At 71.7% G+C, this 54,597-nt stretch carries 61 protein-coding genes (2 of these 61 cut by a window edge); 32 read left to right on the forward strand and 29 right to left on the reverse strand.

Annotated features, from left to right (window positions below; genetic code table 11):
• Window positions 1-247, reverse strand: partial view of a carbohydrate ABC transporter permease gene (locus ACYVIH_RS13070; protein ID WP_460869888.1) — the beginning only. Its footprint begins 698 nt before the window's first position; 247 of the gene's 945 nt are visible here — the first part of the coding sequence; it begins with the start codon at window positions 245-247; its stop codon lies beyond the left edge, outside the window.
• A gap of 12 nt (window positions 248-259) precedes the next feature.
• The gene (locus tag ACYVIH_RS13075; RefSeq protein WP_460869889.1) at window positions 260-1,585 is read right to left on the reverse strand and encodes an extracellular solute-binding protein; all 1,326 of its coding nucleotides are present in this window, start codon (window positions 1,583-1,585) and stop codon (window positions 260-262) included.
• A gap of 130 nt (window positions 1,586-1,715) precedes the next feature.
• On the opposite strand from ACYVIH_RS13075, the gene ACYVIH_RS13080 reads away from it, so the two are divergent.
• A complete protein-coding gene (locus tag ACYVIH_RS13080; RefSeq protein WP_460869890.1) occupies window positions 1,716-3,164 on the forward strand; it encodes a WS/DGAT/MGAT family O-acyltransferase in 1,449 nt (482 codons plus the stop codon).
• A gap of 18 nt (window positions 3,165-3,182) precedes the next feature.
• Here the strand turns inward: ACYVIH_RS13080 and ACYVIH_RS13085 are convergent, their stop codons facing one another.
• Entirely contained in the window at window positions 3,183-4,097 is a 915-nt protein-coding gene (locus ACYVIH_RS13085) for an alpha/beta fold hydrolase (protein WP_460869891.1), read from the reverse strand.
• 177 nt (window positions 4,098-4,274) lie between these two features.
• On the opposite strand from ACYVIH_RS13085, the gene ACYVIH_RS13090 reads away from it, so the two are divergent.
• The gene (locus ACYVIH_RS13090; RefSeq protein WP_460869892.1) at window positions 4,275-5,135 is read left to right on the forward strand and encodes an esterase/lipase family protein; all 861 of its coding nucleotides are present in this window, start codon (window positions 4,275-4,277) and stop codon (window positions 5,133-5,135) included.
• Here ACYVIH_RS13090 and ACYVIH_RS13095 read toward each other — a convergent pair.
• Genes ACYVIH_RS13095 through ACYVIH_RS13120 form a run of 6 tightly spaced genes read right to left on the reverse strand, consistent with a single transcriptional unit; the run spans window position 5,098 to window position 10,161 of the window.
• Entirely contained in the window at window positions 5,098-6,027 is a 930-nt protein-coding gene (locus ACYVIH_RS13095; RefSeq protein WP_460869893.1) for a carbohydrate kinase family protein, read from the reverse strand. The genes ACYVIH_RS13090 and ACYVIH_RS13095 overlap by 38 nt on opposite strands.
• A 6-nt stretch (window positions 6,028-6,033) precedes the next feature.
• Window positions 6,034-7,065, reverse strand: coding sequence for a class II fructose-bisphosphatase (gene glpX, locus ACYVIH_RS13100; protein WP_460869894.1), 1,032 nt, complete (start codon window positions 7,063-7,065; stop codon window positions 6,034-6,036).
• A gap of 21 nt (window positions 7,066-7,086) precedes the next feature.
• Window positions 7,087-8,157 carry an ABC transporter ATP-binding protein gene (locus ACYVIH_RS13105; RefSeq protein ID WP_460869895.1) on the reverse strand — a complete coding sequence of 357 codons (1,071 nt, stop codon included), beginning with the start codon at window positions 8,155-8,157 and terminating at the stop codon, window positions 7,087-7,089.
• A complete protein-coding gene (locus tag ACYVIH_RS13110; protein WP_460869896.1) occupies window positions 8,154-8,957 on the reverse strand; it encodes an ABC transporter permease in 804 nt (267 codons plus the stop codon). Before ACYVIH_RS13110 ends, ACYVIH_RS13105 begins: the two co-directional genes overlap by 4 nt.
• Window positions 8,954-9,757, reverse strand: a complete 804-nt coding sequence (gene modA, locus ACYVIH_RS13115; protein WP_460869897.1) for a molybdate ABC transporter substrate-binding protein — start codon at window positions 9,755-9,757, stop codon at window positions 8,954-8,956. The genes ACYVIH_RS13110 and modA overlap by 4 nt, the downstream gene beginning before the upstream one ends.
• Window positions 9,754-10,161, reverse strand: a complete 408-nt coding sequence (locus tag ACYVIH_RS13120; RefSeq protein ID WP_460869898.1) for a TOBE domain-containing protein — start codon at window positions 10,159-10,161, stop codon at window positions 9,754-9,756. Before ACYVIH_RS13120 ends, modA begins: the two co-directional genes overlap by 4 nt.
• A 122-nt stretch (window positions 10,162-10,283) precedes the next feature.
• Here ACYVIH_RS13120 and ACYVIH_RS13125 point away from each other — a divergent pair, with 122 nt between their 5' ends.
• A complete protein-coding gene (locus ACYVIH_RS13125; protein WP_460869899.1) occupies window positions 10,284-11,246 on the forward strand; it encodes an LLM class F420-dependent oxidoreductase in 963 nt (320 codons plus the stop codon).
• A gap of 55 nt (window positions 11,247-11,301) precedes the next feature.
• Here the strand turns inward: ACYVIH_RS13125 and ACYVIH_RS13130 are convergent, their stop codons facing one another.
• Entirely contained in the window at window positions 11,302-13,698 is a 2,397-nt protein-coding gene (locus tag ACYVIH_RS13130) for a phosphoketolase family protein (protein WP_460869900.1), read from the reverse strand.
• A gap of 88 nt (window positions 13,699-13,786) precedes the next feature.
• Between ACYVIH_RS13130 and ACYVIH_RS13135 the strand changes: the two genes are divergently transcribed.
• Complete coding sequence (locus ACYVIH_RS13135; RefSeq protein WP_460869901.1) at window positions 13,787-14,311, forward strand: DUF4245 domain-containing protein; 525 nt, start codon at window positions 13,787-13,789, stop codon at window positions 14,309-14,311.
• Between the two features lie 10 nt (window positions 14,312-14,321).
• Here the strand turns inward: ACYVIH_RS13135 and ACYVIH_RS13140 are convergent, their stop codons facing one another.
• Window positions 14,322-14,555 (reverse strand): exodeoxyribonuclease VII small subunit, encoded by a 234-nt coding sequence (locus ACYVIH_RS13140; RefSeq protein ID WP_460869902.1) that lies wholly within the window; start codon window positions 14,553-14,555, stop codon window positions 14,322-14,324.
• The gene (gene xseA / locus ACYVIH_RS13145; protein ID WP_460869903.1) at window positions 14,552-15,832 is read right to left on the reverse strand and encodes an exodeoxyribonuclease VII large subunit; all 1,281 of its coding nucleotides are present in this window, start codon (window positions 15,830-15,832) and stop codon (window positions 14,552-14,554) included. The genes ACYVIH_RS13140 and xseA overlap by 4 nt, the downstream gene beginning before the upstream one ends.
• Window positions 15,833-15,870: 38 nt before the next feature.
• Between xseA and ACYVIH_RS13150 the strand changes: the two genes are divergently transcribed.
• Window positions 15,871-16,881 (forward strand): 4-hydroxy-3-methylbut-2-enyl diphosphate reductase, encoded by a 1,011-nt coding sequence (locus ACYVIH_RS13150; RefSeq protein WP_460869904.1) that lies wholly within the window; start codon window positions 15,871-15,873, stop codon window positions 16,879-16,881.
• A gap of 127 nt (window positions 16,882-17,008) precedes the next feature.
• Window positions 17,009-17,269 carry a hypothetical protein gene (locus ACYVIH_RS13155; RefSeq protein WP_460869905.1) on the forward strand — a complete coding sequence of 87 codons (261 nt, stop codon included), beginning with the start codon at window positions 17,009-17,011 and terminating at the stop codon, window positions 17,267-17,269.
• 22 nt (window positions 17,270-17,291) lie between these two features.
• Here ACYVIH_RS13155 and ACYVIH_RS13160 read toward each other — a convergent pair whose 3' ends face one another.
• From ACYVIH_RS13160 to ACYVIH_RS13170, 3 genes are read right to left on the reverse strand one after another with little or no spacing between them, the layout of a single operon-like run.
• Window positions 17,292-17,780 carry a DUF6542 domain-containing protein gene (locus ACYVIH_RS13160; RefSeq protein ID WP_460869906.1) on the reverse strand — a complete coding sequence of 163 codons (489 nt, stop codon included), beginning with the start codon at window positions 17,778-17,780 and terminating at the stop codon, window positions 17,292-17,294.
• 20 nt (window positions 17,781-17,800) lie between these two features.
• On the reverse strand, window positions 17,801-18,967 hold the full coding sequence (locus tag ACYVIH_RS13165; RefSeq protein ID WP_460869907.1) for a DNA recombination protein RmuC: 1,167 nt from the start codon (window positions 18,965-18,967) through the stop codon (window positions 17,801-17,803).
• Between the two features lie 46 nt (window positions 18,968-19,013).
• The gene (locus ACYVIH_RS13170) at window positions 19,014-19,802 is read right to left on the reverse strand and encodes an exodeoxyribonuclease III (protein WP_460869908.1); all 789 of its coding nucleotides are present in this window, start codon (window positions 19,800-19,802) and stop codon (window positions 19,014-19,016) included.
• 69 nt (window positions 19,803-19,871) lie between these two features.
• Here ACYVIH_RS13170 and ychF point away from each other — a divergent pair, with 69 nt between their 5' ends.
• From ychF to ehuA, 12 genes are all read left to right on the forward strand, one after another.
• Window positions 19,872-20,948, forward strand: coding sequence for a redox-regulated ATPase YchF (gene ychF / locus ACYVIH_RS13175; RefSeq protein WP_460869909.1), 1,077 nt, complete (start codon window positions 19,872-19,874; stop codon window positions 20,946-20,948).
• A 63-nt stretch (window positions 20,949-21,011) separates the two neighbouring features.
• Window positions 21,012-21,584: a hypothetical protein gene (locus ACYVIH_RS13180; protein ID WP_460869910.1), complete on the forward strand. Its 573-nt coding sequence runs from the start codon at window positions 21,012-21,014 to the stop codon at window positions 21,582-21,584.
• Between the two features lie 502 nt (window positions 21,585-22,086).
• The gene (locus tag ACYVIH_RS13185) at window positions 22,087-22,899 is read left to right on the forward strand and encodes a transporter substrate-binding domain-containing protein (RefSeq protein ID WP_460869911.1); all 813 of its coding nucleotides are present in this window, start codon (window positions 22,087-22,089) and stop codon (window positions 22,897-22,899) included.
• A gap of 3 nt (window positions 22,900-22,902) precedes the next feature.
• Window positions 22,903-23,556, forward strand: a complete 654-nt coding sequence (locus ACYVIH_RS13190; protein ID WP_460869912.1) for an amino acid ABC transporter permease — start codon at window positions 22,903-22,905, stop codon at window positions 23,554-23,556.
• A gap of 64 nt (window positions 23,557-23,620) precedes the next feature.
• The gene (locus ACYVIH_RS13195; protein ID WP_460869962.1) at window positions 23,621-24,340 is read left to right on the forward strand and encodes an amino acid ABC transporter ATP-binding protein; all 720 of its coding nucleotides are present in this window, start codon (window positions 23,621-23,623) and stop codon (window positions 24,338-24,340) included.
• Window positions 24,341-24,343: 3 nt separating this feature from the next.
• Window positions 24,344-25,027, forward strand: a complete 684-nt coding sequence (locus ACYVIH_RS13200; protein WP_460869913.1) for a VOC family protein — start codon at window positions 24,344-24,346, stop codon at window positions 25,025-25,027.
• A gap of 98 nt (window positions 25,028-25,125) precedes the next feature.
• Entirely contained in the window at window positions 25,126-25,278 is a 153-nt protein-coding gene (locus tag ACYVIH_RS13205) for a hypothetical protein (protein ID WP_460869914.1), read from the forward strand.
• A 62-nt stretch (window positions 25,279-25,340) separates the two neighbouring features.
• A complete protein-coding gene (locus ACYVIH_RS13210) occupies window positions 25,341-25,757 on the forward strand; it encodes a hypothetical protein (protein ID WP_460869915.1) in 417 nt (138 codons plus the stop codon).
• Window positions 25,758-25,974: 217 nt separating this feature from the next.
• Window positions 25,975-26,871: an ectoine/hydroxyectoine ABC transporter substrate-binding protein EhuB gene (gene ehuB, locus ACYVIH_RS13215; protein ID WP_460869916.1), complete on the forward strand. Its 897-nt coding sequence runs from the start codon at window positions 25,975-25,977 to the stop codon at window positions 26,869-26,871.
• A 7-nt stretch (window positions 26,872-26,878) separates the two neighbouring features.
• The gene (gene ehuC / locus ACYVIH_RS13220) at window positions 26,879-27,577 is read left to right on the forward strand and encodes an ectoine/hydroxyectoine ABC transporter permease subunit EhuC (protein ID WP_460869917.1); all 699 of its coding nucleotides are present in this window, start codon (window positions 26,879-26,881) and stop codon (window positions 27,575-27,577) included.
• Window positions 27,574-28,239, forward strand: a complete 666-nt coding sequence (ehuD, locus tag ACYVIH_RS13225) for an ectoine/hydroxyectoine ABC transporter permease subunit EhuD (protein WP_460869918.1) — start codon at window positions 27,574-27,576, stop codon at window positions 28,237-28,239. Before ehuC ends, ehuD begins: the two co-directional genes overlap by 4 nt.
• 28 nt (window positions 28,240-28,267) lie before the next feature.
• The gene (gene ehuA / locus ACYVIH_RS13230; RefSeq protein WP_460869963.1) at window positions 28,268-29,032 is read left to right on the forward strand and encodes an ectoine/hydroxyectoine ABC transporter ATP-binding protein EhuA; all 765 of its coding nucleotides are present in this window, start codon (window positions 28,268-28,270) and stop codon (window positions 29,030-29,032) included.
• 17 nt (window positions 29,033-29,049) lie between these two features.
• Here ehuA and ACYVIH_RS13235 read toward each other — a convergent pair whose 3' ends face one another.
• The 4 genes from ACYVIH_RS13235 to ACYVIH_RS13250 are packed head-to-tail and all read right to left on the reverse strand — an operon-like array spanning window position 29,050 to window position 32,416.
• Window positions 29,050-29,697 (reverse strand): response regulator transcription factor, encoded by a 648-nt coding sequence (locus tag ACYVIH_RS13235; protein ID WP_460869919.1) that lies wholly within the window; start codon window positions 29,695-29,697, stop codon window positions 29,050-29,052.
• Window positions 29,690-30,352 carry a sensor histidine kinase gene (locus tag ACYVIH_RS13240; RefSeq protein WP_460869920.1) on the reverse strand — a complete coding sequence of 221 codons (663 nt, stop codon included), beginning with the start codon at window positions 30,350-30,352 and terminating at the stop codon, window positions 29,690-29,692. Before ACYVIH_RS13240 ends, ACYVIH_RS13235 begins: the two co-directional genes overlap by 8 nt.
• A complete protein-coding gene (locus tag ACYVIH_RS13245) occupies window positions 30,277-31,659 on the reverse strand; it encodes a hypothetical protein (protein ID WP_460869921.1) in 1,383 nt (460 codons plus the stop codon). Before ACYVIH_RS13245 ends, ACYVIH_RS13240 begins: the two co-directional genes overlap by 76 nt.
• A gap of 58 nt (window positions 31,660-31,717) precedes the next feature.
• Window positions 31,718-32,416 (reverse strand): hypothetical protein, encoded by a 699-nt coding sequence (locus tag ACYVIH_RS13250; protein ID WP_460869922.1) that lies wholly within the window; start codon window positions 32,414-32,416, stop codon window positions 31,718-31,720.
• Window positions 32,417-32,563: 147 nt separating this feature from the next.
• Here ACYVIH_RS13250 and ACYVIH_RS13255 point away from each other — a divergent pair, with 147 nt between their 5' ends.
• Both ACYVIH_RS13255 and ACYVIH_RS13260 read left to right on the forward strand, forming a co-directional pair.
• Entirely contained in the window at window positions 32,564-33,535 is a 972-nt protein-coding gene (locus ACYVIH_RS13255) for a quinone oxidoreductase family protein (RefSeq protein ID WP_460869923.1), read from the forward strand.
• A gap of 76 nt (window positions 33,536-33,611) precedes the next feature.
• Window positions 33,612-34,385 (forward strand): VOC family protein, encoded by a 774-nt coding sequence (locus tag ACYVIH_RS13260; protein ID WP_460869924.1) that lies wholly within the window; start codon window positions 33,612-33,614, stop codon window positions 34,383-34,385.
• Window positions 34,386-34,397: 12 nt separating this feature from the next.
• Here ACYVIH_RS13260 and ACYVIH_RS13265 read toward each other — a convergent pair whose 3' ends face one another.
• The 4 genes from ACYVIH_RS13265 to ACYVIH_RS13280 are packed head-to-tail and all read right to left on the reverse strand — an operon-like array spanning window position 34,398 to window position 38,054.
• A complete protein-coding gene (locus ACYVIH_RS13265; protein ID WP_460869925.1) occupies window positions 34,398-35,171 on the reverse strand; it encodes an SDR family NAD(P)-dependent oxidoreductase in 774 nt (257 codons plus the stop codon).
• Window positions 35,168-36,367: a cysteine desulfurase-like protein gene (locus ACYVIH_RS13270; protein WP_460869926.1), complete on the reverse strand. Its 1,200-nt coding sequence runs from the start codon at window positions 36,365-36,367 to the stop codon at window positions 35,168-35,170. The genes ACYVIH_RS13265 and ACYVIH_RS13270 overlap by 4 nt, the downstream gene beginning before the upstream one ends.
• A gap of 22 nt (window positions 36,368-36,389) precedes the next feature.
• On the reverse strand, window positions 36,390-37,427 hold the full coding sequence (locus ACYVIH_RS13275) for a tellurite resistance/C4-dicarboxylate transporter family protein (RefSeq protein WP_460869927.1): 1,038 nt from the start codon (window positions 37,425-37,427) through the stop codon (window positions 36,390-36,392).
• 18 nt (window positions 37,428-37,445) lie between these two features.
• Window positions 37,446-38,054 (reverse strand): flavodoxin family protein, encoded by a 609-nt coding sequence (locus tag ACYVIH_RS13280; protein ID WP_460869928.1) that lies wholly within the window; start codon window positions 38,052-38,054, stop codon window positions 37,446-37,448.
• Window positions 38,055-38,130: 76 nt separating this feature from the next.
• On the opposite strand from ACYVIH_RS13280, the gene ACYVIH_RS13285 reads away from it, so the two are divergent.
• The gene (locus ACYVIH_RS13285) at window positions 38,131-40,665 is read left to right on the forward strand and encodes a DEAD/DEAH box helicase (RefSeq protein ID WP_460869929.1); all 2,535 of its coding nucleotides are present in this window, start codon (window positions 38,131-38,133) and stop codon (window positions 40,663-40,665) included.
• Window positions 40,666-40,937: 272 nt separating this feature from the next.
• On the opposite strand, the gene ACYVIH_RS13290 is transcribed toward ACYVIH_RS13285, so the two are convergent.
• A complete protein-coding gene (locus ACYVIH_RS13290; protein ID WP_460869930.1) occupies window positions 40,938-41,573 on the reverse strand; it encodes a response regulator transcription factor in 636 nt (211 codons plus the stop codon).
• A 240-nt stretch (window positions 41,574-41,813) separates the two neighbouring features.
• On the opposite strand from ACYVIH_RS13290, the gene ACYVIH_RS13295 reads away from it, so the two are divergent.
• Together ACYVIH_RS13295 and ACYVIH_RS13300 are read left to right on the forward strand one after the other, a co-directional pair.
• Entirely contained in the window at window positions 41,814-42,221 is a 408-nt protein-coding gene (locus ACYVIH_RS13295; protein WP_460869931.1) for a hypothetical protein, read from the forward strand.
• A 76-nt stretch (window positions 42,222-42,297) separates the two neighbouring features.
• A complete protein-coding gene (locus ACYVIH_RS13300; protein ID WP_460869932.1) occupies window positions 42,298-43,164 on the forward strand; it encodes a thioesterase family protein in 867 nt (288 codons plus the stop codon).
• An 8-nt stretch (window positions 43,165-43,172) separates the two neighbouring features.
• Here ACYVIH_RS13300 and ACYVIH_RS13305 read toward each other — a convergent pair whose 3' ends face one another.
• On the reverse strand, window positions 43,173-44,246 hold the full coding sequence (locus ACYVIH_RS13305) for a hypothetical protein (protein WP_460869933.1): 1,074 nt from the start codon (window positions 44,244-44,246) through the stop codon (window positions 43,173-43,175).
• Between the two features lie 61 nt (window positions 44,247-44,307).
• On the opposite strand from ACYVIH_RS13305, the gene ACYVIH_RS13310 reads away from it, so the two are divergent.
• The 6 genes from ACYVIH_RS13310 to ACYVIH_RS13335 all read left to right on the forward strand — a co-directional run bounded on the left by ACYVIH_RS13310 (window position 44,308) and on the right by ACYVIH_RS13335 (window position 48,691).
• Entirely contained in the window at window positions 44,308-44,772 is a 465-nt protein-coding gene (locus ACYVIH_RS13310) for a (deoxy)nucleoside triphosphate pyrophosphohydrolase (RefSeq protein ID WP_460869934.1), read from the forward strand.
• Between the two features lie 2 nt (window positions 44,773-44,774).
• The gene (locus ACYVIH_RS13315) at window positions 44,775-45,086 is read left to right on the forward strand and encodes a hypothetical protein (RefSeq protein ID WP_460869935.1); all 312 of its coding nucleotides are present in this window, start codon (window positions 44,775-44,777) and stop codon (window positions 45,084-45,086) included.
• Window positions 45,087-45,096: 10 nt separating this feature from the next.
• Window positions 45,097-46,002, forward strand: coding sequence for an N-acetyl-1-D-myo-inositol-2-amino-2-deoxy-alpha-D-glucopyranoside deacetylase (gene mshB / locus ACYVIH_RS13320; protein ID WP_460869936.1), 906 nt, complete (start codon window positions 45,097-45,099; stop codon window positions 46,000-46,002).
• Complete coding sequence (locus tag ACYVIH_RS13325; RefSeq protein WP_460869937.1) at window positions 45,999-46,352, forward strand: hypothetical protein; 354 nt, start codon at window positions 45,999-46,001, stop codon at window positions 46,350-46,352. Before mshB ends, ACYVIH_RS13325 begins: the two co-directional genes overlap by 4 nt.
• Window positions 46,353-46,363: 11 nt before the next feature.
• Window positions 46,364-48,106 (forward strand): VanW family protein, encoded by a 1,743-nt coding sequence (locus ACYVIH_RS13330; protein ID WP_460869938.1) that lies wholly within the window; start codon window positions 46,364-46,366, stop codon window positions 48,104-48,106.
• 111 nt (window positions 48,107-48,217) lie between these two features.
• Window positions 48,218-48,691, forward strand: coding sequence for a hypothetical protein (locus ACYVIH_RS13335; RefSeq protein ID WP_460869939.1), 474 nt, complete (start codon window positions 48,218-48,220; stop codon window positions 48,689-48,691).
• Window positions 48,692-48,780: 89 nt separating this feature from the next.
• On the opposite strand, the gene ACYVIH_RS13340 is transcribed toward ACYVIH_RS13335, so the two are convergent.
• The gene (locus ACYVIH_RS13340; RefSeq protein WP_460869940.1) at window positions 48,781-49,800 is read right to left on the reverse strand and encodes a GNAT family N-acetyltransferase; all 1,020 of its coding nucleotides are present in this window, start codon (window positions 49,798-49,800) and stop codon (window positions 48,781-48,783) included.
• Window positions 49,801-49,959: 159 nt separating this feature from the next.
• Here ACYVIH_RS13340 and fdxA point away from each other — a divergent pair, with 159 nt between their 5' ends.
• Together fdxA and dapC are read left to right on the forward strand one after the other, a co-directional pair.
• A complete protein-coding gene (fdxA, locus tag ACYVIH_RS13345; RefSeq protein ID WP_460869941.1) occupies window positions 49,960-50,283 on the forward strand; it encodes a ferredoxin in 324 nt (107 codons plus the stop codon).
• Entirely contained in the window at window positions 50,280-51,425 is a 1,146-nt protein-coding gene (gene dapC / locus ACYVIH_RS13350) for a succinyldiaminopimelate transaminase (RefSeq protein WP_460869942.1), read from the forward strand. Before fdxA ends, dapC begins: the two co-directional genes overlap by 4 nt.
• A 36-nt stretch (window positions 51,426-51,461) precedes the next feature.
• Here dapC and ACYVIH_RS13355 read toward each other — a convergent pair whose 3' ends face one another.
• From ACYVIH_RS13355 to dapD, 3 genes are all read right to left on the reverse strand, one after another.
• Window positions 51,462-51,740, reverse strand: coding sequence for a hypothetical protein (locus ACYVIH_RS13355; protein ID WP_460869943.1), 279 nt, complete (start codon window positions 51,738-51,740; stop codon window positions 51,462-51,464).
• Window positions 51,741-51,910: 170 nt separating this feature from the next.
• Window positions 51,911-52,945 (reverse strand): hypothetical protein, encoded by a 1,035-nt coding sequence (locus tag ACYVIH_RS13360; RefSeq protein ID WP_460869944.1) that lies wholly within the window; start codon window positions 52,943-52,945, stop codon window positions 51,911-51,913.
• Window positions 52,932-53,909, reverse strand: a complete 978-nt coding sequence (gene dapD, locus ACYVIH_RS13365) for a 2,3,4,5-tetrahydropyridine-2,6-dicarboxylate N-succinyltransferase (RefSeq protein WP_460869945.1) — start codon at window positions 53,907-53,909, stop codon at window positions 52,932-52,934. The genes ACYVIH_RS13360 and dapD overlap by 14 nt, the downstream gene beginning before the upstream one ends.
• Before the next feature lie 76 nt (window positions 53,910-53,985).
• On the opposite strand from dapD, the gene ACYVIH_RS13370 reads away from it, so the two are divergent.
• A protein-coding gene (locus ACYVIH_RS13370) for a VOC family protein (RefSeq protein ID WP_460869946.1) crosses the window boundary here: on the forward strand, window positions 53,986-54,597 show its 5' portion. Its footprint extends 102 nt past the window's final position; only the first 612 of its 714 coding nucleotides appear in the window; it begins with the start codon at window positions 53,986-53,988; the stop codon falls past the right edge of the window.

Here is a 54,597-nt window from a genome sequence, read left to right on the forward strand (position 1 = left end):
CGGTGAGCACCGTCCAGTAGTTGTTGAACCAGACGAACTCCCGGTCGTCGGGTGCCGAGAGCCGGTACTTGAACAGCGACAGGTAGAGCGCCTGAAGCATGGGGTAGGCCGTGACCAGCAGCATCATGACCACTGCCGGGGCCACGAGCTTGAGCCCGAGTCGGTTCTCCGCGCGAGATCTGTCGGAGGCGGATTTCTTGGCCTTGGCGGCCACCGCGGGGGTCGCGGTCGTTGCACCTGTGCTCATGTCGTCACCTCCTTAGACGAGCTCGTCGCCATCGAGAACCTTCTCCAGGAAGGGGCCGGACTCGGCGGGGGTCTCCGGGGTCACCGAGTCCTGCGGGTGCCACTCCTTGAGCATCGCGTTGACGATCGTCGACCAGTACTGCGTCGCGGGGCGGGGGCCGCCCTCGTCGACGCTCTGGCGGAACAGGTCGAGCACCTCGGGCGGGTACAGGTCCTGCAGGTCGGCGTCGTCGTAGGCCTCCTCGGCGGTGGGCATGCCACCGGTCTCCGTGGCGTAGATGACCTGGTTCTCGGTGCTGGTGATGCACTTCGCGGCCTCGACCGCCTGGTCCTTGTGGTCGGTGAAGGCGCCGACGCCGATGTTGATCCCGCCGGTCGGGGGCTTGGACTCCTCGCCCTCCACGGTCCGCGGGTAGCGGGCCCAGCCCAGGTCTCCCTCGAGCGCCTCGGCGTAGTTGAGGTAGATGTAGGTCCAGTTGACCATGAACCCGCCGTCGTCCCCGCTGAAGCTGGACTCGGCGGTGCCCTCGTTGGAGACCGGCAGGTCCGCGTCCGCGGCCTCGGACCCGGCGAGGCGCTGCACGATCTCGGCGGCCTTCACACCGGCCTCGGAGTCCAGGCCGACCGCCATGTCCTCGCCCTTCTCGAGGTCGGTGACGATCGCGCCGCCGGCGCCCTGGATCAGGGCGTTGAGCCAGACGACATAGCCTTCGTACTTGTTGCCCTGGACGCTGACCTTCGTGCCGGTCTCCTCGGCGGCGTCGATGACCTGGTCCCAGGTGACCGGCTCGCTCATGTCGAGCCCGGCCTCCTCGGCGACGGACCGGCGGAACCACAGCAGCTGGGTGTTGGCCCACTGCGGCGCGACCACCAGCTCGCCCTTCCAGCTCGCTCCCTCGACGGCGCCCGCCAGCTTGCCCTGGGACAGCTCCTGCTGGTCTGCCTTGCTGAACTCGGCCAGGTAGCCGGCCTCGGAGAACTCCGCGGTGAACACCGGGTCGAGGCTCATCAGGTCGATCGAGTCGTCGTTGGCGGCCAGGCGGCGCATCAGCTGGATGCGTTGCTCGGTGGCCGCTGTGGGCAGCTGCTCGAGCTCGATGGTGTACTCGTCGGTGCTGCACCGCTCGGCGATGCCCGCGAGCCCGAAGGCGCCCTCGAAGTCCTCCGGCGGGGTCGGGTCGGGGTTGATGTACCAGGTCAGGACCGGCTTGTCGGAGCTCTCCCCGCAACCGGCGAGCACGGACGCCAGCGCCAGCACGGCGGCCCCGGCCACGAGCCCCCGGCGACGCCCCCTTCGTCGTCCCTCGGACCTCTCCGCAGGGCCGCTGCGTGATGCCATGGATGCGCCTCCCGCCTGTGGTGTGCCTCACATCCTGCCCTGGATGAGAGGAAGCGCAACCTCCCTTACCCGGCCGTGACCTGGGCAAACGGCCCTGGTCCGCGCCGGGGCCAGCCGCAAGACTGGGGGCATGCGCCAGCTCACCTCGCTCGACGTCCAGTTCCTCAACGTGGAGTCGCCGACCACGGTCGCGCACGTCGGGAGCCTGATCCTGGTCGACCCCTCGACGGCCCCCGGCGGCCGGTGGGGCCTGGAGCAGGTGCGCGCGGTGCTCGAACCGCGGCTGCACCTGGTGCCGGCCCTGCGCCAGCGCCTGGTGGAGGTGCCGCTCGGCCTGGGCCGGCCCTACTGGGCCGACGACCCTCACTTCGACATCGAGTTCCACCTCCGGGAGATCGCGCTGCCCGCACCGGGCTCGCGCGAGCAGCTCGGGGAGCAGGTCGCCCGGATCCACGCCCGGCCGCTGGACCGGACCCGGCCGATGTGGGAGGCCTACGTGATCCACGGCCTCGAGGACGGCCGGGCGGCGTACTACACGAAGGTCCACCACGCGGCGATCGACGGCGTCTCCGGCGAGGAGATCCTCGAGACGATCATGGACGTCGAGCCGGACCCGGAGTACGACGGTCCGCCCGACGTCGCCGAGCCGGGCCGGCTGCCGTCCACCCTGGACCTGATGCGCCGCGGGGTCGCCGCGGCCGCGACCAACCCGGTCGAGCTGCTGCGCACGGTGCCGAGGTCACTGGGCTTCGTCGACGAGCTCCCGGGTGCGTCGAACTTCCCCGGGGTCGGCCTGCTCAGCTCCGCGGCCGGCGCGGTGAGCCGGATGCTCGGGGCGGGCGAGCGGGCCGGGCACCGGTCGTTGCGCGCGCCGCGCACCCCGTTCAACGGGCACATCACCCCCCACCGCCGGTTCGCGTTCGGGTCGGTGTCCCTCGAGGACGTCAAGCGGGTCAAGAACCACTTCGACATGACCGTCAACGACGTGGTCATGACGCTCACCGCCTCGGCGCTGCGCCGGTGGCTGCTCGACCACGACGCGCTGCCCGCGACACCGCTGGTGGCCGCCGTACCCGTCTCGGTGCGGAGCCCCGAGGCGGCCGGTGTGCAGGGCAACGAGGTCTCGGTGATGACCGCGGAGCTGGCGACCCACCTGCGTGACCCGCGGGACCGGCTGGAGTTCATGCGTGAGTCGATGCGCGAGGCGAAGCGGCACTTCCAGGCGGTGCCGACCACCTTCCTCGAGGACCTCTCCCACGTCCTGCCCAACGCGCTGTCCGGCGCGCCCGCCCGGGCGCTGTTCCACCTGGCGACCGTGCCGGGGGTGCTGTTCAACCTGTTCGTGAGCAACGTGCCCGGCCCCCAGCTGCCGCTCTACATCGCCGGGGCCAGGGTGGAGGGGATCTACCCCGCCTCAGCGGTCACCGACTTCACCGGCGGGCTGAACATCACGCTGTTCTCCTACGACGGCAGCCTCGACTTCGGCCTGATCGCGTGCCGGGAGATGATCCCCGACCTGTGGCACCTGATCGGCTACCTGGACGACGCGATGGCCGAGCTGGTGGCGCTGACCGACTAGCGGCGGGCTGTTGGCGGGCTAGCGGCGGCTGCCGGCCCGGTCCGCCACCCGGCGGATCGCGTCGACGAAGGTCTCGTGCAGGTCGCGCGGCACGTCGTGGCCCATCCCGGGGACGAGCAGCAGCTCCGAGCCCGGGATCGCCTGGGACGTGGCACGACCGCCGGAGACGTGCACCATCTTGTCGTGCGTGCCGTGGATGACCAGCGTGGGCACGCGCAGGCTGCGCAGCGCGCGGGACCGGTCCGGCTGGGTGAGGATCGCGCCCATCTGGCGCATCACCCCCGACCGGCTCACCCCGCGGTCCCAGGTCTCCGCGGCACGCTCGCGGATCGACAGCGTGGTGTCGGGGTAGTCCGGGGAGCCGATCAGCTTCCACAGCTTCTCGGAGGTCTCGATGTAGGCCTCGCGGCTGTGCCGGCTCGCGACCATCAGCGGGAGCAGGCTCGGGTCCTGCCAGCCGACGGTACGGCGACCGGTGGTCGACATGATCGAGGTCATCGACAGCACCCGGTCGGGATGGCTGAGCGCCATCGTCTGCACGATCATCCCGCCCATGGAGACGCCGACGACGTGGGCGGCGTCGATGCCGAGGTGGTCGAGCAGCGCGAACCCGTCGTCGGCGAGGTCCTGCATCGAGTAGGGAGTCTTCGCCTTCAGGCCGAGGAAGGAGGCGACGATCTTGCGCTGGTTGATCTTCCCCGAGACCCGGGAGGAGCGGCCGGTGTCCCGGTTGTCGTAGCGGATCACGAAGAAGCCGCGGTCGGCCAGCAGCTGGCAGAACTCGGGGTCCCACCACGTCATCGGCCCGCCCAGGCCCATCACCAGCAGCAACGGCTCGGCCTCGCGGTCACCGAAGGTCTGGAAGCAGAGGTCCACGCCGGTCGGGAGCTCGGCCATCTGCTCCGGGGACGGGGAGTGCGCTGTGGTCGCCATGTCAGCCTCCTGCGCCTGTCGGGCAACGCTGGTCTCGGGGAGGTTACCGACGAGTTTACGTGGCCTCCACAACCGATGGCGCGTCGAAGAACGGGGTAACGGTTCGGATTCACTAGGTTTGGGGATGCGCAGAAGTGGCTAACGTCACATCCTGCGTACTACGACTGGGAGGTCGCCGTGGTGTCACCGCTCGGAGCATTCCTCTGCCCCCCTGGCTACCAGGGCCCGAGCGGGCTGCGCGCCATCGCCCGGGAGGGCAGCGCGGTCCTGGAAGGTGCGCGGCTGGCGCGCCGCAGCGCCGGGGACCGGCTGAAGGGCCGCCGGACGCCGTACGCCTCGCTGACGCCGGTCCGCTCGGTCGACCCGGTGGTGCTGGTCCCCGGGTTCATGGCCGGGGACTCCTCGCTGCTGCTGATGTCGCGGCACCTGCGCAAGCTCGGCTACCGCACCTACCGGTCGACGATGCACGCCAACGTCGGCTGCACCCAGGAGGCGTCCTACGCCCTCGAGCGACGGATCGAGGCGATCTCGATCAAGCGCGAGCGCAAGGTCACCATCGTCGGCCACAGCCTCGGCGGCCTGCTCGCCCGCGGCATCGCGGCACGCCGGCCGGACCTGGTCGACGGGATCATCACCATGGGCAGCCCGCTGCTCGCCCCCGGCGCGATCCACTCGGTCCTCGCGTTCGACCTCGCCGTGGTGACCGCGCTGCGCCGGGCCGGACTCGGCGGGCTGATGGGTGAGGACTGCACCTCGGGCGACTGCGCGCGGCTGAGCTGGGAGCAGTCCCGCGAGGAGCTGGACCCCTCGGTGGCGTTCACCTCGATCTTCTCCCGTCGCGACGGGATCATCGACTGGCGCGGCTGCCTCGACCCGGGTGCCGAGACTGTCGAGGTGAGCACCAGCCACCTCGGCATGGCCATCGACCCGGTGGTCTTCGACATCGTGACCCGCACCCTGCAGGAGAGCCGCGAGCGCCGCGAGGCGGCAGCCGTCCCGGCTACAACGGCCAGGTTGTCGGCAGCTCCGGTCGCCTAGGCGGGTCTGCTCCCCGGCGCGAGCAGGTCACGGCCGCGACCGCGAGCGCGCCGCGCAGCAGCAGCCGCAGGTGGTCCTCGTCGAGGGCGTCCAGGGCTCCCGGCCCGTCCTCGGGCACGTCCCAGCCGTCGAGTACGGCGAGCAGCCCGGCCATGAACGAGTCGCCCGCGCCGACCGTGTCCACGACGTCGACCGACAGCGCCGGCTCGTGCACCGCGAGTCCGGGGGTGTAGGCGCTCGCACCGGCCGCGCCACGGGTCACGACCACGAGCTCGGTGGACTCACGGAGTAGCCCGTGCGCGAGCTCCTCCAGCGGGACGTCGGGCCGCAGCGCTGCGAGGTCCTCGTCGCTGACCTTGACCAGCCGGCAGTGGCCGGCGAGCCCGGTGAGGTCGCGCCAGGCGACCTCCGGATCGCTCATCAGGGCCGGGCGGACGTTGGGGTCGTAGCTGACCAGCAGCCCGCGCTCCTCGGCCTGGCGGACCAGGTCGAACACGGCGTCACGGCCGGGCGGAAGACTGGCGCCGAGGGAGCCGACGTGGAGGGCGGCGGCGTCGGGCAGGGTGTGGTGGGCCAGGTCCCACACCAGGTCGAACTCGTAGCTGGCCGCGCCGGTCTCGCCGAGCCGTGCGGTGGCCGTGCTCGTCCGCGTCCCGGGCACGACCGAGCTGCCGGTGACCTCGGCGCCGGCGCCGCGGACGTGGTCGACCACCCGGCTGCCGCGCTCGTCGTCGCCGACGCGGGTGATCAGCAGGGTCGGCACCTCCAGGCGCGCCAGCCCGACGGCGACGTTCAGCGGGGAGCCGCCGACCGCCTCGGTGGTCTCGCCGGCCACGGGCACCACGATGTCGACCAGGGCCTCACCCACCACCACGAACGGCAGCCGCGACATGGTGACCTAGTGCTCGAAGTCGATCGCGGAGTAGGACCGCAGCTTCTCCAGCCGGTGCTCGCTGGTGATCGAGCGGATCGTCCCCGACCGTGAGCGCATCACGAGGGAGTGGGTGGTGGCGCCGCCGGCGCGGTAGCGCACCCCGCGCATCAGCTCGCCGTCGGTGATCCCGGTGGCGACGAAGAAGCAGTCGTCGCCGGTCACCAGGTCGTCGGTGGCCAGGATCGACTCGGGGTCGAGGTCGTGGCCCGCGTCGATCGCCTTCTGACGCTCCTCGTCGTCGGTGGGCCACAGCCGGGCCTGGATGACGCCACCCATGCACTTCATCGCGGTGGCCGCGATGATGCCCTCCGGGGTGCCGCCGATCCCCATCAGCATGTCGATGCCGGTGTCGGCGCGGGCAGCCATGATGGCGCCGGCGACGTCGCCGTCGGTGATGAACTTGATCCGGGCGCCGGTCTCGCGGATCTCGCGGACCAGGTCGTCGTGCCGCGGCCGGTCGAGGACCACGACGGTGACGTCCTCCGCGGCGCTGCCCTTGGCCTTCGCCACGCGTGCGATGTTCTCCGCGACGGGGTAGCGGATGTCGACGACGTCGGCGGCCTCCGGGCCGACGGCCAGCTTCTCCATGTAGAACACCGCCGACGGGTCGAACATCGAGCCGCGCGGGCTGACCGCGAGCACCGAGACCGCGTTGGCCATGCCCTTGGCGGTCAGCGTCGTGCCGTCGATCGGGTCGACCGCCACGTCGCACTCGGGGCCGGTGCCGTCGCCGACCTCCTCGCCGTTGAACAGCATCGGCGCGTTGTCCTTCTCGCCCTCGCCGATCACGACCGTGCCGCGCATCCCGACGGTGGAGATCAGCACCCGCATCGCGTTCACCGCGACGCCGTCGGCGCCGTTCTTGTCCCCTCGGCCCACCCAGCGGCCGGCAGCCATCGCGGCGGCCTCGGTGACGCGGACCAGCTCCAGCGCCAGGTTCCGGTCGGGGGCGTCGTGCGCGGCGGAGAGATCAGGCGGGAGGAGGGTCTCAGACATAGCGAGATGGTAACGGAGAGGTCACGGGCGCTCGCCGCTGGTCGCGCCGTAGACCCGCACCTCGGTCGCCTTGACCGCCGCCCACACCTCGCGGCCCGGCGTCAGGCCCAGCGCCGTCACCGAACCCGGGGTGACGTCGGCGATCAGCTCCTGCGCGCCCTTCAGGTGCACCCGCACCGCGGACCCGTGCGGGACGACCGAGGCGACCGTCCCGCGCCAGTGGTTGCGGGCGCTGCCGGCCGGCTCGTCGAGCATCAGCGAGACCGCCTCGGGGCCGAAGCAGGCGTTGACCTCGCCCTCGGCCTCCGTGGCGGTCACCAGGGCGGTCCCGTCGGCCAGGCGTACGACGGTCCCGCGGCTGCGGCCGCGGAGCACGTTGAGCCCCATCAGCCGCGCGACGTGGTCGGTCTGCGGCTGCTGGGCCACCTCCGCCGGTGTCCCGACCTGTGCCACCCTGCCGTCGTCGAGCACCACGACCCGGTTGGCGATCGTCAGGGTGTCGATCGCGTCGTGGGTGACCAGCACACTGACCCCGCCGAACTCCGACAGGTGGCGGGCCAGCTCGACGCGCAGCTCCATCGCGACCCTGACGTCGAGCGCGGCCAGCGGCTCGTCGAGGAGCAGCAGCCGGGGCTCGGTGGCCAGGGCGCGGGCGATCGCGACGCGCTGGGCCTGGCCGCCGGACAGCTGAGTCGGCCTCCGCTCGGCGAGTGCGCCGACCCCGAGACGGTCCAGCCAGGCCTGGGCGCTCGCGCGAGCCGGTGCCCGTCGTACGCCTCGGGAGCGGAGGCCGAACGCGACGTTGTCGCGGGCGGTGAGGTGGGGGAACAGCAGCTGGTTCTGGAACACCATGCCGGTGCGCCGCTCCTGCACCGGCACCGGCCGGTCGCCGGCCACCTCCCAGGTCTGCCCGGCGCAGGTGACGTGGCCGCCGTCGAGCGGGAGCAGCCCGGCCAGGGCACGGACCAGGGTGGACTTGCCGGCGCCGTTGGGCCCGATCACGGCGAGCACGTCGCCGGGTTCGGCGGTCAGCGTCGCGTCGAGCTCGAACCCGGGCCGGCGTACGTCGACGTGGGCGTCGAGGTAGGTCATGGCGCCACCTGGCCGAGCCACCGCTCGCGGAGCAGGGCGAGCACGGCGACCGAGCCGGCCAGCATGATCACGCTGAGCACCAGCGCGGCCTCCGGGTCGCTCTGCAGGGCCTGGTAGACCGCCAGCGGCATGGTCTGGGTGACGCCGGGGAAGTTGCCGGCGAAGGTGATCGTGGCGCCGAACTCGCCCAGCGACCGGGCCCAGCCCAGCACGAGTCCCGCGGCGATGCCCGGCAGCGCAATCGGCACGGTGACCGTGCGGAACGTCCGGCCGCGCGATGCACCCAGCACGGCGGCCACCTCGTCGTACTCGCCGCCGGCGGCGCGCAGCGCGCCCTCCACGCTGACCACGAGGAACGGCAGCACCACGAAGGTGTGCGCGATGACCACCGCGGTGGAGGTGAACGGGATCGAGACGCCGAGCTCGCGCAGGGGTGCGCCGACCACACCGGTGCGGCCGAACGCGGAGAGCAGGGCCACGCCGGCGACCACCGGCGGGAGCACGAGCGGGACGGTGACCAGGACCCGGACCAGGGAGCGGCCGGGGAAGTCGACCCGCGCCAGCGCCCAGGCCATCGGCAGGCCGACGACGAGGGCGATCGCGGTCGACGCGGTCGCCGTCCAGACCGACAGCCACAGGGCGTCGAGGACGACCGGGTCCGTGATCCGCTCGGGCATGCCGCGCAGCGGGGTGCGCGCGAGCAGTGCGCCGAGGGGGAGGAGCAGGAAGACCAGGCCGAGCCCGGCGAGGACCACCAGGTGTGCCGGGGCCGGTCCGAGCCGGTGCCGGCTCCGGGTCACCGGCCCTCCTCGGCCGCTCCGAACCCCGCCTCCGCCAACGCCTGCTGCCCGTCGGGGGAGAGCAGCAGCTCGAGCCACGCGTCGGCGAGCTCGCGGTGCTCGCTGCGCGCGACGACCGCGACCGGGTAGCTGGTGGCGGGTCCGGTGCCGCCGGGCAGCGGGACCTGCTCGACGTCGCCGCCCGCGGCGACCACGTCGCTGGCGTAGACCAGGCCGGCGTCGGCCTCGTCGAGCATCACCTTGGTGAGGACGGCCTTGTCGTCGACCTCGAGGCTCGCCGGCGGCCGCGTGATGCCGGCCTCCTTCAGCACCTGCTGCGCCAGGGAGCCGCACGGGGCGGAGGGGACACAGGCCACGTAGTCGGCCTGCTCCAGGTCGCCGAGCTCCTGGATGCCGGCCGGGTTGTCGGCGGGTACGACGAGCGCCAGCTGGTTGCTGGCGAACACCGTCGCGTCCCCGACGACGAGGTCGTCGTCCTCGAGGATCGCCATCGTCACGGCATCGGCGGTGGCCACCACGTCGGCCGGCGCTCCGGCGGCGACCTGTGCAGCGATCGTCGCGCTCGAGCCGAAGCTGACCGCGACCCGGACGTCGGGGTGGTCGTCCTCGAAGCGGTCGGCCAGGGTCTCGAACGGCTCGGTGAGCGACGAGGCGGCGAGCACCGTGAGCTTCGTCCGGCCGTTCTCGCCGGCGCCGGGGTCGTCGCTGCACGCCGCGGTCGCTGCCAGTGAGGCCAGGGCAAGCGTGGCCGCGGCGGTGCGCGCGCCCCTGGACCGCCCGGATCGGCGTCGTGTGCTCACGGCAGCTCCACCACCACGTTGGTCGACTTCACCGAGGCGATCGCGAGCACCCCGGGCTCGAGCCCGAGCTCGTCGGCCGCCTCGGAGCTCATCAGGGACACCACGCGGTAGGGCCCGCAGACCAGCTCCACCTGCGCCATCACCTGGTCCTTCTTCACCGCGGTGACGATCCCGCGCATCCGGTTGCGGGCGCTCACCGCCTGGGCTCGGCTGGCGTGGGTCAGGCCCTCGGGTCCGGCGTCGGCGAGCTCCTTGGCGAACCTCGCCAGATCCGCGCCGGGCAGGGCGGTGCGGCCCTCGGGGGTGGTCAGTGCGCTGAGCCGGCCGGCGTCGATCCATCGGCGCAAGGTGTCGTCGCTGACCCCGAGGATGTCGGCGGCCTCGGCGACGCGGTAGGTGGTCACCGGGTCAGTCTGCCGCATCTGCGGCCAGAACGGCCACCTTTCTGCCGCACCTGCGGATCCCGCATCCCGGGTGGTCCAGGCGGGTAGAGGAACGTCGTACGCCCCCCACCGGAGGAGAGCAGATGACGCGCTACGGCTACACCCTGATGACCGAGCAGTCCGGGCCCCGCGAGCTGGTGAAGTACGCCGCTGCCGCCGAGCGGGCCGGCTTCGACTTCGAGGTGATGAGCGACCACTACTTCCCGTGGCTCGACGGGCAGGGCCACGCCGGGTACGCCTGGAGCATGCTGGGCGCGGTCAGCCAGGTCACCGACCGGGTCGAGCTGATGACCTACGTGACCTGTCCGATCATGCGCTACCACCCTGCGGTGGTCGCGCAGAAGGCCGCGACCGTCGGCATCCTCAGCGACAACCGGTTCACGCTCGGTCTCGGCGCCGGGGAGAACCTCAACGAGCACGTCGTCGGTCAGGGCTGGCCGCCGGTGAACGTCCGCCACGAGATGCTCGAGGAGGCGGTGCGGATCATCACCCAGCTGCTCGACGGGGGGTACGTCGACTTCAAGGGCGAGCACTTCCGGGTGGACTCCGCGAAGCTGTGGGACCTGCCGGAGGAGCGCGTCGAGGTCGGGGTGGCGGTCTCCGGCGAGCAGTCGGTCACCACGTTCGCGCCGCTCGCCGACCACCTGATCACCACCGAGCCGGAGCCCGACCTGCTCCAGATGTGGGACGGCGCCAGGCAGGGCGACTCCCGCAAGATCGGGCAGATCCCGATCTGCTGGGACCCCGACCGGGACCGCGCGGTCGGGCGCGCCCATCGCGAGTTCCGCTGGTTCGGCGGCGGCTGGAAGGTCAACGCCGAGCTGCCGGGTCCCGCCGGGTTCGCCGGGGCGACGCAGTTCGTGCGGCCCGAGGACGTCGCCGGGTCGATCCCGTGCGGACCCGACGTCGGCGCGGTCGTCGACGCGGTCCGGGAGTTCGAGCAGGCCGGCTTCACCGACGTCGCGGTCGTCCAGATCGGTGACGAGGGCCAGGAGGACTTCCTCCGGTTCGCCGAGTCCGAGCTGCTCCCCGCCCTGCGCGGCTGAGACGACGGCACCCCGGCCGCCGTCGCGACCGGGGTGCCCCTGACGTCCGTGGGGATCAGGTCTCCGCGGACTCCTGGTTGTCGCTGGGGATCCACAGCCAGTCGGTGACCTCCGGCATGTCCGCGCCGTGCTCGTTGACGTAGGCGCGGTGCTTGGCCCGCAGGTCCTGCATCTCCTGGCGCAGCACCGCGGCCCGCTGGGCGAGGCCGGGCACCCGGTCGATCACGTCCATGACGAGGTGGAAGCGGTCCATGTCGTTGCGCACCACCATGTCGAACGGGGTGGTCGTCGTACCTTCCTCCTTGTAGCCACGCACGTGCAGGTGCTCGTGGCTGGTGTGCCGGTAGGTCAGCCGGTGGATCAGCCACGGGTAGCCGTGGTAGGCGAAGATGATCGGCACGTCGGTGCCGAAGATCGCGTCGAACTCGCGCTCCGGCAGCCCGTGCGGGTGCTCCGAGGCCGGCTGCAGCCGCATCAGGTCCATCACGTTGACCACGCGCACCCGCAGGTCGGGCAGCTTCTCCCGCAGGATGTGTACGGCGGCCATCGTCTCCAGCGTCGGCACGTCGCCGGCGCACGCCATCACCACGTCCGGGTCGCCCTCGTCGTTGCCGGCCCAGTCCCAGATGCCGATCCCGCGGCGGGCGTGCATCGCGGCCTGCTCCATGGTCAGCCAGGTCGGCTGGGGCTGCTTGCCGGCCACGATCACGTTGACCAGGTTGGTGCTCTGCAGGCAGTGGTCCATGGTCCACAGCAGGGTGTTGGCGTCCGGCGGCAGGTAGACCCGGATCACCTCGGCCTTCTTGTTCACCACGTGGTCGATGAAGCCGGGGTCCTGGTGGCTGAACCCGTTGTGGTCCTGGCGCCACACGTGGGAGCTGAGCAGGTAGTTCAGCGACGGGATCGGGCTGCGCCAGTCGAGCTCGCGGATCGTCTTCAGCCACTTCGCGTGCTGGTTGAACATCGAGTCGACCAGGTGGATGAACGCCTCGTAGGAGGTGAACAGCCCGTGCCGGCCGGTGAGCGTGTAGCCCTCCAGCCAGCCCTGGCAGGTGTGCTCCGACAGGATCTCCATGACGCGGCCCTCGGGACCGAGGTGGGCGTCGGTGGGGTACTGCTCGAGCTGCCAGTTCTTGTCGGTCACCTCCAGCGCGGCCGTGAGCCGGTTGGACTCGACCTCGTCGGGCCCGAACAGCCGCATGTTGTCGGGGTTGGCCCGCAGCACGTCGCGCAGGTAGGCGCCGGTCGGGCGGGTGCCCTCGGCCTGGGTGCCGCCGGGCTCGTCGACGGCGATGGCGTAGTCGCGCGGGTCGGGCAGGTGCAGCGGCCGGCTCACCTTGCCGCCGTTGGTGTGGGGGTTCGACCCCATCCGCCGGTCGCCCTTCGGAGCCCAGGACCGGATCGACTCGACCGGGGTGCCGTGGTCGTCGAAGAGCTCCTCGGGCCGGTAGGAACGCAGCCACTCCTCGAGCTGGGCCCGGTGCTCGGCGTTCTCGCGGACCGTGGCCAGCGGCACCTGGTGCGAGCGCCAGGTGTTCTCCACCGGCACCCCGTCGACCTCCTCCGGGCCGGTCCAGCCCTTCGGGGTGCGCATCACGATCATCGGCCAGCGCACCGGCGCGTCGGAGGAGCCCGAGCCCGACCGGGCCGCAGCCTGGATCTCCTTGATCCGGGCCACGCACTCGTCGAGGGCACCGGCCAGCTGCTGGTGCACCTCGGCGGGGTCGTCGCCGGCCACCAGCACCGGGTCCCAGCCGTAGCCGCGCAGCATCATGTCGAGGTCGTCCTCGGGGATCCGCGCCAGCACGGTCGGGTTGGCGATCTTGTAGCCGTTGAGGTGCAGGACCGGCAGCACCGCGCCGTCCCGCCGCGGGTCGAGGAACCTGCTGCCGTTCCACGACGTGGCCAGCGGACCGGTCTCCGCCTCGCCGTCGCCGACCACCGCGGTGACGATCAGGTCCGGGTTGTCGAACGCCGCGCCGAACGCATGCGTCAGCGAGTAGCCGAGCTCACCGCCCTCGTGGATCGACCCCGGCACCTCCGGCGCCACGTGGCTGGGGATGCCCCCGGGGAAGCTGAACTGCTTGAACAGCCGCTGCATGCCGCGCTCGTCGAGCGTGGTGCCCGGGTAGGTGTCGGTCCACGACCCCTCGAGCCAGGTCTGCGCCACGATCGCCGGCCCGCCGTGGCCGGGGCCGATCACGTACATCATGTCCAGGTCCTGCTCGCGGATCACGCGGTCGCAGTGCGTGTAGATCATGTTCAGCCCCGGAGTCGTGCCCCAGTGGCCGAGCAGCCGCGGCTTGATGTGCTCGGGCTTGAGCGGCTCACGCAGCAGCGGGTTGTCGAGCAGGTAGATCTGGCCGACCGAGAGGTAGTTGGCCGCGCGCCAGTGTGCGTCGGCGAGCTCGAGGTCGGCATCGGACAGGGGACGGGCGTCAACGGTGCGCATACCTGATGCCTACCGGACCGAAAGTCCGTTTACCAGGGTCCGGCGACCCCTGTTTCGTGGGGCTTTGTCCGGTTGCGAGGATGACTCCGTGACTGAGCAGCCAGGCAGGTACGAACGGTCCGCGACCGGGATGGTCGGCGCGATGATCGTGCTGCTCCTCGTGGTGGGCGCGTTCGTGCTGTTCCGCGACCTCAACCGCACCGACGTCGACAACCCGGCCAAGACCGTCGACTACCAGCAGACCCTGCGCTTCGCGCAGGACCAGGTCGACTTCCCGCTGCTCGCCCCGCCGGAGCTGCCGGAGGGGTGGCGGGCGACCAGCGTGCGGTTCGTCCCCGAACCGAGCCGCTGGCACCTGGGCGTGCTCACCGACGAGGGCAGGTACGTCGGCCTCGAGCAGTCGCACAGCAGTCCGGACAACATGGTCGAGACGTACGTCGACCGCGAGGCCGTCGAGGGCGAGCCGACGCAGGTGGCCGGGGAGACCTGGCGGACCTGGACCGACGAGGGCGGCGACACCGCGCTGGTGCGCGAGGTCGACGGCGTGACCACGCTCGTCGTCGGCACGGCCGGCGTCGACGTGCTCGTCGACTACGTCGAGAGCCTGCGCTGAGCCCGCGGGCTCAGGAGCCGTCCGCCTCGTCGTCGTCCTCGGCGGCGATCGCCGCGTCGAGCCGCTTGCGGGCTCCGTCGAGCCAGGACTGGCAGACCTGGGCGAGCTTCTCGCCGCGCTCCCACAGCGCCAGCGACTCCTCCAGGTCGGTGCCGCCGCCCTCGAGCCGGCGCACCACCTCGACGAGCTCCTCACGGGCCTGCTCGTAGCTGAGCTGCTCGGGGTTGGACTGCGGCTCGGTCATCGGGGCTGCTCCTGGGGTGGTTCGGGGTCGGTGTCCGCCGCGCCGGTGTCCAGCGGCGTCTCGGTCTGCACGTCGGTGACGCTCACGTGCACCCGGCCGTCACGGACCCGGATCTGCAGCTCCTGGCCCGGCTTGGCCTGCTGAGTGCTGGTCAGCACGTGACCATCGGTGTCGTGCACCACGGCGTAGCCCCGCTCGAGCGTGGCCAGCGGGGAGAGGCTGCGCACCCGCGCCAGCTGGTGGGCGAGGTCGTTGTGGGCGCGGTCGAGCTTGTGGTGCAGCGTGCGGCGGGTGCGGGCGCACAGCTCCTGCACCTCGAGGGCGCGCTGGTCGAGGCCGCTGCGCGGGTCGGCCAGGCTCGGCCGCGCCCGGACGGCGTCGAGCTGGTGCTGCTGCCGGTCCAGCCAGCCGGTCAGCACGGCGCGGCCCCGGTCGCGCAGGTGCACGATCCGGTCGATCTCCTCGCGGACGTCGGGGACGACCATCTTGGCCGCGTCGGTGGGCGTGGACGCGCGGACGTCGGCGACCAGGTCGAGCAGCGGGGTGTCCGGCTCGTGGCCGATCGCCGAGACGACCGTCGTACGCGCCGCGTGGACCGCCCGGATCAGGCCCTCGTCGGAGAACGGCAGGAGGTCCTCCACCGAGCCGCCGCCCCGGGCGATGATGATCACCTCGACGTCGGGGTCGCGGTCGAGCGCGCCGAGTGCGTCGATCACCTCGCGCGCGGCGTTGGGGCCCTGCATCGAGGCGTGCCGGACCTTGAACTGGACCGCCGGCCACCGGCGGCGGGCGTTCTCCAGCACGTCGCGCTCCGCAGCGGACTGGGCGCCGGTGACCAGCCCGATCACCTGCGGCAGGAACGGCAGACCGCGCTTGAGCTCCCGGGCGAACAGGCCCTCGGCGGCGAGCAGCTGGCGGCGTCGCTCGAGCCGGGCGAGCAGCTCGCCGAGCCCGACCATCCTGATGTCGGTGGCGTAGAGGCTCAGGGTGCCTCGGTTGGGGTAGTAGGACGGCTTGGCGAAGACCACCACGCTGGCGCCCTCGACGACCGGCGGGTTGAGCGAGTCGAAGACCTGCCGGGAGCAGGTGACCGGGATCGAGATGTCGGCCACCGTGTCGCGCAGGGTGAGGAACACGGTGTTCATCCCCTGGCGACGGTTCAGCTGCGCGATCTGGCCCTCGACCCACACCGCGCCGAGCCGGTCGATCCAGCCCGAGATCGCGCTCGCGATCTGCCGGACCGGAGCCGGGTGCTCGAGGGAGGTCTGCATGGCCACGCCTGGAACCATAGGGCAGAGCACCTACCATGGAGCCCATGAGCACTTCGGACCTGGGGATTCCGCCTGTCCTCGATGCGGCACAGGCCGAGCGCGCCGTGCTGCTCGCGGCGCCGCGAGGCTACTGCGCCGGCGTCGACCGGGCGGTGATCACGGTCGAGAAGGCGCTGGACCTGTACGGCGCACCGGTCTACGTGCGCAAGCAGATCGTCCACAACAAGCACGTCGTGGCGAACCTCGAGTCCCGCGGCGCGGTGTTCGTCGAGGAGCTCGACGAGGTCCCGGTCGGCGCGACCGTGGTGTTCTCCGCGCACGGCGTCTCTCCCGAGGTGCACCGGCAGGCGGAGGAGCGGGCGCTGAAGACGATCGACGCGACCTGCCCGCTGGTGACCAAGGTGCACCACGAGGCCCGTCGCTTCGCCACCGACGACTACGACATCCTGCTGATCGGCCATGCCGGGCACGAGGAGGTCGAGGGCACCGCCGGTGAGGCCCCCGAGCACATCCAGCTCGTGCAGACCCCCGACGACGTGGCGAACATCGAGGTGCGCGACCCGGCGAAGGTGGCCTGGCTCTCCCAGACCACGCTGTCGGTCGACGAGACGATGGAGATCGTCGACGCGATCCGCGCGCGGTTCCCGCTGCTGCTCGACCCGCCGTCGGACGACATCTGCTACGCCACGCAGAACCGTCAGATGGCGATCAAGGAGATCTCGCACAGCGCCGACCTGGTGATCGTGGTGGGCTCGGGCAACTCGTCGAACTCGGTGCGCCTGGTCGAGGTCGCGCTCGAGGCCGGCGCCAAGGCGGCCTACCGGGTCGACGACGCGAGCGAGATCGACGAGGCCTGGCTCGACGGTGTGGAGACGGTCAGCGTGACCTCCGGGGCGTCGGTGCCCGACGACCTGGTCGACGGGGTGCTGGCCTTTCTGGCCGAGCGCGGCTACCCCGACGCCAAGGCGGTGCACACCGCCGAGGAGTCGCTGATCTTCGCGCTGCCGCCGGAGCTGCGTCGCGACATGCGTGCCGCGGAGCACGCCGCTCGCTGACGGCGGCCGCCGCGCCGACGGCGGAGCGAACTTTTCGAGACCGTGCATACCCGGCGCGTGGGTGGGTATCTATCGCCGCGGTCCAGACGCGTGGCCGCTCGCACCACTGAAGACAGGCCCTCCCACGATGTCGGTTCAGGCTTTCCCGGTCCGGTTCGCAGAGACCGTCAACAAGTTCGGTGCACCTCGAGCCGAGCGGCTCGGTGCAACCTCCACCTCCCAGTCGGGAGCCCCGGCCCTGGTGACGATCGGCAACCGGAGCTTCGTCGCCCGTGCCCACGGTGAGCGAGTCACCCGCCGCGGCCGGCAGACGCTGGTCTCGGTGCACGGCCGGCTCCGGTGGGTCGACAGCCGGCGCGTCCAGGCGCTGGAGGGCGACGTCGCCTGAGGCCCTCCCGCGACGGCGCGGCTCAGCGCCTGCGGACCCGGTGCGAGCCCACCCTGCGCGGCCCGACCTGGTGTGCTCCGGCGTGACGCGGGCCGACCTGGCGCAGCGCCAGGACGATCAGCGCCGAGGCGTAGCCGGCGACGAGCCCCCCGGCGTGGTGGGCCAGACCCGAGACCACCGCCTGGGTCAGGCTGTCCACCGCCTCGGCGACCGCGCCGCGGGCCAGGACCGCCAGCGAGACCACGGTCGCCAGCATGAGCAGCGGAGGCAGGACGCCCGCGACGAAGAAGTCGCGCGGACGGACGGCGAACGCGGTGACCAGGCACACGACCACGAAGGTCAGGTCGAAGAACAGGGACAGCCGCCCGGTCAGCGCAAGGTTCAGCGCGGCCGTCGACAGAACGGCGACCAGCGCCACCGCGGCGACCTGGCCACCGGGCAGGCGGCCCTCCTCCCAGAGCGTGCGCTCGGGCGCAGGCTGCGGGCGAGGTCGAGCGCTGAGGTGGCTCACGCCCCCACGCTAGGACGTGGTCAGGCCGATTGCTCGCGACGCGCCGCCGCGGGGCCGCCCGCTGAGCCCTGAGCGGGGGACTCCGTCGCGGTGATCTCGGGACGTTCGACCGCAACGGCGTCGAGCAGCTCCACGGCGGTCAGCGGCCGAGCCGCCTCGGTGACCGGCGCGGGTGGGTCGAGGGCGGGGGCCGAGGTGTCGAGCTCGGAGAACTTCCGTGCGGAGACCAACACGCGGGTCTCGAGCGAACCGACTGCCTTGTTGTAGCTGGTCACGGCTGCGGTCAGCGACCGGCCGAGCTTGTCGAGGTGGCCACCCATCACGCCGATCCGGTCGTGCAGCTCGCGCCCGAGGGAGTGGATGTCGCGGGCCTTGTCGGCGAGCGCCTCCTGGGTCCAGGCGTAGGCGACGGTGCGGAGCAGGGCGATCAGCGTCGTGGGGGTGGAGAGCACGACGTGGCGCGAGGCGGCGTACTCCAGGAGCTCCGGCTCGGCCTCGAGCGCCGCGGACAGGAACGACTCTCCGGGCACGAAGAGCACCACGAACTCCGGGGTCGCCGGCAGCGCGCGCCAGTAGGCCTTGGCGCCCAGTGTGTCGACGTGCTGCCGGAGCTGGCGGGCGTGCCGGGACAGGTGGGCGTCGCGCTCCTCGTCGGAGTCGGCGCCGGTCGCGTCGAGGAAGGCGTCGAGCGGGACCTTCGCGTCGACCACGACGCTCTTGCCGCCGGCCAGCCGGACCACCAGGTCGGGGCGCAGCACGCCGTTGTCATCGCGCACCGACACCTGCTCGGCGAAGTCGCAGCGGGACACCAGCCCGGCCAGCTCCACCGCGCGGCGCAGGTGCAGCTCGCCCCAGCGGCCACGGACCTGTGGCTTGCGCAGCGCCGTGGACAGCGCCGCGGTCTCGCGGCGCAGCGTGTCGGTGGAGTGACGGACGTCCTCTACCTGCTGGCGCAGCTGGCTCTGCCAGGAGACCCGGTGCTGCTCGAGGTCGCGCATCTGGTCGTGCAGCCGCGCCAGCCCCTCCTTCACCAGTGCCTGGTCGGCGGCGCGGGCCTCGATCGCGAGCCGGGCACCCTCGTCGGCCGCACCGTTGCTCGCGCGTGCCCACAGCACCCCGAGCACCGCCCCCAGGGCGATGCCGACGGCCAGGACCAGCAGCAGCGAGACGATCGTGGTGATCTCCATGCCACTCATCGTGGCGGAGGGCACCGACAGATTCGGTGCGACAGGCTCAGCCGATGTCCACGATCACCGGCGCGTGGTCGCTGGCCCCCGCTCCGGCGCGTTCCTCGCGGTCGATCATCGCCCCCGTGACTCGCTCGGCGAGTGCGGGTGAGCCGAGGACGAAGTCGATGCGCATGCCGCGGTTGCGCTCGAAACGCTGCCGGTAGTAGTCCCAGTACGTGTAGACGTCCGGCCCTGGAGCGAACGGGCGGACCAGGTCGGCGTACCCGCACTCCAGGAAGGCGCGGAACGCAGCGCGCTCCGGGGGTGAGACGTGGGTGCTCTTGGCGAACCGGCTGATGTCGAACACGTCCTCGTCGAACGGCGCGATGTTCCAGTCGCCGGTCAGCGCGATCTGCGCCGTCGGGTCGTCGGCGAGCCAACCGGCGGCCGTCGTACGCAGGGCGTCGAGCCAGGCCAGCTTGTAGTCCAGGTGCGGGTCGCCGAGCTTGCGACCGTTGGGGACGTACAGCGACCAGACCTGCACGCCGCCGCACGTGGCGCCGAGCGCGCGGGCCTCGGAGGTCATCGGCTCGCCCCACTGCGGCATGCCCTCGAAGCCGTGGCGTACGTCGCTCAGGCCGACCCGGCTGGCGATCGCGACGCCGTTCCACTGGTCGTAGCCGAGCGTCGCCACCTCGTAGCCCATCGCCTCCAGCCCCATGATCGGCCACTGGTCGTCGCGGGCCTTGGTCTCCTGGATGGCGAGCACGTCGATCTGGTGCCGCTCGAGCAGCGCCTCGACCCGGTCGATCCGGGAGCGGATGGAGTTGACGTTGAAGGTGGCGATCCGCACGCGGCCACCTTAGGTGAGCCGCAGGCTCGATTCGTACGACGCCCCCGCCCGGCCGTAGAGTGGCCCCCTGTGGCTCTCACCATCGGAATCGTCGGTCTCCCCAACGCGGGCAAGTCGACCCTCTTCAACGCCCTGACCAAGAACGACGTGCTCGCCGCGAACTACCCGTTCGCCACGATCGAGCCGAACGTCGGTGTGGTGGGGGTCCCCGACGCGCGGCTCGCCAAGCTCGCCGAGATCTTCGGCTCGGCGAAGATCCTGCCCGCGACCGTCGAGTTCGTCGACATCGCCGGCATCGTGCGCGGCGCCTCGGAGGGCGAGGGCCTGGGCAACAAGTTCCTCTCGCACATCCGTGAGTCGTCGGCGATCTGCCAGGTGACGCGCGTCTTCCGCGACGAGGACGTGACCCACGTCGAGGGTGAGGTGAACCCCGCCAACGACATCTCCACGATCCAGACCGAGATGATGCTCGCCGACCTGCAGACGGTCGACAAGGCGCTGCCCCGGCTGGAGAAGGAGGCGCGGCTGAAGAAGGAGACCGCGGCGGTGCTCGAGGCGGTCCGCGAGGCCAAGGCTGCGCTGGAGGCCGGTACGCCGGTCATCGCCACGTCGATCGACAAGAGCCTGCTGCGCGAGCTGAGCCTGCTCACCGCCAAGCCCTACATCTATGTCTTCAACTGCGACAGCGACGAGCTCGGCGACGAGGAGCTCAAGCAGAAGATGCGCGACCTGGTCGCACCCTCCGAGGCGATCTTCCTCGACGCGAAGTTCGAGGCCGAGCTGGTCGAGCTCGGCGACGAGGACGAGGCCCGCGAGATGCTCCACGAGATGGGCATCGACGAGCCGGGGCTCGACGTGCTCGCCCGCGTCGGCTTCGACACCCTCGGCCTGCAGACCTACCTCACCGCAGGGCCCAAGGAGACGCGGGCCTGGACGATCCCCAAGGGGGCAACGGCTCCCGAGGCCGCCGGCGTGATCCACACCGACTTCCAGCGTGGCTTCATCAAGGCCGAGATCGTCTCCTTCGACGACCTCGTGGAGGCCGGGTCCATGAACGCCGCCAAGGCCGCCGGCAAGGTGCGCATGGAGGGCAAGGACTACGTCATGCAGGACGGCGACGTCGTGGAGTTCCGCTTCAACGTCTGACCTGCCCCGAGGGACTGGGGATCGAGCGGTGCCGGGAACGCTCGGTTCCGCTACCTTGAGCCGGTGAGCGAACCAGCCCCGGCGCGGCGGTCCGGCCGGTCACGTCCGGCGCGGGTCGGCCAGGCCGTGGCCGCACTCGTGGTCGTGACACTGACAGGCTTCGGCCTCTGGCGGTGGACCCACCCGACCGTCTTCGGGGACCTCGGTGACTCCATCGTCGCGGCTCCGCGACCGGTGGCGAAGGCGGCGTTGTCGAGCACGGTGGTCTTCCCGCAGATCGGCGGTGAGCCCGAGACCGTCACGATCGACGATGCGAGGCCGGTGTTCGGGCGCAACACGGCGGAGGCGACTGCGGCCTTCTTCATCTGCCACCCCAAGGAGAGCGAGAAGCCGGGGATCGGCGCCGTCCACGAGCCGGCCAACTTCTGCAAGGAGCTGGAGCCGGTGGAACCGGGAACGGCGTTCCGCTACGGGCTGGAGCCCGCCAGCGACTACATGATCGTGACCATCACCCCCACTCGACCCGGGGTCGCGCACCTCACCCACATCGAGCTCAGCTACCAGCGCGGAGCCCGGCACTTCTTCCAGCAGGGCACCGAGTCGATCCGCGTCGACCGCAAGGTCGTGGCGGAGTAGGACGTCGACGCTCCGCCCGTCATCTGAACAGGCAGACCGAGCCCGCCCACGCAGCCAGCACGCTCAGCAGTCGACGTTCCGGGCGAACCTGCCTGTCCATCTGACTCAGGGCGTCGGCCGGCTCGTGGACGCCGGGGTGACCTCGAGCTCGGACTCCACGTCGAAGGCGTTCGCCGCTGCCCCGGGGGCGAGACAGTCGCCGAGCGCCTGCCCGGACTCGGTGCGCAGCCAGCAGCTGCGCTCCCGGCGCCTAGCCGGCCGTTTGTCACGCCACGAGACCCCGGCTCACGTAACTATCCGATAACTTCCCCTCCCGGTGCGCGAACGCCTTGCCACCAAGGCTTCTGGGCCTCCCGGGAGGAGTTCCGGGACCCCCGTCGAGGCGCTCTGCGGGGCGCCGACGGGACGATCGGAGAGAGTCGGCGCGTTAGCGTCGGGCACTGACCGAAGCACGATCACACGATCCCGCCACCTCGCGCGGGTCGCCTGACGGAGGCAGAGGATGAAGCGCACGAAGACCCCCAGGACTCCCCGGACCGGCCGGATCCGCACGGCCGCGGCGCTCGGTGCCGCTGCGTTGCTGACCCTGGCAGCGTGCGGAGGCGAGGACGGGGCCGGCGACGGCGGGGCCCGACTCATCAACGACGGTGAGATGGTCGTCGCGATGAGTGGCGAGTTCCGACCCTTCAGCCACTTCGAGAACAACGAGCTGACCGGCTTCGACTACGACATCGCGGTGGCGATCGCCGAGGAGATGGGGCTCGATCTCAAGACCCAGACCGGTGCCTTCGACACCCTGATCCAGGGCGTGAAGAGCAAGCGGTACGACGTGCTGATCGCCTCGATGACGCCGACCGAGGAGCGGGACAAGGCCGTCGACTTCACCGACAGCTACTACACCTCCGGCGCCACCATGTTCGTCCGCAACGACAGCGACTGCGAGGACCCCACGCAGATGAACGAGCCCACCGTGGGCGTGGCCTCGGGGACGACCTACGAGTCGTTCCTCGCCGACGAGGACTGGCCCGGTGAGATCCGGACCTTCAGCTCCGACGTCACCGCGCTGGAGGACGTGGACGCGGGCCGGCTCGACGGGGCGATGACCGACCGTCTGGTGGGGCTGTACCAGATCGACCAGGCCGGTCGTGACCTGCGCGCCTGCGGCGACCCGCTCTACTCCGAGGAGCCGGCGTTCGCGGTCGACGAGGGCAACACCGGGCTCGTCGAGCAGCTCAACGACGCTCTCGCCGCGATCAAGGACGACGGCACCTACGCCGAGATCAGCGAGAAGTGGTTCGGGCAGGACATCTCCTAGGCCATGGGCTTCTTCGAGTACTTCGCCGAGTACGCCCCGCTCTTCGGGGAGGCGACCATCGTCACCCTGCGCCTGACGGCCACCGCGCTGGTGATCGCGATGGTGCTGGGTTCGCTGGTCGCTGCGATGTCGATGAGCTCGGTGGCCGCCCTGCGCTGGCTGGCCACCGGCTTCATCGGCGTCATCCGCGGCACGCCGCTGATCGCGCAGATCTTCGTGCTCTACTTCGGCATCTCCGAGGTGCTGCTCCTGGACGCGTTCTGGGCAGGGTCCCTCGCCCTGGCGGTGCACAACTCGGCCTACATCGCCGAGATCATCCGGTCCGGCTTCCAGTCCGTGCCGGACGGTCTCAACGAGGCGTCTCGCTCGCTGGGCATGTCACGGGTGAAGACCCTGCGCCGGGTGCGGGCGCCGTTGGCACTGCGTGCGATCCTGCCGGTGCTGGGCAGCCAGTTCATCATCGCCGTGAAGGACTCCTCGCTCGTCGCGTTCATCGGCTACAAGGAGCTGTTCCTCACCGCGCGCAACCTCGCGGCGTCGACGTACGAACCACTCACGATGTACCTGATCGTGTCGACCTACTACCTGGCCATCGTCCTGGTCCTCACCTTCCTGGTGAACCGGCTCGAGTACCGCCTCAGCGCACACCGGAGGTGACCGCGTGACCGAGACCCAAGAGTCGCAGGGATGGCCGAGCAGCTCGGACCAGCCGGTGGTCCAGATGCGCGGGATCGTGAAGCGCTTCGGTGACACCGTCGTCCTCGACCACGTCGACCTCGACGTGATGCCCGGCGAGGTGGTCGTGCTGATCGGCCCCTCGGGAGCAGGCAAGAGCACGCTGCTGCGCTGCATCAACGGGCTCGAGCGGATCCAGGAGGGCAGCATCCGGGTCGCAGGTGAGGAGCTGGTCTACGAGGAGAAGCAGCTCAACCACATCCGCAGCCGGATCGGGATGGTGTTCCAGTCCTTCAACCTCTTCCCGCACATGAAGGTCATCGACAACATCACGATGGCTCAGCAGGACGTGCTCGGTCGCTCCCGGGACGAAGCGCGTGCCAAGGCACTGCAGCTCCTCGAGCGTGTCGGGCTGTCCGAGAAGGCGGACGCCTACCCCGACAACCTGTCCGGAGGCCAACAGCAGCGGGTGGCCATCGCGCGAGCACTCGCGATGGATCCGGACGTGATGCTGTTCGACGAGCCCACCTCCGCGCTCGACCCGGAGCTGGTCGGCGAGGTCCTGCAGGTGATGCGGTCCCTGGCCGACGACGGCATGACGATGGTGGTGGTCACCCACGAGATGCGGTTCGCCCGCAGGGCTGCCGACCGGGTGGTGCTGATGGCAGACCGGGGGATCGCGGAGCAGGGCGGCCCGGAGCAGGTGCTCGACCACCCGACGAGCGAGCGCGGCCGAGCATTCCTCCGCGAGCTCACCGAGGACTGAGGCGTGGCCGCGCGAGCACTGACCCGCACCGAGGCGTCGCGGGCCGTGGAACACCTCGGCTGGAGGTACGTCCTCGGCTCGCTCCGGGCGGCGGTCGCGGTCGCCGACCTCGAGCAGGCGGTCGAGGTGCTCGCCGCGGTGGTCCGTCGGTGCGGGCCGGTCGGTGCCGGCCACCTCACCCCCACGCCCCGAGGTGACCGGCTCGACCTGGCGCTGCAGACGCCCGACGCTGCGACGGTCACCGGCCGCGACGTGGAGCTGGCGGAGGAGGTCACCGGCGTGCTCCGCGAGCTCGGCCTCGAGACCGCCCCCGGTGGTCGAGCGCGGTCGGTCCAGGTCCTCGAGATCGCCGTCGACGCCCTCGACATCGCGCGGATCCGGCCGTTCTGGAAGGCGGTGCTCGGCTACACCGACGAGCCCGGGTACGACGGACCGACCGATGCCCTGGTCGACCCGCTGCGCGAGGGGCCGGCCGTGTGGTTCCAGCAGATGGACGAGCCGCGCCCCCAGCGCAACCGGATCCACCTCGACATCTCCGTGCCGCACGACGAGGCCGACGCGAGGATCCGGGCGGCGCTCGACGCCGGGGGAGTGCTGGTGAGCGACGCGCGGGCCAGGGCGTTCTGGGTGCTCGCCGATGCCGAGGGCAACGAGGTGTGCATCACCACCTGGCAGGACCGGGACTGAGCCGGGACCTGCCGCCCGACACGCCCGTGCCCTTCCTGTGGAAAATCCGAGCGGCGCCTTGCCCGCGGTGCAACACTCGAATTCAGGGGGTAAGGCACATGAACTGCTCACACCACATGTGGGACGACCCGACAGGCCCACGATGCACCCGCAGCGACCTCCACGACGAGAGCGCCAGTGGCGGCCACGTGTACGAGTCCTGCGACGGGAGCTTCACCAACCCGAGCGAGATGCTCGAGCCCAAGCACTGAGCGCAGGGCCGTAGGGACCTCCGGCCCTGCCACCTCGACCGAGGTGGGAGCACGATCGAGCCATGGCGCGACGTACGACGAAAGCCGCGGAGAGCAGCGACCAGCGGCACGGGATGCTGCAGGCCAGCATCGACGTCTTCCTCGACCGCACTCGTGCGGTCGCCGAGCTGATGGCCAACGTGGGCAGCGGTGCGCTCGGGATCGTGCCTGAACCGGTGCCGTCCGCGGTGACCCGGATGCTCTCCTCGCTGCGCCAGCTCGCCGAACAGGCGCCCCCGCTGACCGCCGAGGTCGGCGTGCTCATCGAGGAGGTGCACGCCAAGCGGCTGAGCATCCAGGCACTCCAGGCGGAGCTGGCCGCGCTCGACCACCAGCTCGAGGTGCTGGAGCGGACGCTGGCGCCGGTGGAGGCGTGGACCAAGCACTGGGAGCGGCTGCAGCGCTCGCTCACCGAGTCGTTGTCGCTGCCGAAAGGATGAGCCGCCGGGGACACACCTTGGCGACGACCCCGCAACGGCCTGGTAACGATCCCGGGCAAACCAGGCATTTGGTTTGACTGTCAATTTTCGCCCCGCCTAGCGTCGAGCGCTCACGAACGACTGCGGCGATGAGCCGCGTTCGGCGTATGCACGATCCACGTTGAGCGTTGCTCTGTCCCCGGTCGACCGACTTCCGAGCAACGAACAAGGGGTAAACGTGTCTACGCATCCTTCTCGACCGGCCCGCCGGGCACTGGCCCTCGGCGGAGCCGTCGCCTCCATCGGCCTCCTCGCAGCGTGCAGCCAGACCGAGCCGGGCACCGGCGCCTCGACGGACGCCGGGACCACCCTGGAGCGGGTCCAGGACGACGGCGTGGTCAAGGTGGGCTTCGCCAACGAGCGCCCCTACGCCTTCCAGGACGGGGGTGACCTGGTCGGCGAGGCGCCCGCCGTGCACGGCTACATCTTCGAGCAGCTCGGGATCGAGACCCTCGAGCCGAACCTGTTCGAGTTCAACGCGCTCATCCCGGCGCTGAACTCCGAGCGCGTCGACGTGGTCACCGCCGGCATGTTCATCACTCCGGAGCGGTGCGAGCAGGCCGACTTCTCCAACCCGGAGTACGTCGCGACCACGGCGCTGCTCGTGCCGAAGGGCAACCCGAAGGGGCTCTCGGACTACGCCTCCGTCGCCGACAGCGGCGCCAAGCTCGCGGTGATGAACGGCGCGGTCGAGGTCGAGCAGGCGCGCGGCAACGACATCGCCGACAAGCAGCTGCAGATCGTGGCCGACCAGCAGGCGGGCCTGGATGCGGTGAAGTCCGGTCGCGCGGACGCGTTCGCGCTGACCAGCATCTCGCTGAGGGCGCTCGCCGAGAGTGACAGCAGCGTCGAGGTCGCCGAGGCGTTCATCCCCGTCGTGGACGGCGTCGAGCAGATCGGTGCGGGGGCTGCGGTCTTCCGGCAGGGCGACGACGACCTGCGCGAGGCGTTCAACGAGGAGCTGAAGAAGATCCTCGAGGACGGCACCTGGCTGGAGCTGGTGGAGCCCTACGGCTTCACCGAGGCCGAGAAGCCCGACCCCGACCTCACCGCCGAAGAGCTCTGCAAGGGCTGACCGGCCCGTGCTCGAGGATCTCGTCGACGCCGGCCCCCTCCTCCTCGAGGGGGCCGGCGTCACCCTGCTGTACACGGTCATCGGTGCGCTCGCGGCCCTGGTGATCTCCTTCGCCCTCGGCTTCATGTCGATCTCCGGCTCGGTCGTCGTACGCGCCACCTCGCGCGTGGTCGTGGAGTTCTTCCGTGGCACCTCGCTGGTGGTCCAGCTGCTGTGGATCTACTTCGTGCTGCCCCAGCTGGGCTTCCGGCTCGAGACGATGGTCGCCGCCACGGTGGCGTTCGGGCTCAACTTCGGGGCCTACGGCTCCGAGGTCGTGCGTGGAGCGATCGACTCGGTGCCGAAGGCGCAGTGGGAGGCCACCACCGCACTGAGCCTGGGCCGGTGGCGGCGGATGCGCCGGGTGATCCTGCCGCAGGCGCTCCCGGAGATGGTCCCGCCGTTCGGCAACCTGTGGATCCAGATCCTCAAGAGCTCCTCGCTGCTGTTCATGATCTCGATCACCGAGCTCACCCAGCAGGTGCAGCGGGCGCGCTTCGACCTCGGCAGCGTGACTGCCTTCGGTCTCGCGCTGGTCGTGTACTTCGTGCTTGCCCAGCTGCTCGCGGCGGTGACCCGGTGGGTGGAGAACCGCGCCGCCGCCAGGGTCGGTCGTGGACCCAAGGCCGTGACGGTCCAGGCGGTCCCGGCGGGAGGCACGGCATGAACGAGCGTTCACGCTGGAGCTGGGAGTTCGCCTGGGAGGTCCTGCCGCGGCTGCTGGAGGCCTTCGTCAAGTACACCCTCGGCATCACCGTCGCGGCGACTGCGGTCGCGCTCGTCGTCGGTCTCGCGCTGGCGCTCGGGCGCCGGTCGCACCTCAAGGCGGTCGCGTGGCCGTCGTACGGCTTCGTGGAGTTCGTGCGCAGCACGCCGATCCCGATCCAGCTGTTCTTCGTGTACTTCGGCATGCCCGCGATCGGTCTGCGGCCGAGCGCCCTGGTCACGGGCATCGCCGTCCTCGGGCTGCACTACGCGGCGTACATGTCCGAGGTCTACCGGGCCGGCATCGACGCGATCCCCAAGGGCCAGTGGGAGGCGTGCACGGCGCTCTCGCTGCCGCGCCGGCGGGTCTGGCAGGCGGTGATCCTCCCGCAGGTGGTCCGCCGGATCCTGCCGTCGATCGGCAACCAGGCGATCGCCCTGTTCAAGGAGACGCCGTTCCTGATCGTGATCGGCGTGGCCGAGATGGTGACGGTGGCCAACCAGGTCGGCTCTCAGAGCTTCCGGTTCATCGAGCCGATCACCATCGCCGGTCTGATCTTCCTCGCGGCGAGCTACCCCACGTCCGTCCTGATGCGAAAGCTGGAGAACCGCCTTGCCCACTGACAGCACACCCACAGCCGGCGCCGAGCCGATCATCCGTTTCGAGAACGTGGTCAAGCGGTTCGGGGACCTCACCGTCCTCGACGGCATGAACTTCTCGGTCGCCCCGGGCGAGCGCGTCACGCTCATCGGGCCGTCGGGGTCGGGCAAGACCACGATCCTGCGGCTGGTGATGACCCTGGAGAAGGTCACCGACGGGGTGATCTGGGTGCACGGGGAGCCGCTCAGCCACGAGGACAAGGGCGGCAGGCTCGTGCCCGCCTCGGACGGTTACCTGCGTGAGAAGCGCAAGCGGATCGGCATGGTCTTCCAGCAGTTCAACCTGTTCCCGAACATGACGGTGATCGAGAACATCATGGAGGCGCCGGTCTCCGTCCTGGGGTTGAGCAAGGACGAGGCGCGGACGCGTGGCGAGGAGCTGCTCGCCAAGGTCGGGATGAGCGACTTCGTCGACGCCCACCCGACGAAGCTGTCCGGTGGTCAGCAGCAGCGGGTCGCGATCGCGCGGGCGCTCGCGATGGAACCCGACATCCTGCTGCTCGACGAGGTCACCTCCGCGCTGGACCCGGAACTGGTCGTCGACGTGCTCAACGTGCTCCGCGACATCGCACAGACCACCGACATCACGATGCTGATCGTCACCCACGAGATGCACTTCGCCCGTGACGTGTCGGACCGGGTGATGATGTTCGACCGCGGCGTGATCGTCGAGGAGGGGTCGCCGGAGAAGATCTTCAACGACCCCGACCACCAGCGCACCCGGGCCTTCCTCAGGGCGGTCCTCGAGGAGCGCTGAGCGCGAGCCCGGACCGGTCAGTCGCCGCCGAGCCCCTCGTCCCGGGCCCGGATGATCGCCGCGGACCGGTCGGGTGCGCCGATCTTGGCGAGCACGTTCGCGACGTGGTTGCGCACGGTCTTGGGACTGAGCACCAGACGCCGCGAGATGGTGGTGTTGTCGAACCCGCGGGCGACCAGATCGAGCACCTCGCGCTCCCGGTCGGTCAGCTCGGGGAACGGCAGCCGCACCGCCGTCCGTCCGGCCACCAGCACCGACATCGCCCGGGCGGCCACCTTGGGACCCAGGATCATCTCGCCGTTGGCCACCGCTCGCACGGCGCGCTCGACCTCCTCGGGCGAGGCGCCCTTGAGCAGGTAGCCGCGGGCCCCCGCACGCACCGAGGCGACCACCGACTCGTCGTCCTCGCGCATCGTGATCACCAGGACCTTCAGCTCCGGGCGCCGGCGGACCAGCTCGCGGGTGGTCTCGGTGCCGGAGTCCTCGCCGAGGTGCAGGTCCATCAGCACCACGTCGACGGTGTCACAGGCGAGTGCGAGCGCCTCCTGCTGCGACGCAGCCTGGCCCACCACCTCGATGCCGGGCAGCGAGGCCAGCAGGGCGGCCATGCCGAGCCGGAACACCGGATGGTCGTCGACGATCGCGACCCGGACGACCTCAGTCATGGACACCCACCGGCAGCGGCAGCAGCGCACGCACCCGGGTACCGCCACGGTCACCGGGCTCCACGTGCAGCTCCCCGCCCTGCTCCTCGGCGCGCTCCCGCATCGACCTGCTGCCGACCCCGGGCCGTGCGTCGGCTGCGATCCCGACGCCGTCGTCCTCGACCGCGACGAGCAGCCGGGCATCGCTGACCCCTGCCGTCACCAGGCACCGCGTGGCGGCACTGTGCCGGGCGACGTTGGTGAGTGCCTCGCTGAGGATGCCGTACGCCGCCGCCGCGACCTGCTGTCCGAGCCCCTCCAACCGGCCGATCCGCAGATCCACCAGAAGGCCGTCCTCGGCGTGGCGGGCGCGCAGCTCCTGCAGTGCGGCGCCGAGCCCGAGTTCGTCGAGCACCGGGGGCAGCAGGCTGTGCGAGAGCGACCGGACGTCGGCGACCCGCTGGTCGAGCTCGGTCTGCAGCGCGGTGAGGAGCTCGGCCGCGGCCGCCGGATCGGACTCGAGCAGGTTCCGGGCCCCTTGGAGGCCGAGGCGCAGCCCGGCCAGCGAGGGTCCGAGCCCGTCGTGGATCTCCCGGCGGATCACCCGCCGTTCCTCCAGCCGGGCGCTGGCCAGCCGCGCGCGAGCCGCCTCCACGTCGTGGGCTGCGCGGGCCACGGCAACGGCGGTCGCGACGACGGCCGCGAGGTCGCGCAGGGTCTGTTCGCCGCGGGGGTCGAGACGCTCGCCGGGCGGCAGGGTGGCCTCGAGCCTGCCGACCGGCAGCCCCCGGTGGAGCAGCTGTACGACGGTCGGCGTCGGCCCGGGCTCGCCCCAGGTGACGGCCGGCAACCCGTCGGGGACCACAGCCACGGAGCGGAGGCGCATCGCGCTGCCGATGTCCTGGGCCAGGCCGAGCAGCAGCTCCTCCGCGGTTCCCGCGGCACCCAGCTGCGAGCCCAGCCGGCGCACGACCTGGGCCGGGTCGGCCCCGCCGAGCCGTGGACCAGGCGGTGCACGTGCCGTTGGAGGCGCAACCGGGCCGGCTGCACCGCGACCGCGACCGCGCCTGCGGCCACGAGGTGGGCAGTGCCCTCGCCGGGGAGCACCCGGGTCAGCGCGAGTGTGACACCCAGGTACAGCCCGACGAGCAGGACGGTGAGCAGCCCGGCCACGACCGCGCGGCTGACCAGCAGGTCCAGGCCCCACATCCGGCCGCGGAGCACCGCGACCAGCACGGCCGCCGGGAACACCGCCTGCGAGGCGAGGTGGAGCGCCGGCGTGGTCCAGATCGGCAGCGGCAGCATCCCCCACGGCAGCGCGAGCGGGATGAACGAGATCGCCAGGATCGACGTACCCAGGGCCAGCCAGCCGAGCCCGTTGCGCTCCGCGACCGGACCGCGCCGGTGCCGCCACTCCGCCTCGGCCGCTGCGGCAAGGCCGACCGTCACCGCGGCGGCGAACAGCCACACCCCCTGGGCGGAGGGGAGGAAGATGCGCATCGCGGTCACCGCCACCGTGATCGCCGCCCCGGCGACTGCGCCCCAGACGGCGGCACCGAGCCGGTGGTTGCGGACCAGCCACGGGACCACGAGGAACAGCGACAGGGTGCCGGGGACCCAGGCGATGCCCTGCAGCGGGGCCAGCGGCTCCGCGAACGCCAGGCCGGGGTGGCGGCCGGCGGCCATCCCGGCGCCGAAGCCCAGTGCGGCCAAGCCGCCGCCCAGCGCTGCCACCGCGAGGATCCAGGCAACCGGATGACGTCGACGCGCCAGGATCAGAGAGCCGACCGTGCCGTACACGCAGGCGACGGTCACGTCGACGAGGAAGAACCAGAGACCGTCGTTCACCGGTGGCCGACCGCTGACCAGGAGCACGGTCGCGAGCACGGCGAGGCCCCAGGCGGCCACGGCGATCGCCGTGGCCGCCCGGGGCATTCCGTCGCGGAGAGGCCGGTTGTCCTCGGCCGCGGCGTTGGCGTCCATGGCGCCGGACTGTACGGCCTCCGCGCGGACCGCGTGCGCGATTTCCTGCTGGTCCAGGTCACCGCGCCGAGCGGTCAGCTGCGGCGAACCCGAGCGCGGTCACCAGCAGCCACAGCGGTCCGGTCATGCCGGCCATGTACTGCAGCGGGGAGATGCCGAGTGCCAGGGTCAGCCCGCCGAGCACGGCGCCGACCAGCCCGATCCAGCGCGGAGCGGCGGAGTGGCGCAGCGCCGCGACCGCGACGGCCACCCCGGCGACGCCGGCGCCCACCCACAGCCACGGGATGGTGCCGACCCAGTGGTTGAAGAACACCGCGCTCTCCGGCAGGAGACCGGTCTCGCCGCCGTCCTGCACCCCGAAGATGAACTCGGTGTTCAGGCCGGCGCCGAGCAGTCCGGCGACGGCGGTGAGGCCGAGCCCGGTCGCGGCCACGTCGGGAAGCAGGCTTCCGGACGGTGCCTGCGCCGCGAGCCGCCGGCGCAGCCCCGCGGCGAACACCAGCAGGGTGACCACGCAGACCATGGTGGCGACGTGGAAGACCAGCAGGTTGGGGGTGAGCTCGGCGAGCCTCGCGACGATCGCGTCGGGCTGTCCGGCGAGGCTCTCGTCGTACACCGCGTCGACGGTCATCGAGGCGGCGATGCCGGTGATCCCGGCGATGCCGGCACCGATGCCGGCGAAGGTCCAGCCGCGTCCCGGGGCAGGCTGGTGGTGACTCGTGACCGTCGTGCGGTCTGCGACCTGGGTGTAGGTCATCTCGGTACTCCTTCGGTGATCAGGGCTTGTGACCACGAGGTTCGTGCGCCCGGCGTCCCGGGTGGTAGGGCGCGGTGTCCCGACCTTCCGGGCAGCTGCTCCGGGCGGCTGGCAGAGTGGACCTCCAGGCCGAACCGAGGAGGAGACGTGCGCGCTGTAGTCGTCGAGCAGACCGGGGGACCCGAGGTGCTGCTGGTCAAGGACCTCGAGCCGCCGGTGCCGGGACCGGGAGAGGTGCTGGTCGAGGTCGCCGCGGCCGGGGTGAACTTCATCGACATCTACAAGCGCACCGGCGTCTACGCCATGGAGCTGCCGTTCGTCAGCGGCAGCGAAGGCGCCGGGCGGGTGAGCGCGCTGGGTGAGGGCGTCACCGGGGTCGCCGTCGGCGATCCTGTCGCGTGGGCGATGGTCGACGGCGGCGGGTACGCCGAGCAGGTGGTCGTGCCGGCCGACCGCGTGGTGCCGGTCCCCGACGGGACCGACCTGGAGACGGCGGCGGCGGTCATGCTGCAGGGGATGACCGCGCACTTCCTCAGCGAGTCGACCTACCCGGCCCGGGCAGGACAGACCGCCCTGGTGCACGCAACCGCCGGCGGCGTCGGCCTGCTGCTCACCCAGATGCTGTCCGCCAAGGGCGTGCGCGTGATCGGCACGACCTCCACCCAGGAGAAGGAGGACCTCGCCCGCCGGGCGGGCGCCGACGAGGTGGTCCGTTACACCGAGACCGACCTCGTGGAGGAGGTACGCCGGCTCACCGGCGGCCGCGGCGTCGACGTGGTGTACGACGGGGTCGGCCGGGCCACCTTCGACGCCGGCCTGGACGTGCTCGTGCCACGCGGGATGATGGTGCTGTTCGGAGCCGCCAGCGGGCCGGTGCCGCCGCTGGACCCGCAGGTACTCAACAGCAAGGGCTCGCTGTACCTCACCCGGCCGTCACTGACCCACTACATCGCGACCCGCGAGGAGCTCCTCGAGCGAGCCGGGGCGGTCCTGGGCCAAGTCGCCTCCGGTGCGCTGGACGTCCGGGTGGGGAGTCGGTACTCCCTCGAGGAGGCCGGCCGGGCCCACGAGGACCTCGCCGGCCGGCGCACCACCGGGAAGCTGCTCGTCGTCCCCTGAGCAGGCGATGTGTTCTGTCGGTGGTCGGTGCCAGAGTCGGTCACATCCGAGACCGTCAGCCACGGAAGGGCAGCCGATGACCACACGCGACACCAACTGGCCCGAGGGCACCCCCTGTTGGGTGGACCTCGCGGTCGACGACCTGGCGAAGGCTCGGGCCTTCTACTCTCGCCTGTTCGGCTGGGAGATCGAGGAGGGCTCCAGCGAGCACGGCGGCTACGCCAACTGTCTCAAGGACGGGCGCAGGGTGGCCGGGATGGCGCCGAAGGAGGACCAGGCCCAACCGACCGCGTGGACGACGTACCTCGCCAGCGACGACGTCGACGCCACCCTGGCGAAGGTGCGTGACGCCGGCGGCCAGGTGCTCATGCCCGGCACCGACGTCCCCGGGGTGGGCAGGTTCGCGCTGTTCGCCGACCCCGGTGGGGCCGTGACCGGGCTGTGGCAGGGCGCGTCCCACACCGGGTTCCAGCTCGCCAACGAGCCGGGCTCGGTGACGTGGGACGAGCATTTCTCCCGAGCCTGGAAGCAGTGCCAGGACTTCTACGCCACCGTGCTCGGCTGGACCTACGACGACATGTCCGCCGAGGGCTTCGAGTACGCCGTGTTCAAGGTCGGCGGCGAGGTGGCCGGCGGGATCGGGCAGATCGCGCCACCGATGCCCGACGACCTGCCACCGCACTGGGCGACGTACTTCAAGGTCGCGGACGCCGATGCCACGGTCGCCGAGCTGAAGCGCCTGGGCGGGTCGGTCGCGCGGGAGCCATGGGACACCGAGTTCGGTCGGATGGCGGCCGTGGAGGACGACCAGGGCGCCTTCTTCATGGTGATGGCCGACCCCGCCGGCTGACGCAGCGCGAGGTCAGCTGCGCAGGTAGGAGGCGCCGTTGACGTCGATGATCGTGCCGGTGGAGAAGCGTGCCCCCTCCGAGGCGAGCCAGAACACCGCCGAGGCGACCTCCTGCGGCTTGGCGACCCGGCCGTAGGGCGACTGCGCGCGGACGGCGTCGCCGCCGGGGCCGTCGAGCACCTCGCGCGCCATCTCGGTCTGCACGAAGCCCGGTGCGACGGCCGCGACCCGGATGTCGTGCGGGGCCAGCGCGAGCGCCATGGACTGGGTGAACGCGTTGAGCCCGGCCTTCGACGCACCGTAGGCCGGGTTGTTCGGCTCGCCGCGGAACGCTCCGCGGCTGGTCACGTTGACCACCGCGCCACCGCCGGCGGCGACCAGGTGCGGCAGCGCGCAGAACGTCGCGTTCGCGGCACCGGTCAGGTTGGTCGCCAGCGTGCGGGCCCAGGACGCCTGCCAGTCCTCGTAGGACGTCTCCAGCGGCGGGTGGGCGAGGAACACGCCGGCGTTGTTGACCAGCACGTCGAGCCCGCCGAGCTGCTCGGCGGCGGAGTCCACCGCCGCCTTCACCGCCGCGGGGTCGGCCATGTCGGCCTGCACGACCACGTGCCCCTCACCCGGCAGCCCCGCGGCGACGGCCTCCGCCTCCGTCCGGGACCTGCCGTAGTGCACTGCGACCCGGTCACCGGCCTCGGCGAAGGTGCGCGCGATCTCTCGACCGATCCCGCGGGAGGCTCCGGTGACCAGCACCCGGCGGCCGGTCGTGCTGCTCGTCGGGCCGTTCATCGGGCGATCTCCGTCACCGCGGTCAGCAGCCGGTCGACGTCGTCGTCGTTCGTGTACGGCGCCAGGCCGGCGCGCACCGCGCCCGCGTCACCGAGGCCCATCCACCGGACCGCCTCGATCGCGTAGAAGTGGCTGGCCGGGGCGTTGATCCCGCGCTCGGCGAGCGCCCGGTAGACCTCGACCGGAGTGTGCCCCTCGACGGAGAACAGCGCGGTGGGCGTACGACGGGCAGGGGAGCCGTGCAGGGTCACCGCATCGATCGAGCGCAGCCCCTCGCGCAGCCGGCGGAACAGCCGCTCCTCGTGCGCCTCCACGGCGTGCATCGACTGCACCACCCGGCTGCGGCGGCCCGGCGCGTCGGAGGCGAGACCGGCGATGAAGTCCACGGCGGCGGCGGTGCCGGCGAGCAGCTCGTAGGGCAGGGTGCCGAGCTCGAACCGTTCGGGCACGTCGTTGCTCGACGGCAGCAGCTTGTCGGGCCAGACCTCGGCGAGCAGCTCCGGCGCGGCGGCGAGCACGCCGTGGTGGGGCCCGAGGAACTTGTAGGGCGAGCAGGCGTAGAAGTCCGCGCCGATGTGCTCGAGGTCGACCGGGACGTGGGGGGTGAGGTGCACCCCGTCGACGTGGACCAGCGCACCCACCTCGTGTGCCGCCTCCGAGATCGCGGTGAGGTCCGGCCGGGTGCCGAGGATGTTGGAGGCGCCGGTGACCGCGACCAGCCGGGTGCGCTGCGACAGCTGCGCGCGCACGTGGTCGACGGTGAGCTCGGCGGTCTCCTTGTCGAACTCCGCCCAGCGCACGGTGGCGCCGACCGCCTCGGCCGCGATCACCCACGGCCGGATGTTGGCGTCGTGGTCCAGCCGGGTCACCACCACCTCGTCGCCGGGTACCCACTGCCTGGCCAGCGCCCGGGCCAGGTCCATCGTCATCTGGGTCATCGACCGGGCGAACACCACGCCGTCAGGGGTGCCGCCGAGCAGGTCCGCCATCGCGGACCTGGCCTCCGCGACGACCTGGTCCGCACGGCGCTCGGCGGCGGTGACCGTGCCGCGGTTGGAGATCCCGCAGGTCAGGGTGTCGGCGACCGCCTGGGCGACCTCGCGCGGCACCTGCGTGCCGCCGGGGCCGTCGAAGTAGGCGACCCCGTCTGCGAGGGCGGGGAAGGACGAGCGGATGCGGGCGACGTCGAGCTCCATGCCGACATCCTGCCCGACGGGCCTAGCGGAGCACGGTGCGGCCGACGTGGCGGAGCATCGCCACCACGACGAGTGCCCAGGCCGCCAGCGCGACCCACAGCTCGGCGTTGCCGATCGCCTCCACCACGGGCAGGTCGTCGGCCCGGCCGAGGTAGATGCCGGCGACGCCGTACATGCCGAGCGGGAAGATGATGCTCCACAGCGTCGCCTCGTAGCGCAGCGGCACCTTGCGCCGGACATGACGCCACCAGCCCGCCGCGACCAGCACCGGGATCAGCCAGGTGGCGAAGGCCCAGAGCACCACCGCGAGGCCCGCGATCAGGTCGCGGGTGGCGTCCACCATCGGCGCGTCGGCCATCTCCACGATCCGCGCGCCGGCGAGCACGGTGATCGCCAGCGCACCCATCGAGACCCAGTACGGCGGCGTGAGCTCCTCGGGCCCGAACGGGTAGAGCATCAGCCGCAGCGAGACCAGGATGCCCGCCGCCGCATAGAGGAAGACGCCCACCGACCACGACATCACCGCGAGCAGCGCGAGCTCGCGGCGGGCCCCGTCGAAGACCGGCTCGATCGTGGCCGCCGCGACTGCGACCGACTGGCTGGCGACCACCCAGATGAACCAGGTGCCGTTCGCGGTGACCAGCATCGGCCGCTCCGCGTGGCCGAGCACCGCCGTCCACGGCACCACGTAGCCCAGCACCAGCCACGCCAGGCCGGACAGCACCAGCAGAGTCGCCGTCGCCCACGGCAGGTCGCTCATGCCGAGCCGGACGCCGAGCACGTTCGTGCCGGCGACGAAGGTGAAGAACCCGAACGCCCGGCGCGGGTCCATGAAGTCCTCACGGACCGCTGCGGGGAAGGACACCAGCCGCCACACGTTCAGCCCGAGCAGCACCAGGAAGGCCGCGAGGCAGGCGCCGAGGAGCAGCTCCGAGAGCAGCGTGCGGCCCTTGAGCTGCAGCCCCACCGAGATGATCCCGCTGGCCATCACCAGCGCGAAGTAGCCGGGAGTGAGGGTCTCGACGGCCCGGCGGGTGCGGTCCATGACTGCGGTGGCCACCCGCGCAGGCTACCGGTCTCAGCTCGCCGGGTACTGGTTCTGCTGCAGCAGACGCGCGAGGTGCGCGGCGTTCGCGGCGAGGGTCTTGGTGGTCTGCGCGGTCTTCTCCGGGCGCGGGTCCTTGTCCTGGTAGTCGATGCCCTGCATCGCCTCGCCGACCCAGTAGGTCACCCCGTTCGCGGGGATCGTGAACCCGACGTCGTTGAGCGCCTGGTAGACCTCCGCGCTTACGTGGTGGGCGCCGTCCTCGTTGCCCACCACCGCGACCCCGGCGACCTTGCCGTAGGTGAGCATCCGGCCCTCGTCGTCGCTCTCGCCGAGCTCGGCGTCGAGCCGCTCCAGGACCATCTTGCACACCGCCGAGGGCTGCCCCATCCAGATCGGGGTCGCGACGACCAGGATGTCGGCGGCCAGCATCTTCTCCCGGATCGTCGGCCAGCCGTCGCCGTCACCCTCGTCGGTCTGCACCCCGAACTTCACCTGGTGGTCGACGACCCGCAGCATCTCGCCGCGGACGTCGTGCTCGGCGAAGGCGGCGATCAGCTCGTCGCCGAGGACCTCGGTGCTCGATGCCGTCGGGGCGGGCTTCAGCGTGCAGTTCAGGACGAGTGCGTCGAGAGTGCTCATGACAGGAGCGTGCCCGCCGTACCGGTTCTTCATGCCCCGGACCGGCCCCAAGGGCGCGTAGGGGACCATGGAGGCGATGACTCTCACCGACCTGCTCCCCGCCCCCGACCTCGCGAACGGTCCGGGCGCGGACCCCGACGAGCTGCTCGAGGCGTTCACCGGCTGGACCGCCGCGAGGGGGATCACGCTCTACCCCGCGCAGGAGGAGGCGCTGATCGAGCTGCTCACGGGTGCCAACGTCATCCTCGCCACGCCCACCGGCTCCGGGAAGAGCCTGGTCGCCGCCGGCGCGCACTTCGCGGCGCTGGCCGAGGGCCGGCGCACCTACTACACCGCGCCGATCAAGGCCCTGGTGAGCGAGAAGTTCTTCGCGCTGTGCGAGATGTTCGGCGCGGACAAGGTCGGGATGATGACCGGCGACGCCAGCGTCAACGCGCAGGCGCCGATCATCTGCTGCACCGCCGAGGTGCTGGCCAACCAGGCGCTGCGCGAGGGCGAGCACGCCGACATCGGCCAGGTGGTGATGGACGAGTTCCACTTCTACTCCGAGCCCGACCGCGGCTGGGCCTGGCAGGTGCCGCTGCTCGAGCTGCCGCAGGCGCAGTTCCTGCTGATGTCGGCCACGCTCGGCGACGTGTCGTTCTTCCGCGAGGACCTGACCCGCCGCACCGGTCGGGAGACCGCGGTCGTCGCGCACTCCGAGCGGCCGGTGCCGTTGAGCTACTCGTGGGCGCTGACCCCGCTGCACGAGACGCTCGAGGAGCTGCTCAGCACCCACCAGTCGCCGGTCTACGTCGTGCACTTCACCCAGGCCGCGGCACTGGAACGCGCACAGGCCTTGATGAGCATCAACGTGTGCAGCCGCGAGGAGAAGGACAAGATCGCCGAGCTGATCGGCGACTTCCGGTTCAGCAAGGGGTTCGGCAAGACCCTGTCCCGGCTGGTGCGGCACGGGATCGGCGTGCACCACGCCGGGATGCTGCCGAAGTACCGTCGCCTCGTCGAGCAGCTCGCCCAGGCCGGCCTGCTCAAGGTGATCTGCGGCACCGACACCCTCGGGGTCGGGATCAACGTGCCGATCCGCACCGTGGTGCTCACCGGCCTGACCAAGTACGACGGTCGCCGGCAGCGGTTGCTCAAGGCTCGCGAGTTCCACCAGATCGCCGGACGCGCGGGACGTGCCGGCTACGACACCTCCGGGGCGGTCGTCGTGCAGGCCCCCGACCACGTGATCGAGAACCACAAGGCGCTGCAGAAGGCCGGCGACGACTCGAAGAAGCAGCGCAAGGTGCAGCGCAAGAAGCCACCCGAGGGTTTCGTGACGTGGACCGAGGACACGTATCAGCGGCTGGTGGCCGCCGAGCCCGAGCCGCTGCAGAGCCGGATGCGGGTCACGCACGGGATGCTGCTCAACGTGATCGCCCGCGAGGGCAACCCGTTCGCGGCGATGCGCAAGCTGCTGCGCGACAACCACGAGGACGGCCGGTCGCAGGTCCGGCTGGTCCGCCGAGCGGTCGCGATCCACCGCGAGCTGCTCGCCGCCGGCGTGGTGGAGAAGGTGGAGCCGCCGGCCCCGGACGGCCGGACGGTCCGCCTCGTCGAGGACCTGCAGCTCGGGTTCGCGCTCAACCAGCCGTTGTCGACGTACGCCCTGGCCACCTTGGAGACGCTCGACCCGGAGTCACCGACCCACGCGCTCGACGTGGTCTCGGTGATCGAGGCGACGCTGGAGGACCCGCGACCGGTGCTCGGCGCGCAGGAGTTCAAGGCCCGCGGCGAGGCGGTCGGCGAGATGAAGGCCGACGGCATCGAGTACGACGAGCGGATGGAGCTGCTCGAGGACGTCAGCTATCCCAAGCCGCTGGAGGAGCTGCTCGAGCACACCTACGAGGTCTACCGCCGCACCCACCCGTGGATCGGGGAGAGCCCGGTCTCGCCGAAGTCGGTGGTCCGCGACATGTACGAGCGCGCGATGACCTTCGGGGAGTACGTCGCGTTCTACAACCTGGCCCGGTCCGAGGGGATCGTGCTGCGCTACCTCGGCGACACCTACAAGGCGCTGCGGCAGACCGTGCCCGACAGCATGCGCACCGACGAGCTCGCCGACCTCGTCGAGTGGCTGGGCGAGACCGTGCGGCAGACCGACTCCAGCCTGCTCGACGAGTGGGAGGAGCTCACCCACCCCGGCGAGACGTCGGAGGACCTGGTGCAGGCACAGGCGCGCCCGGCCACGCCGAGGCCGATCACCGCCAACGAGCGGTCCTTCCGGGTACTGGTGCGCAACGCGATGTTCCGCCACGTCGAGCTCGTCGCCCGCCGCAACCACGACGAGCTCGCGGCGCTGTCCGAGGGCAGCGGGCCGGACGCGGAGGGGTGGCGCGAGCAGGTCGAGGCGTACTTCAAGGAGCACGACACCGTCGACACCGGCCCGGACGCCCGCGGCCCGCACATGCTGCTGGTCGAGAAGGACGGACGCACCTGGCGGGTGCAGCAGATCCTCGGCGACCCCGAGGGCGACCACGACTGGCGGATCCTCGCCGAGGTCGACCTCGACGCCTCCGACGAGGCGGCCGAGCTGGTCCTCCGCGTCGACGGGCTCGTCCAGCTCTGATGGGGCTCAGCAGCCAGCGGCCGTGCCGTCGAACATGCAGCTAGGCCGTGCGACGGTGCGTCACCTGCGGTTTTGCGGCCGCGGGGACGCTGGCTGCATGTTCGACGGGGCGCGGGCCCGGCTCGCGGGCAACGCGGCCGGCAACACACAGCAGGCCCGCGCTCGTCGTGCGCATGCTGTGCATCCCACGTCCGCCTGCCAGTGGCGAGAACCACCGTCCTTGCGGAAGGGTGCTCAAGGAAGCCGGTGAGTCCCCAGAGGACACTTCTCGGTCAGATGCCTTCCTCGGGGGCGATCAGGCCGTCCTCGATCGCCCGCTGGCGCAGCTCCATCCGGGTGGAGGCCGGCCGGCCCGCCTCGGCGTACCTCTTGCGGATCCGCGACAGGTAGGTCTTCACCGACTCCACGCTGACCGGGGGAGTCAGCGCCTTCGCGGTCTCGGCGTACTTCATGCCGGTCGCGTAGAGCCGCAGCACCTCGGTCTCGCGCTGGGTCAGGTCCACGGCGTGGTTGGCGTCGGGCGGCACCCAGGTCTGGCCCTGCGCGACGGCGACGATCGCGCGCAGCAGCCGGATCGCCGGGTCGTTCTTCCACACGAGCCCGCGGGCGGCGGAGCGGGCCAGGATCGGGGAGGCCTCGCGGTGTGACCGGTCGGCGTGGAGGAGCACCGTCCAGCCGAGCTGGTCGCAGGTGCGGATGTTCTCCTCGGGGTGCGAGCCGTCGTGGAGTCGTACGTCGAGCAGCACCACGTCGATCTCGCGGCGGGTGCGGATCAGCCCGGCCACGCTGTCGGCGCCGGCGACGAACCGGGCGGGGGAGTTGGGGGTCGAGAGCAGCGCGCGCACCCCGGCCACGAGAAGGTCGTGGTCGTCGACGACGCCGACTCTGATCCGTCCCCCCGCGTCCATGCAGTCTCCCCCCGGAGGTGTGGCGCCCCTCCCATCCCGAGCACGAGCGCCCTGTGCGGGGAGCGTACCGCCGTGCGGGAGAGGCGAGGGCCTATTTCCCCTGCCTTGGGGAGCACTCGGACGGGCCTCGAAGTTTTACGCGGGCTAGGTCCGGCTTTGTCCGGTTACGCGGCTCTCGGAGGGGTTTGCCTCAACAATTTTGACGATTACCCGGGGCCTGCGGCTGCCCATCATCGAGGCATGCAGCTCGTCCAGTTTCACACCTTGTGCACCGGGCTCCAGGGCAACGCGTCGCCGGCCGCGGCACCTGCGCTCGCCGGGAAGGAGCGCGTCCTGCGAGACCTGCTCGAGCAGAGCGGCGCCTTCGTCTCGGTCGAGGTCGAGCACACCGACGACCCGGACCGGCTCCTGGTGGGTCTGTGCCAGTTCCGGCAGCACCTGTCCGAGGAGGTCGTGGTCACGCTGCTGAGCCGGCTGTGGGAGGCGGGGGTCCGCTACCCGTACTGGGAGGCACACACCTTCCTCGTCGAGGACGGGCACGTCGAGCTGCGTGCCGCCAGCCGGGAGAGCCACCTCGGCCACTACCTGACCGTGCACCTCCTGGCCCAGCGCAGCATGGTGCCGGCCCAGCGCGAGGCGATCGACTGATCCTCCTCCGACCGCCGGCCGTCCGCGGCCGGACGGCCCCGCTGGTGCGTCCCAGCGGGCGGGATAGCCTCGACCGGTGACGAGCACCCAGCAGACCACGACCGGAGGCCCCTCCGCCGCAGGCTCCGAGTTCGACCGCGGCATCGCCCTCGAGCGCCGCGCCGAGGGGGAGTACGACGGCCACCTCGACGGCGCGTGGAGCATCGGCGCGGGCATCAACGGCGGCATGCTGCTCGCCGCGGCCGGCAACGCGCTGCGGCACACGTTCGCCGACGAGGCGCACCCCGACCCGATCTCGGTCAGCGCCTACTACCTCTCCGCCGCCAAGGACGGGCCCGCCCGGTTCGCCACCGAGGTCGTCCGCCGGGGCCGCAGCATGTCCACCGGCACGGTCACGATCAGCCAGCACGACGGCGGTGAGCAGGTCGAGCGGGTCCGTGCGCTGGCGACCTACGGCGACCTGACCGCGCTCCCCGACGAGGTCCGGACCACCGCGACCGCCCCGGAGCTGCCCCCGCTCGAGCAGTGCCTCGGCTCGGACCTGGCCCCTCCGGAGTTCAAGAAGAACGCGCCGCTGCTCGACCGGTTCGACCTGCGCCTGGACCCCGCGACCGCCGGCTGGGCGATCGGCAAGCCGTCCGGCCGCGGGCTGATCCAGGGCTGGCTGCGCCTGGCCGACGGCCGCGAGCCGGACCCGATCTCGCTGCTGCTCGCCCTCGACGCGCTCCCGCCGGTCACGTTCGACCTCGGCCTGCCCGGCTGGGCGCCGACCCTGGAGCTCACCGCCCACATCCGCGCCGTCCCGGCCCCCGGCTGGCTGCGCGTCGTGCACGCCACCCGCAACTTCGCCGGCGGCCTGCTCGAGGAGGACGCCGAGGTGTGGGACTCCACCGGCCGGCTCGTCGCCCAGTCCCGTCAGCTCGCTCGCGCGCCGCGCGGCTGACGGCAGACTCAGCGCAGCCGGGCGCGGGGCATCGCGAACACGAAGCGCCGTCCGGGGTACTCCGACAGCGACCACAGCTCGTCGCGTGAGGGCCAGTAGGTCAGGTCCTCCACGCCCACCGGCAGCACCCGTGCCCGACGGCTGAACGCGCCGGGGCGACCGACGTACATCGAGCCGCGGAGGTAGGGGCCGGCGCTCGTGGTGACGTACCAGCGGCCGTCGACGACGGTCGCGCCCTGCATGCCCTCGAGGCCCTCGGGGGAGAGCGACAGCGGGTGCGCGTGGCCCTCCTCGGAGGCGGCGAGCAGCGACGTCACCGGGTCGATCTCGAAGTCGACGAGCCGGGTGGTCCGGCCGCGGCGGCCGTACTCACCGGCCACCAGCCGCGGCCCGGACGGTTCGCGGACCAGCGACAGGAACGAGTAGCGCATCCGCTCGTGCCCGTCGTCGGCGAACGCGTCGTAGGTGAACCGCACCGGCAGCAGGTACCGGTAGCCGAAGCTGCCCTGCCCGACCCCCAGCCGGTCGCGGTCGCCGAGCGCGCCGACCCGCACCACGTCGTCGAGCCGGAACGTCGAGATCCCACGGGCGGTGCCGGCCACGTGCAGGTGCTCGCCGTGCCAGACGATCCCGCCGGCGTGCACCTTGAGCGGGCGTACGTCGACCTCGCCGTCGTCGCGCGTGACCACGTCGACGAGCAGGACGTGTCGATAGCGCGGCCGCTCGTCGCTCAGGTCGACCACGCTGATCCGCGAGCCTTTGTGCAGCCCGTCGAGCTCCTTGGAGTACGCACTCGTCATGACGACCCGCCGCCCGTCGTACACCTCGGACTCGTCGTGGTCGGCGGAGGTGGTGATGCCCTGCGGCCACCACCGTCTGCTCCGGTTGTCCTCGTCGTCCCAGCGGAAGCCCCAGTGCGCCGCCGCCCCCGGGACGCGTACGACGGTCGCGGTCCTGTTGAGGTCGGCGAGGACCCCGTCGAGCCCCACCCGCCCCCCGCCGCCGGACGACAGGGACGCGACGAGCCGCTCGATCCGGTCGCCGCGCTCCTCGCTGCGGCGCAGGTGCACACCCGGCCTCAACTACCCTGACCTCCGAACTCCCGGCTGGATCCCGAACGTACCCCAGAGGAGGTGCGCGATCGTGCTCGTCGTCGGTGCCGCGATCGTCCACGAGGGGCGCGTGCTGGCCGCCCGGCGCACCTCGCCTGCCGAGCTCGCCGGCGGCTGGGAGCTCCCCGGCGGCAAGGTCGAACCCGGCGAGGACCCGGCCGGCGCCGCTGTGCGCGAGGTCGCCGAGGAGCTGGGCTGCACGATCGCCGTCGTCCGGTTCCTCGACGCCGAGGTCACGATCCGCGACGGGCTGGTGCTTCGGGTCGCGCTCGCCGCCCTCGGCGCCGGGGAGCCGGTGCCCCGGGAGGCCGAGCACGACGCCGTGCGCTGGCTCGGGCCCGAGGAGCTGGACGCGGTGGCGTGGCTGGACCCGGACCGGCCGTTCCTCGACGAGGTCCGCGCGGTGCTGTCGGCGGCCCGGGAACCGCCGGGGACGGAGAGAGCCTTGGCAGACTGGGCGGTCAGGAGACCGGCGATCGAGAAGGAGCTGGGGTAGCCGTGCGGGCGGTGTTCTACGAGGAGGACGACGCGAGGGCCGTGGCGGCCCGGCTGGTCGGCGACGGGTTCGAGGCGACCGTCGCGCGCGAACGGCTCGCGGGCGAGGACGACGACGAGGACCACCCCTGGGCGGTCATCACCGACGCACCCGAGTTCGTGCTCGACGTGCTGGTCGAGGCCCATGACGGCTGGCTCGACGTGGAGGAGGCGACGCCGGCCCCGCCCGTCGTACCCCCGATGGAGCTGCCCGACGCCCCCCGCCGGGTCAAGGGACACTTCACCGACCGGCACCGCCCGCGAGGGGCTGGCTAGGCTGGCGCGCATGGAACAGCGCATGTTGCTGGTGCACGCGCACCCCGACGACGAGACGATCAACCAGGGCGCCACGATGGCCAAGTACGTCGCCCGCGGCACCCAGGTCACGCTCGTGACGTGCACCCTCGGCGAGGAGGGCGAGGTCCTCGTCCCCGAGCTCGAGCACCTCGCCTCGCACCGCGAGGACCGGCTCGGCGAGCACCGGATCACCGAGCTCGCCAACGCGATGAAGGAGCTCGGCGTCACCGACCACCGTTTCCTCGGCGGACCCGGGAAGTACCGCGACTCCGGCATGGTCTGGCACGAGGACGGCCACGCGGTCGCCGGCGACGAGGTCAAGGAGGGCACCTTCTGGCGCGCCGACCTCACCGAGGCCGCCACCGACCTGGTGTCGGTGATCCGCGAGGTCCGGCCGCAGGTGCTCGTGACCTACGACGAGTTCGGCGGCTACGGCCACCCCGACCACATCCAGGCGCACCGGGTGGCGATGTACGGCGCCGCGCTGGCTGCCGCCCGCTCGTTCCGCCCGGAGCTCGGCGAGGCGTGGGACATCGCCAAGATCTACTGGGGGGCGATGTCGGAGGGCCGGATGCGCGAGGGCCTGCGCCGGCTGCGTGAGTCCGGGGACACCACGTCCTTCGAGGGGATGGACCCCGACGGGCCGCTGCCGCCGTTCGTCACGCCCGACCACCTGCTCGACGCAGTCGTCGACGGGACCGACTTCGTGGACGCGAAGATGGCCGCGATGCGCGCCCACGCGACCCAGATCACCGTCGACGGCCCGTTCTTCGCGCTGTCGAACAACGTCGGCAACGAGGTGTGGGGCAGCGAGTTCTTCCGCCTGGTCAAGGGCGTGCGCGGCCCGGTGAACGGCGACGGTCTGGAGACCGACCTGTTCGCCGGCCTGGAATGAGGATTCTCGGCGTAGCGCTGAGCCTGCTCCTCGGGCTGGCGGCGGGGATCGCCGCGATCGCCGTCCACCGGTCCTCGCCCGGCCTGGTCCTCGGCGTGGGGACCGCCCTCGTCGCGCTGTGGGCGCTGCGACTGTGGCTCCCGGCGGCCGCGGCCGGGTTCGCCGCGGGTTGGCTGGCAGCGCTGGTGGTCGCCGTCGCGGGCCGGGGCGAGGGTGACTACGTGGTGTCGTCGGACCTGCGCGGCTGGATGCTGATCGGCGGGGGCTTCGCGGTCCTCGTCACCGGCATCCTGCTCGGCCGTGCGCCCGCGCGCCGTCGCGATTCCGGCTCGGTGGGTGCCTCCACCTAGGATTGCGCCTTGTGACTGACGAGCCGTTCAAGGAGCGCACGAGAGACCGCCGCGTGGTGACCCTGCTTCTGCTGGGTCTCCTCGTGCTTTTCGGGGCGCTCTACGCCGCGGGCTATGCCTTCACCGGCGACAAGGTCCCTCGCGGTACGACGGTCGCCGGCGTGGACATCGGGGGTCTGGCCCCGGCAGCTGCACGAGCACGCCTGGAGCAGGAGCTCGCGCCGCGGGCGGAGCAGCCGATCATCGTCGCCGCCGACGGGCAGCGGGCCCGGATCGACCCGGCCGACGCCGGCCTGGCGGTCGACTACGCCGCGTCGGTGGAGCAGGCCGGCGGGGGCCGCAGCCTCAACCCGGCCCGCATGTGGGACTACTTCACCGGCGGCGACGACCTGGACCCGGTGCTCGAGGTCGACCGGGCGGCGCTCGACGCCGCCGTGGACTCCTTCGCCCAGGACGTCGACGAGCCGGCGGTCGAGGGCGAGATCGCCTTCAAGGACGGGCAGCCCGAGCCCCGCTTCCCCGAGTCCGGGCAGCAGGTCGACCGCGAGGCAGCGGCCGCCACGATCACGGACGCGTTCCTCGACGCGGGCGTCGACGGCGCCGTCCAGCTCGAGGTCGCCGAGATCGAGCCGGAGGTGACCGAGGACGAGGTCCGCGCGGCGCTCGACGAGTTCGCCAACCCGGCCATGTCGGCCCCGGTCACGCTCGTGCTCGGAGACGACGAGGTCGTCGTACGCCCGGAGGCCTTCGCACGTGCCCTCTCGATGACCGCCGACAACGGCGAGCTCGAGCCGCAGGTCGACGAGAAGAAGCTGATGCGCGCGGTCCGGCCGGCGATGCGGACCGTGGCGCTGAGCCCCGAGCCCGCCACCGTGCGCCTCGTGGACGGCAAGCCGAAGGTCGTGCCGGGCAAGAACGGCGTCACCTTCGACCCCGCCGAGGTAGCAGAAGAGCTCCCCGACGCACTCGTGCAGCCCGACGGGCAGCGTCGGGTCGAGGTCGAGGCCAAGGTCGCCAAGCCGGCGTTCACGACCCAGGACGCCCGCAAGCTGAAGATCAAGGAGGTCGTCTCCTCCTTCACGACGTACTACCCCCACGCGGACTACCGCAACGTCAACCTGGGCCGTGCCGCCGAGCTGGTCAACGGCACCGTGCTCAAGCCGGGGGAGACCTTCAGCCTCAACGACACCGTCGGCGAGCGCACCGCCGAGAACGGCTTCACCGAGGGCTTCATCATCAGCAACGGGGTCTTCAAGGAGGACCTCGGCGGCGGCGTCTCCCAGGTGGCGACCACGCTGTTCAACGCCGCCTTCTTCGCCGGCCTCGAGGACGTCGAGCACAAGCCGCACTCGTTCTACATCGACCGCTACCCGATCGGCCGCGAGGCGACCGTGGCGTGGGGCGCGGTGGACCTGAGGTTCAAGAACGACACCCCGTACGGCGTCCTGATCGAGGCGTGGATCAACCCCTCGACCTCCGGCTCGTCGGGGGAGATGAACGTCCGGTTCTGGTCCACGAAGTACTGGGACATCACCGCCGGCGTCTCCGACCGCTACAACTTCACCCAGGAGAAGACGCGCTACATCACCGACGAGAACTGCACGCCGCACGACGGCTACGGCGGCTTCGACATCGACGTGTACCGCTACTTCCGCCGGCACGGCAGCGACGAGCTGGTCCGCACCGAGACCATGCACACCACCTACACCCCCTCCGACAGCGTGGTGTGCGGCAAGCCGCCCAAGGACGGGTGAGCGACTCCGGCTGTCCGGGGTGTCCGCGATGCTGAGGCTTTACGTTATTTGTGGAGATCGCGTTACCTTGCGGTAGCAGGTGTGTGGAGCGCCCCGTCGGATGCTTGAGCCATGAACCTCGACGGCTTCCGGCAGCTTCGCAGCAGCGTCCAGTGCGACGCGACGCCTGCGTCCTCCCAGGTTCGCCGGATCCTCGAGGACGGACTGCGCGAGGAGCTGCTCGCCACCGGGGTCTGCACCGACCTCGCGGTGGGCAGCTCCGGCGAGGCCGACCGTCACCTCGTCGCGCTCGGCCTCTTCGGCTCCGAGCTCGACGAGGACGAGGTCGCCGCCGCGGTCACCCGCGCCTGGGGCGAGGTCGCCTTCCACCACTGGCAGGCCGGTGCCTTCCTGGTCGAGGACGGTCACGTCGAGTTCCAGGCGCTGAGCCTGGACCGGCCCGGCGGTCACTACGTCACCGTGCACCTGGTCCTCCAGCGTGCAGACGTCCCGGCCAACCCGCGTCCGGCCGCCCCTGTCGTGCCGCTCCAGCGCCGCATCGTCGGCCAGGACCGGCCGGCCCTCACCTTGGTGCACAGCGCCTAGGTCCCCGTCTCCGGCGGCGTGTGACGGTCCCCCCGTACCGTTCCACGCCGCCGGGCTGTTTTCCGACGCGGCACCGGCCGTCCTCGTGCTCAGCGCACGGTCAGGTAGCGGTACGCGTGGTGGGTGGTGAAGCCGAGCTTCTCGTAGGCGGCGATCGCGGCCGGGTTGTCCCCGCGCACCTGCAGGTAGGCGGTCGTCGCGCCGCGCTCGGCGGCCCACCCGAGCAGGGCGGACATCACGACGGTGCCGAGCCCCTGCCGGCGGTGGTCGGGGGAGACCCACACGTTCGTGATCCCGGCCCAGTCCTCGTCGCCGGGCTCCTCGCCGTTTCCGCGCGCGACGCGGCCCTTGGCGACCACCTCGCCGGCATCCGTGGTGCGCACCGAGACGAAGCCGACCTCGCGCGGTCCGGCCAGCACGGTCATCGCCGCGTCGCCGTGAGACAGCGCGCGCTCGTCGTCGGCGAGCCAGGCGGCCTCCGCCTGCGAGGAGACGGTGACGGTGGGTACGACGGGCGGCAGCGACCGTCGTACCGACCGGCGGGCCGCGGACACCGACGCGAGCTGGAACAGCGTGTCGTCCTCGCCGGGGCGGGCGCCGACCCAGCCGGCGGCCGCCAGGTCACGGTGCTCGTCGGAGTCCACCACCACCTGGGCCAGCGGAGGAAGACCTCGCGCGCGGTAGAACTCGACCACCCGGGCGAGGGCGGGACCCAGCGGAAGGCCCGGGTCGCCGACGGCGAGCACGGAGTTCGCCCGGCTGCTGAACCCGTCGGCGGCGCGGAGCACCCAGTCGCCGAGGTGCTCGGTCTCCCGGGCCGGCCACGACGCGAGCGCGCGCCGCTCGGCCAGCGCCGCCGTCACGCGCAGCCGCGCCGAAGGGCGGGGCGGGACCGGCTTGCCCGAGACCACGTCCGCGATCGTGATCCGGACGACCTCGCCGTCCTCCTTGCGCACGGTCGCGACACCGTCCGCCCAGGTCTCCAGCACGCCGAGGACGTCGACGAACGCCGGTCCGCCCGACGGCCCGGTCTCGCCGGGCACCAGCCGCCGGACGACGACGCGCTGGCCGAGGACGTGAGGACCGAGACCGGGAGGCGTGCTCGTCACGGGCGGCAACTTTCGCTGGTTGGACCGGGTGCGCCTGCGGTGGGCGCGCCCGTGATACTAGGCTGTACCAAGCGTGTGCGTGGTAACACCGCAGTGCCGAGCTCAGGCACCGCCGACGCCCCGGACGCCGGATCGAATCCATCTCGAGGAGGAACCAAGGTGACGTACGTCATCGCGCAGCCCTGCGTGGACGTCAAGGACAGGGCCTGCGTCGACGAGTGCCCCGTCGACTGCATCTACGAAGGCCAGCGCATGCTCTACATCCACCCGGATGAGTGCGTCGACTGCGGTGCCTGCGAACCGGTCTGCCCGGTGGAGGCGATCTTCTACGAGGACGACACTCCGGAGCAGTGGAAGGACTACTACAACGCCAACGTGCAGTTCTTCGACGACCTGGGTTCGCCGGGCGGCGCCGCGAAGATGGGTGTGATCGACAAGGACCACCCGATGATCGCCGCGCTGCCTCCGCAGAACCAAGAGTGACCGACCAGAGCTCCGGCACCGTGCCGCCCCCCGCACCGTGGTGGGCGGCACGTGCTGTCTCCACCCGTCTGCCGGACTTCCCGTGGGACCGTCTGGTGCCGTACGCCGAGCGGGCCCGCTCCCACGAGGACGGGATCGTCGACCTGTCCGTCGGGACGCCGGTGGACCCCACGCCGGAGGTGGTCCAGCAGGCGCTGCGCGACGCCGCGGACTCACCGGGCTACCCGGTCACGGTCGGCAAGGCGGAGACCCGGCAGGCCTGCATCGACTGGCTCGAGCGCCGGCACGGCGTGACCGGGCTCGGGCTCGACGCGGTGCTGCCGGTGATCGGCTCCAAGGAGCTGATCGCCTCGCTGCCCTCGCACCTCGGCCTGGGCGCGCGTGACCTCATCGTCTATCCGCGCCTGGCGTACCCGACCTACGAGGTCGGCGCCCGGCTCGCCGGTGCCCGGGCGCTCGCGGCGGACTCGCTGACCTCGCTCGGCCCCGAGCGCGTCTCGCTGCTGTGGATCAACTCGCCGTCCAACCCGACCGGCAAGGTGCTCCCGGTCGACCACCTCCGCAAGGTCGTCGCCTGGGCCCGCGAGCGCGGGGTCCTGCTGGTCTCCGACGAGTGCTACATCGAGACCGCGTGGGACGAGAAGCCGCTCAGCGTGCTGCACCCCGACGTCTGCGACGGCGACCACAGCGGTCTCCTCGCGGTGCACTCGCTGTCGAAGCGGTCCAACCTGGCCGGCTACCGGTGTGCGTTCGTCGCCGGTGACCCGGCGGTGGTCGGCGAGCTGCTGGCGGTGCGCAAGAACCTCGGGCTGCAGATGCCCGGCCCGCAGCAGGTGGCGATGAAGGCCGCGCTCGACGACGACACCCATGTCGAGGAGCAGCACGCCCGCTACGCCGCACGCCGGGCCAAGCTCAAGAAGGCCCTGGAGCGGGTCGGCTTCCGGATCGACGAGTCCCAGGGGTCGCTGTACCTCTGGGCGACGCGTGGCGAGCCGTGCTGGGAGACCGTGGCGGGGCTGGCCGACCTCGGCATCCTGGTGGCCCCCGGCGACTTCTACGGCCCGGCCGGCGCCGAGCACGTCCGGGTCGCGTTCACCGCGACCGACGAGCGGGTCGACGAGGCGGTACGCCGGCTCGGCTGACCGTCGTTCCCCGGGCCGCGGCCGGACCCGGCCGGGTCACTCCCAGGCGACCCGCGGCCCGGGCATCGCGTGCACCCGGCTGATCGCCGTACGGTGCGGGGCGGCCGACTTGATGGTGACCGCGGAGATGCTCTCCACGCGGATCACCGAGTGCTCGGCGTCGTCGTCGGCGTGGAGCACCACACCGAAGCCGTCCACGGCGAGGACGCGGCCACGCACCCACATGCCCTCCACCAGGACCTCCACGGGGACCCCGGCGTCGCGGGCACGGTTCAGTGCGGTGCCGATGGTGTAGATCATCGAGTCGCTGCTCACGGCCCGCCCCCTTGTGCGTTGGTCCCACCATTGCAGCCCGGGCGAGCGGCCCGTGTCCACGCAAACGGGGTGATGCGGCCCAGGACCACCCGCTCGTCCCATCCCGGCTCTCGTCCGTTCGGTTGAACAGAACGCGCAAATCCGGACAAGGCCGACGGACGCCCGGCCGGTCAGCCGCCCTCGTGGACGTCGACGTGCACGTGGTCGCGGTGCTCGAGCACCGCGCGGTCGCCGGGACGGTCGCCGGGGTCGTAGTCACGCCAGCCCTGTCCCGAACGGGCGCCGGAGGACCAGATCCGGGCGTCGAAGATGACGTGCTGGACGCCGAGCCGGTCGGCGTGGGCCACGAGGTACTGCGCGATCGCCCACCCGCGCCGGTTGTTGGCTTCGTTGACGGGCCGGACGAAGATGTCGACCGCGCGGCCGTCGTAGTGCGTCGAGCCGGCCTGGTGGCCGTCACGGACCCCCTCGGGGGCGAACCCGCCGAGGGAGAGGTCGCCGAACGCCTTCTCCACGTCCTTGCGCACCGCCGCGGCTCGGGGGGTCAGCCCGCTGCGGCCCGGCCGCTCCTCCTCGAGGCCGCTGGGCGTGCGCACGACGCAGCTGAACCGGCCACCGGGGGAGTAGCCGGTCAACGCCGAGGCGAGTGCGCGGGCGTCGGCGGCGTGGTCCTCGTAGGCCTCCGGGAAGCCCGAGCGCTGTACCGCCTGTGCGGCCTCGGTGATCCGCATCTCCTCGTAGCCCTCGATCTTCTCTAGGGCGTCGTAGAACGCGTTGGTGGCGAAGTAGGGGTCCTGCACCTGCTTCTCGGTGCCCCAGCCCATCGACGGCCGCTGCTGGAAGAGCCCGAGCGAGTCCCGGTCGCCGTGGTCGAGGTTCTCGATCTTGCTCTCCTGGTAGGCCGTCGCCAGCGCGATCGAGACCGCACGAGCGGGCAGGCCCCGGCGCACGCCGACCGCGGCGATGATCGCGGCGTTCTCCGCCTGCTCGATGCTCAGCTCGGCCGTGACGTCGCCGACCTCGACGGTGCAGCCCTCCGGGTCGGGGAACGGGCCGACCCCGCGGAGCACGAGCACGCCGGCGGCGGCCACGACGGCGAGCACCGACAGCACGACGAGCAGGGCCCGGCCGGCCCTGCCCGCCTCGGTGCGGCGCCGTCCTCGTCGTGGTGGGGTGGTCAGGTGGTTCAGGTCAGTCGTTGGCATGCAGAGCCGCGTTCAGCTCGATGCCCTCCCCCTGCCACGGCACGGCCTCGATCGCCCCGGTGACCGAGTTGCGGCGGAAGAGGATGTTGTCGACCCCGGAGAGCTCGGCGGCCTTGATCAGCTTGGGCTTGTTGTCCATGTCGCGCACGGTGACCTTGGTGCCGGCGGTGACGTAGCAGCCGGCCTCGACCACGCAGTCGTCGCCCAGGGAGATGCCGATGCCGGCGTTGGCGCCCACCAGACAGCGCTCGCCGACGGAGATGACCTCCTTGCCGCCGCCGGACAGCGTGCCCATGATCGACGCACCGCCACCGACGTCGGAGCCGTCGCCGACCACCACGCCGGCGCTGATCCGGCCCTCCACCATGGAGGCGCCGAGCGTGCCGGCGTTGAAGTTGACGAAGCCCTCGTGCATCACGGTGGTGCCGTTGGCCAGGTGCGCGCCGAGGCGGACCCGGTCGGCGTCGGCGATCCGCACGCCGGACGGCAGGACGTAGTCGGTCATCCGCGGGAACTTGTCCACGCCGTACACCGCGACGCTGCGCCCGGCCGCCCGCATCCGCAGCCGGGTCTGCTCGAAGCCCTCGACCGCGCAGGGGCCCTCGCTGGTCCACACGACGTTGGTCAGCAGCCCGAAGATGCCGTCCATCGAGATCGTGCGCGGGGCGACCAGCCGCCAGCTGAGCAGGTGCAGCCGAAGCCACGCGTCGTGCACGTCCGCCGGGGCGGCCGACAGGTCGGGGACGACGGTGCGGACGACGGTGCGGCGCACCCCGCGCACCTCGTCGACACCCTCGAGCGCGGTCAGGTCCTCAGGGGGCTCGACGTGCTCGGCGGCCTCGCCCAGCTCGGGAGCGGGGTACCAGGTGTCGAGCACCCCACCCTCACCGTCGAGTCCGGCGAAGGTGGCGAGGCCGAAACCCCATGCGCTCGTGGCTGTCTGCTGCTGGTTGCTGTCGGTCACGTGTGCCACGCTATCGAAACGTCACAAGCCACGAGGGGCCGGATCGAGCCGTCCCGGCATGCGGGAGGAGACACCGATGGCAGCGGGCACACACGGGGTCGCACGCTGGAAAGAGCTGTGCATGGACACCACGGGCGGTGACCGGCTCGGTCGGTTCTGGGCGGCGGCGGCCGGCCTGGAGCTCCGGCCCGACGGCGGCCCGGGCGATCTCGTGGGGCCGACCGAGGGCCACGGCATCGCGCTCTGCGAGGTGCCCGAGGCCAAGACCGTGAAGCATCGCGTGCACCTCGACGTCTACGCCGCCGCGACCGCCGACCTGGAAGCGCTCGGCGCGCGCGTCGTGCTTCCCGCAGAGGAGTCCGGGTTCCGGTGGACGGTGATGGCCGACCCCGAGGGCGGGGAGTTCTGCTCCTTCCCGAAGCCGGCCGACCAGCTGCCGTCGTACCGCATCCACGGGCTGGTGGTCGACTCGGCCGACCCTGAGGCGCAGGCCCGCTGGTGGGGCGAGGTGCTCGGCGGCCGGCGTGACGGCTCCGAGGAGAAGGGCTGGTGGTGGCTGACCGACGTGCCCGGCATGCCGATCACGACGATGGACTTCGTCCCGGTGCCCGAGCCGAAGTCGGTCAAGAACCGCATCCACTGGGACGTCTACGGCACCGTCGAGGAGCTGCAGGACCGCGGCGCGACC

This window comes from Nocardioides pakistanensis, from assembly GCF_054781215.1.

Bases quoted from the DNA above. Each gene is read 5' to 3' on its own strand.
- ACYVIH_RS13075 (WP_460869889.1), bottom strand. From the start codon at position 1,585: ATGGCATCACGCAGCGGCCCTGCGGAGAGGTCCGAGGGACGACGAAGG.
- ACYVIH_RS13080 (WP_460869890.1), top strand. From the start codon at position 1,716: ATGCGCCAGCTCACCTCGCTCGACGTCCAGTTCCTCAACGTGGAGTCG.
- ACYVIH_RS13085 (WP_460869891.1), bottom strand. From the start codon at position 4,097: ATGGCGACCACAGCGCACTCCCCGTCCCCGGAGCAGATGGCCGAGCTC.
- ACYVIH_RS13095 (WP_460869893.1), bottom strand. From the start codon at position 6,027: ATGTCGCGGCTGCCGTTCGTGGTGGTGGGTGAGGCCCTGGTCGACATC.
- glpX (WP_460869894.1), bottom strand. From the start codon at position 7,065: ATGTCTGAGACCCTCCTCCCGCCTGATCTCTCCGCCGCGCACGACGCC.
- ACYVIH_RS13105 (WP_460869895.1), bottom strand. From the start codon at position 8,157: ATGACCTACCTCGACGCCCACGTCGACGTACGCCGGCCCGGGTTCGAG.
- ACYVIH_RS13125 (WP_460869899.1), top strand. From the start codon at position 10,284: ATGACGCGCTACGGCTACACCCTGATGACCGAGCAGTCCGGGCCCCGC.
- ACYVIH_RS13130 (WP_460869900.1), bottom strand. From the start codon at position 13,698: ATGCGCACCGTTGACGCCCGTCCCCTGTCCGATGCCGACCTCGAGCTC.
- ACYVIH_RS13140 (WP_460869902.1), bottom strand. From the start codon at position 14,555: ATGACCGAGCCGCAGTCCAACCCCGAGCAGCTCAGCTACGAGCAGGCC.
- ACYVIH_RS13150 (WP_460869904.1), top strand. From the start codon at position 15,871: ATGAGCACTTCGGACCTGGGGATTCCGCCTGTCCTCGATGCGGCACAG.
- ACYVIH_RS13155 (WP_460869905.1), top strand. From the start codon at position 17,009: ATGTCGGTTCAGGCTTTCCCGGTCCGGTTCGCAGAGACCGTCAACAAG.
- ACYVIH_RS13165 (WP_460869907.1), bottom strand. From the start codon at position 18,967: ATGGAGATCACCACGATCGTCTCGCTGCTGCTGGTCCTGGCCGTCGGC.
- ACYVIH_RS13185 (WP_460869911.1), top strand. From the start codon at position 22,087: ATGAAGCGCACGAAGACCCCCAGGACTCCCCGGACCGGCCGGATCCGC.
- ACYVIH_RS13190 (WP_460869912.1), top strand. From the start codon at position 22,903: ATGGGCTTCTTCGAGTACTTCGCCGAGTACGCCCCGCTCTTCGGGGAG.
- ACYVIH_RS13195 (WP_460869962.1), top strand. From the start codon at position 23,621: ATGCGCGGGATCGTGAAGCGCTTCGGTGACACCGTCGTCCTCGACCAC.
- ACYVIH_RS13205 (WP_460869914.1), top strand. From the start codon at position 25,126: ATGAACTGCTCACACCACATGTGGGACGACCCGACAGGCCCACGATGC.
- ACYVIH_RS13210 (WP_460869915.1), top strand. From the start codon at position 25,341: ATGGCGCGACGTACGACGAAAGCCGCGGAGAGCAGCGACCAGCGGCAC.
- ehuD (WP_460869918.1), top strand. From the start codon at position 27,574: ATGAACGAGCGTTCACGCTGGAGCTGGGAGTTCGCCTGGGAGGTCCTG.
- ACYVIH_RS13235 (WP_460869919.1), bottom strand. From the start codon at position 29,697: ATGACTGAGGTCGTCCGGGTCGCGATCGTCGACGACCATCCGGTGTTC.
- ACYVIH_RS13245 (WP_460869921.1), bottom strand. From the start codon at position 31,659: ATGGACGCCAACGCCGCGGCCGAGGACAACCGGCCTCTCCGCGACGGA.
- ACYVIH_RS13250 (WP_460869922.1), bottom strand. From the start codon at position 32,416: ATGACCTACACCCAGGTCGCAGACCGCACGACGGTCACGAGTCACCAC.
- ACYVIH_RS13260 (WP_460869924.1), top strand. From the start codon at position 33,612: ATGACCACACGCGACACCAACTGGCCCGAGGGCACCCCCTGTTGGGTG.
- ACYVIH_RS13265 (WP_460869925.1), bottom strand. From the start codon at position 35,171: ATGAACGGCCCGACGAGCAGCACGACCGGCCGCCGGGTGCTGGTCACC.
- ACYVIH_RS13270 (WP_460869926.1), bottom strand. From the start codon at position 36,367: ATGGAGCTCGACGTCGCCCGCATCCGCTCGTCCTTCCCCGCCCTCGCA.
- ACYVIH_RS13280 (WP_460869928.1), bottom strand. From the start codon at position 38,054: ATGAGCACTCTCGACGCACTCGTCCTGAACTGCACGCTGAAGCCCGCC.
- ACYVIH_RS13285 (WP_460869929.1), top strand. From the start codon at position 38,131: ATGACTCTCACCGACCTGCTCCCCGCCCCCGACCTCGCGAACGGTCCG.
- ACYVIH_RS13290 (WP_460869930.1), bottom strand. From the start codon at position 41,573: ATGGACGCGGGGGGACGGATCAGAGTCGGCGTCGTCGACGACCACGAC.
- ACYVIH_RS13295 (WP_460869931.1), top strand. From the start codon at position 41,814: ATGCAGCTCGTCCAGTTTCACACCTTGTGCACCGGGCTCCAGGGCAAC.
- mshB (WP_460869936.1), top strand. From the start codon at position 45,097: ATGGAACAGCGCATGTTGCTGGTGCACGCGCACCCCGACGACGAGACG.
- ACYVIH_RS13325 (WP_460869937.1), top strand. From the start codon at position 45,999: ATGAGGATTCTCGGCGTAGCGCTGAGCCTGCTCCTCGGGCTGGCGGCG.
- ACYVIH_RS13335 (WP_460869939.1), top strand. From the start codon at position 48,218: ATGAACCTCGACGGCTTCCGGCAGCTTCGCAGCAGCGTCCAGTGCGAC.
- ACYVIH_RS13360 (WP_460869944.1), bottom strand. From the start codon at position 52,945: ATGCCAACGACTGACCTGAACCACCTGACCACCCCACCACGACGAGGA.